The sequence below is a fragment of the Bradyrhizobium centrolobii genome, assembly GCF_001641635.1.
GTDB lineage: Bacteria > Pseudomonadota > Alphaproteobacteria > Rhizobiales > Xanthobacteraceae > Bradyrhizobium > Bradyrhizobium centrolobii.
The window spans coordinates 143,155-198,762 of sequence record NZ_LUUB01000080.1; the positions used below are offsets into that span (position 1 = coordinate 143,155).

Below are 55,608 nucleotides of genomic sequence, written 5' to 3' on the forward strand. Positions count from 1 at the left end.
GATCGCGCCATAGAGCGCGCCCAATGGCCGGAGGAGATGCGACTTCGGGGAACGTGGCCGATACCAGAAGGCCGGCTCACGCATTGGCGGCTCCCATCTCGATCCGCAATTGCAGCAGATAAGGCTCGAGCGCGGCCATGGTGCGATTGAGCGCGCCGCCAAGCTGTTCGACCACGCCCGTGCCGGCACGCTGCATCCTGTCGCGCACGGCGGGATCGGCCAGCAACTGGCCGAGCTGCTTGACCAGCGCTTCCTGCGTCTCCGCCTGCCGTGCCCCGCCACTTCCATCGAGCGCCTCGTAGACGTCGGTGAAATTGAAGACGTGCGGACCATGGACGATCGCGGCGCCGAGCTTGATCGCCTCGATCGGATTCTGCCCGCCATGGCGGATCAAGGATCCGCCCATGAACACGATCGGCGAGAGGCGGTAGAACAGGCCGAGCTCGCCCATGGTATCGGCGACATAGATGTCGGTCGCGGCGGTCGGCAGGTGCTCGCGCGAGCGCAGCGCCGGCGCCAGGCCCGAGGCCGAGATCACGCCTGCGATCGAGGCGCCGCGGTCCGGATGGCGCGGCACGATCACGGTCAGGAGCTGCGGGAAGAAGCCGACGAGGCTGCGGTGCGCCGCCACCAGCATCTCGTCCTCGCCCGGATGGGTCGAGGCCGCGACGATGATCGGACGGCCCCGCGTCATCGCCATCAGCCGCTCGAGTTTTGTCGGATCGGCGGGCGGCGCCGGCACGTCGAGCTTGAGATTGCCCGTGGTGACGACGTCGCGGCCGCCTAGCGCGGAGAAGCGCTCGGCATCGGTTTTCGATTGCGCGAGACAGATGTCGAACCGCGACAAGAGCGCCGAGATGGTGCCGTGCATCCGCCGCCAGCGCGGGAAGGAGCGCGGCGACATCCGTCCGTTGATCAGGACCATCGGCAGCCGGCGCGCCGCGCCGGCCAGGATCAGGTTCGGCCACAGGTCGGATTCGATGAACAGCGCCAGCGACGGCTTCCAGTGATCGAGGAAGCGCGCGACATAGCGCGGCGAATCATACGGCACGTATTGATGGATGACGTCGGGCGGAAAGCGTTTTGCCACGACGGCAGCAGAGGTGACGGTGCCCGAGGTGAGGAGGATGCGGAGGTTCAGATCGCGCAGCCGCTCGATCAGCGCCGCCGCGGCCAGGACCTCGCCGACGCTTGCGCCGTGGATCCAGACCAGGGGCCCGTGCGGCCGCACGTCCCGGGACAGGCCGCGCCGCTCGCCAACACGCGCGGGGTCTTCCTTGCCCTGCTTCAGCCGCCGCCTGATCAGCGCAGGCGCGAGCGGCACCAGGCCGGTAGCCAGGCGCTGATACATCCGCAGCGTCATCGGCAGCGAATTATGCATCTTCGGGTCCCGGGCGGCCGAGTTGGGCATAGGCGCGGCGGGTCGCCTCGTTCAACGTCTCTTCCAGCTCCAGCCGCAGCGCTTCCATGGTGGCCGCGTCGGCATCCGGAGGGACGTTGATTTCCTTGATGCCGACCAATGCGCCCCGCCCGAATGGCAAATTGATGGTGGTGCGGTCCCAGTTCTTCAGCCGGATGAAGCGACTGGTCGCCATCGCGAAAGGCATGATCGGCCGCCCCGATTCCCGTGCCAGCATGATGATGCCGAGCCCGGCCACGCGCGAGCGCTTCGGGACATCGGCGGTCAGCGCGACATTACAACCGTCCTGGAGCGTCCGCACCATTTCCTTGAAGGCGCCGACTCCGCCCTTGCGGTGGAAAGCCCCGCCGTGGTCGCCGGAACCGCGGATGGTGCCGATGCCGAGCCGCTCGGCGGCGATCGCGTTGAACTCGCCGTCGCGGTGGCGCGAGATCAGCACCCTGGCCTTGTACCAATCCTTGTTCTTGATGAAGGGGGTGAGGAAATGCTGGCCATGCCAGAAGGCGAAGATTGCGGGGATCTGCGGCTCGACGATGTCATAGACATCGGGCGGATCGAACGTGAACTTGTTGGTCCGCCAGACCAGCCGCAGATATTCGGCCGCCAGGATCCCGACGGCACGCTGAAACCAGCTGCTTCGCAGCGTATTGCGAAGCAGTCTCTTCAACGCGCCGGCTTCGATTCTTGATTCGGGTCGAGCAGCCGGTGGAGATGGACGATGAAATAGCGCATCTGCGCGTTGTCGACCGTGCTCTGCGCCTTGGCCCGCCAGGCGGCGTGAGCGGTGGCATAGTTCGGATAGAGGCCGACGATCTCGACGTCGTCGAGATTCTTGAAGGTGTTGTGCTCGAGATCGACGAGCTCGCCGCCGATGACGAGATGAAGCAATTGTTGCTGCGGGGCGTTATCTGACATGGGTTCTCTTCCTAAGGGACTGCCCGGCAAGCAGTGTTCGACAAGCACAGCGGACGCGCTTCAGGGCAAGGGGCGGTTTCGAAAATGCGCGACAATGCTCGCATGACGATCGCGCCCCGCTGCCACCAGCACCCCGTGCGCCACTTCCCGGCGGTTATAGAGGATGGGTTCTCCGGAGAGTTCGCTCATCCTACCACCCGCTTCCTGCACGATCAAATCGGCCGCCGCAAGGTCCCAATCATGGCTGTTGCCCCCCGCAAAAGCCGCATCGAGCGCGCCTTGGGCCACCCGGCAAAGCCTGAGCGCGAGCGAACCGATTCGCGGATGCAGCTTGATCTCGCCCAGCGACGGCTTGAGCCGTTCGACCAGCGGCTTCGGGCCGGACACGCGGGAGAAGTCGAGCCCGGAGCCGGGCGTCGTCCGCACCGAGACGTCATTGAGGGTCGTACCCTGCCCGCGCGCGGCGAAAAAGAACTCGCCGCTCGTCGGCGCGAACACCGCAGCGAGGACGGGCGAGGCGTTCTCGACCAGCGCCACGCTGACACACCAGTCGTCATGACCGCTCAGATAGTTGCGCGTGCCGTCGATGGGATCGACGACCCAGACCAGTCGCCGCGACAGCCGCGCCGCGTCGTCGGCACTCTCCTCCGACAGCCAGCCATAGTCCGGAGTAGCGGTCCGCAGCCGCGCTTCCAGGAGATCGTTGACGGCGATGTCGGCTTCCGAGACCGGCGAGGACGCGCCCTTGATCCACTTCTTCAGCTCGGTGCGGAACATCGACTGGGCCAGCGCACCCGCCTCCCGCACCGTGTCCTTCAGCAGCGCCGCATCGCGTAGCAGGATAGTCTCGTCCAGAGTGAGCGCCATCGGGTTCAATCGAGCCACGCGCGGAGATCACCTCTCCCCGTCGGGGAGAGGTCGATTTGCGCAACAAATCGGGTGAGGGGGCTCAGGTCCCACGAGAAAGCGTAAGCCCTCACCCGGCTCGCGTCTTGCGATGCGACAAAGCCGAAGCTTCGCTTCGGCGTTCTCAAGAACGGCCGCCAAGGGCGGCCTATGCCTCTCCCTACGGGAGAGGTGAACCGCCTTGCATCTGCTCGATCAACGTCCGCCAAGCGTCAAACCCTCGATGCGCACCGTCGGCGCATTGATGCCGTAGCGGAATTCGAGATCGCTGGCGGGCTGCATCGACTTGAAGATCTCGAACAGATGGCCCGCGATCGTGACCTCGCTCACGGGATAGGTGATCTCGCCATTCTCGATCCAGAAGCCGGAGGCGCCGCGGCTGTAATCGCCGGTGACGCCGTTGACGCCGGAGCCGATCAGGTCGGTCACGTAGAAGCCCTGCTTGATGTCGGAGATCAGCTCAGTCGGCGTCGGCGTGCCGGCTTCGAGGTGCAGGTTATACGGCCCCGGCGAGGGCGAGGACGACACGCCGCGATGGGCGTGGCCGGTGGTCACAAGGCCCAGTTCGCGCGCGGTCGCGCAATCCAAAAGCCAGGTCGTGAGCACGCCCTCGTCGACCAGCGCCTGCTTCTTCACGGCGACGCCCTCGGCGTCAAAGGTCTGCGAACGCAGGCCGCGCTTGCGCAGGGGATCGTCGATGATGCGGATGTTCCTGGCAAAAAGCTGCTGGCCGAGCTTGTCCTTCAAAAAGCTCGTCTTGCGCGCGATCGAGGCGCCGTTGATCGCACCGACGACATGGCCGACCAGCGAGCCCGCCACGCGCGGATCGAACACGACAGGCACCTTGCAGGTCTCGACCTTGCGCGGATTCGACCGCTTGACCGTGCGCTCGCCGGCGGAGCGGCCGACGAATTCGGGCGACAAAAGATCGGCGGCATGCGGCGCCGAGGTGAAATCGTAGTCGCGCTCCATACCGGTGCCTTCCCCGGAGATCGCGGTCGCCGAGATGCCCTGGCTCGAGCGCAGATAGCTGCCGTGGAAACCGGTGCTGGTGACAAGCACCATGCCGCCGATGCCGGCGGAGGCGGATGCGCCGCCGGACTTGGTCACGCCCTTCACGGCGAGCGCCGCGGCCTCGGCCTCGAGCGCGCGGCGCTCGAGCTCGGCGGTCGCCGGCACGTTGGGATCGAGCAGGTCGAGATCGGGGAAATCGCGCGCGAGCAGCGCGGGATCGGCGAGCCCGACATATTTGTCGACGGGCGCAACGCGCGCCATCGCGACGGCGCGTTCGGCAAGCTTGGTCACGGCATCGCCGCTGACATCGTTGGTCGAGACCACCGCCTGGCGCTGGCCGACCAGCACGCGCAGGCCGACATCGTCGCCCTCGGAACGCTCGGATTCCTCGACGCGGCCGTCGCGCACCTCGACGCCCTGCGAGATGCCGCGCACCGCGACCGCATCGGCGGCATCCGCGCCGGCGCGCTTGGCCGCATCCACCAGCCGCTGCGCGAGATCCGACAGTTGAGACTGATCAAACAGGTCGCGGTTGGCCGCGGGGGAAAGCGTCGGGCTTGCGGATGGTGAAGAGTTCACGAACGAAATCCTGTCGGGGGGCGGGTTCGAGGCCGAGGGGCCAAACCCACCAGATGTGTCCAATCGGAGCGGACTTCAAGCATTTTCAGCCTGCAAAAAGCTCAGATTCGCGGCAGTGCGGCAACGTCTCGTCAATCATGCGCGCCAAGGTCTTGTCAATCATGCGCGGCGGTGACGAGGGGTTAACCAGCCTTTTTAAGCGGTTTCCGAACCTCCTCGCGCTAAGGTCCTCGCATCGACCGGGAACATAATCCCGGCGGGGAGACTAAAGCCGTGAGGCGTCAAACAGTGACAAGCGGGGTCGCTCCCGCCGGGTCGAGCCGCGCATTGCGGCTCGACCCTCTTTCCCTTCCGGTCCGCTTCGACGCGCACGATCCGCGCGCCGACGGCTACACCCGACAGATCGAGCTTCATCGTGAACGCGTCGTGCTGCGCCGGGCCGTCCGCGGCATGCAGATGGCGGTCAACGTCCGCGTCAGCGACTTCGCCGGCATTGCGCTGCGCGGCGATGACGAGGCGCAGACCCTCGTCCTCGTCCATCGCGATCCCTCGCTCTCCGTCCCGCTGCTCGTCAGCGCCGACGGCGACGAGATCCTTGAAGCCTGGGCAATGTGGAGCGAGATCTTCGCGCTGCCGCAGCTCGACGAAGGCGTGCGCAAGCCCACGCCGCGGCGCCGCCGCTGCAACGCCATCCGCACCCGCCGTCCGAAATTCCTGATGCGTCGGCGCACCGGCGGCGCGCGCGAGCTTTCCGTTCATCGCGGCGAGCGCGAGATCATCGCAAGGAACTGAGCGGCGGTCACTGTGCCGTAGGGTGGGTTAGCGAAGCGTAACCCACCTCTTTGCTTTCCGCGCGGATAGACGTTGGTGGGTTACGCTTCGCTAACCCACCCTACGAGCGCTACGCCGCCCGCATCACCGCGTCAGCCAGCAATCCCGCAAACAACAGCAGCCCCGCGTCGCGGTTCGATTTGAACAGCCGCAGGCAGAGAGCGGGATCGTTGATCCTGAGCCGCACGATCTGCCAGGCGAGATGCAGGGCGAAGGCCAAAAGCCCGAGCCAGGCCGGCCAGTGCGCATCGCCCGATGCGAGAGCGACACCGATCAGCATCACGGCGAGCCCGTAAAACATGATCAGTGCCTGATGCGTGTGCGTGCCGAACAGGCGCGCGGTGGATTTGATGCCGATCAGCGCATCGTCCTCGGCGTCCTGATGCGCGTAGATGGTGTCATAGCCGATCACCCAGGCGATCGCGCCGGCGTAGAGCACGAGCGCCGTCACATCGATGCGGGCGAAGGTCACCGCAAACCCCATCAAGGCGCCCCAGGAGAAGGCGAGGCCGAGCACGATCTGCGGCCACCAGGTGATGCGCTTCATGAAGGGATAGATCGCGACGATCACGAGCGAGGCGATGCCGGTCAGAACCGCGAAGCGGTTGAATTGCAGCAGCACGACGAGGCCGATCAGGGCCTGCGCGACCAGGAAAGCCAACGCCTGCGTCACGCTCACCTGCCCGGACGGCAAGGGCCGCGAGCGCGTGCGCTCGACCCGGGCATCGAGGTCGCGGTCGGTGATGTCGTTCCAGGTGCATCCCGCGCCGCGCATCACGAAGGCGCCGATGAAGAACAGGACGATCGTCAGCGGCAGGCGGCCGATATCGTGCGCCATGCCGGCGGCGAGCGCCGCCGACCACCAGCATGGCATCAACAGAAGCCAGGAGCCGATCGGACGATCGAAGCGGGACAGGCGCAAATAGGGCCGCGCCCATTGCGGCGCGACCGTATCGACCCAGTTGCCGGTGGAATCGGCAACGCGGGCGAATGCGCTAGTGCCTGGTTTTCGAAGTTCGTAATCCATCGCAATGTATTCCGGTACGAACTTCGAAAACTATAAGGGCACTTAACTAGAAACCATAGCTCACGTGCCGCTTATCGATTTGAAGTTCCCATGAGGAGTTCGCGGCAGGCACTGCAGGACCTTCAAATCAGCGGCAGGTGCCTCATCGGGTCAGGACGTTGCCGTTGAGGGTGTCGAAGGTGCTGCCGCCCTTCTTGCCGGCATTAGCCTCCGGCACTGAGGCCGAGGAGCCGAGCACATCACTCAGCGAGGGGCCAGCGGGTCCGCGCTGCTGCTGCTGCATCTGCTGCGCGACCATGCAGACTTTCTTCTGCATGGCTTCGGTGTTCTTGTGCCCGGCCTTCATCTGATCGCCGATCTGCGGCGGAATTCCGCATTTGGCGGCGTGGGTCTCGATGTACTTGATCATCTTGACCTCGGCCTGGCTGAAATTGCCGATCAGCTTGCAGGCCTCGTCCGGCGGGGCGTGACGATCGCTCGCGGCCTTGATCAGCTTGCCGCGCTTCTCGGCCTCCTCACGCAAGGGGATGAAGGCCTTCATGCATTCCTCGCCGGGGCCGCCCTGCGTCGGCGGAGCGGCGCTGAAGCCGCCACCACCGATGGGAGCTGCACCGTTGACGGGGAAGGATGACTGCGGCGCTGTGCCGACGGAAGCGACCGGCGCCGACCTATTGACCGGTGGAAAGGCCGAATCGGTGGTGGCGGCCTGGCCGGGCAGCGGCGCAGGGAACGCGCCCTGCGCGTAAGCACCCGCGGCGCCCATGGTCACCATGGCGGCAGTAATCGGAACCATCAAACGACGGATCATGAAGGCAGTCTCTCCGGCGGGAGCTACGGGGCTCGGCGTCTTCCCAATTGAAGCGCAACCAGCGTGTTCGCGCTTTTACGATTCCCGCCAGCGCTTAACAACCCGTCGAATTAGGCAAGAGCGCGGCGCCGGGACGCACCGATGGGGCAATAATTGCCCCCGAAACTGCTGCTTTCGGTTAATAACGGCGGCAAATCGGACCCTTGAGCAATGCCCTCCCACGATTTTCGCGCCCCCCGCCTCTATGTCGACGCCGATCTCGCCCAGGACGCGACCGTCCCGCTCGACCACGACCAGAGCAACTATCTCGGCAATGTGCTGAGGCTTGGCGCCGGCGCCCCGATCCTGGCCTTCAACGGCCGCGATGGCGAGTGGCAGGCCGCGATCGAGGGCCGCAAGCGCCCTGACAGCCTCGTGATCCTCCAGCAGACCCGCCCCCAGGACAGGCTGCCCGACCTCGCCTACGTCTTTGCGCCGCTGAAGCACGCCCGGCTCGATTACATGGTCCAGAAGGCCGTGGAGATGGGCGCCGCCAGCCTGCAGCCGGTGCTGACCCGGTTCACACAGCCCTCCCGCGTCAACAGCGAGCGGATGCGTGCCAATGTGATCGAGGCGGCCGAGCAATGCGGCATCCTGAGCCTTGCCGCGGTGGCCGAGCCGGTGCCGCTGGAGCGCTTCCTCAACCAGCGCGCATCCGACCGCCTGCTGGTGTTCTGCGACGAGGCGGCCGAGGTCGAGAACCCGATTCGCGGCCTGCAAGAGGCGCGCGAGGCGGGGCACGGCATCGACGTCCTGATCGGCCCCGAAGGGGGCTTCGCCGAGGAGGAGCGCGCGCTGCTCTCGCGACAGCCCAAAATCCTGCGGCTGGCGCTGGGGCCCCGGATCCTGCGGGCCGACACGGCGGCTGTCGCGGCGCTGGCACTGGTCCAGGCGATGCTGGGCGATTGGGGCGGTAAGACCGCCTAGAGCCAATACCTCTCGGTCGCATCGATTGGGCCGCAGGCTCGGTCGACCTCTCCCGCTTGCGGGGGAGGTCGGAGCGAAGCGCCGGGTGGGGGCTCCCTCCACATCGGGAGTATCGATTGCGGCGACACCCCACCCCACCCCTCCCCCGCAAGCGGGAGAGGGAGCGCACCTCGCTCGTGGCAGCAATCGAGCCCAATCCCGTTGCCCGCCAGGCGCACCGCATTGGCTGACCGTTAAGCGATTGATCCTTTGGAGGTCGAAACCGCGTGCCGGCCATGCTAAGGGGCTGCGCCAACACCCCTTCCCTGCCCGGTTCCACCGGACGATCGGACCTTGAGATGACCGCGACTGCCACCCCGAACGCTGCCGGCTCCGCCGCTTGGGCGGATACGTTGCTCCTGTCGTTCGCGCAGGCGGGCTATCTCAGGGCCGAGCCGGCGATCCTGCAACCGGCCGAGCCGTTCCTGGACCTCTCCGGCGAGGACATCCGCAAGAGCCTCTACCTGACGACGGATCCGACCGGCGAGGAGCTCTGCCTACGCCCGGACCTGACCATCCCGGTGGCGCGCGACTACCTCGCCTCCGGCCGCGCCGGGCAGGCAGCCGGCTTCAGCTACCTTGGCCCGGTATTTCGTTACCGCAGTGGACAGGCCAGCGAATTCCTTCAAGCCGGCATCGAGTCGTTCGGCCGTCAGGATCGCGCCGCGGCCGATGCCGAGATGCTGGCGCTGGCGCTCGAGGCGACCGCGGCCTTCGGCGTGCGCGACGTTGAGATTCGCACCGGCGACGTGGCGCTGTTCAATGCGCTGCTCGATGCGCTCAACCTCTATCCGGTCTGGCGCCGCCGCCTGATCAAGGATTTCAACCGCAAGATCAGCCTGGAGCAGGATCTGGAGCGGCTGGCCCTCGCCACGACCGCCACCCGCAGCGAGTATGGGGGCGTGCTGGCCGCGCTCGCCGGCTCCGACCGCAAGGCGGCGCTCGCCTTCGTCACCGACCTGATGTCGATCGCCGGCACCACCCATGTCGGCGGCCGCACTACGGCGGAGATCGCCGACCGCTTCCTCGAGCAATCGACCCTGAAGGGCGGCGCGCTGCCGCGCGAGGCGCTCGCCGCGCTGAAGCGCTTCCTGGCGATATCGGGCAATCCCGACGACGCCATCGCCGAGCTCCGCGCGCTCAGGGCCGAGGCGAAGCTCGACATCACCGCCGCGATCGACCAGTTCGAAAGCCGGATCGGCTTCATGGCGGCGCGCGGCGTCGACGTGAAACAGACGCGTTTTTCGACCGCGTTCGGGCGCGGGCTCGACTACTACACCGGCTTCGAATTCGAACTGCATCACAGGGGCAACGGCGCCGAACCGCTGGTCGCCGGCGGCCGCTACGACGGGCTGATGACCCAGCTCGGATCGGCCGAGCCGATCCCCGCCGTCGGCTTCTCGGTCTGGGTGGATGCGCTGACCCGGATCGGCCGCAAGCTGGGAGCTTAAGTCATGAGCGCGCCATTCGTCCTGGCCGTTCCCTCCAAGGGCCGCCTTCAGGAAAACGCCGAGGCTTTTTTCGCCCGCGCAGGGCTCAAGCTGTCGAAGGCCGGCGGCGCACGCGACTATCGCGGCACGATCGCAGGCCTCGATAATGTCGAGGTCGCCTACCTCTCGGCGAGCGAGATCGCCTCGCAACTGGCCCGCGGCTTCGCGCATCTCGGCGTCACCGGGGAAGATCTGGTGCGCGAGACCATTGCGGACGCCGACAAGCGCGTGTCGCTGATCGAGGGATTGGGCTTCGGCTACGCCGACGTCGTCGTCGCCGTGCCGCAGGCGTGGATCGATGTCCGCACCATGGCCGACCTCGACGACGTCACGACCGGTTTCCGCGAGCAGCATCACATGAGGATGCGGGTCGCGACCAAGTTCATCAACCTCACCCGCGCGTTCTTCTCGAGCCACGGCATCGTCGACTACCGCATCGTCGAAAGCGCCGGCGCGACCGAAGGCGCACCCGCAGCCGGCGCTGCCGAGCTGATCGTCGACATCACAACAACCGGCGCGACTCTCGCCGCCAACGGATTGAGGGTGCTCGACGACGGCGTGATCCTGCGCAGCCAGGCCAATCTGGTCGCCTCCAGAGAGGCCGATTGGTCGCCGCAGGCGCGGGAGACCGCGCGCGTCATCCTGGATCACATCGCGGCGCGGGCGCGGGCCAACAAGTACCGTGAGGTCCGGACTCGCTTCCGGCAATGCGACGCCGCCCTGCTCGGCGAAGCCCACCGGCGCTTCGGCGTCGAGACCCCGTTCGGCGGGCCAACCTCCTCGGGCATGCTCACGCTGCACTGCCCACCGGGGCAACTCTATGCGCTTGCAAGCTTCCTGCGCGAGCATGGCGCCGAGACGGTGTCGGTCGGTTCACTCGACTACGTGTTCGACCGGGAGAACCCGCTGTTTGCCAAGCTCGAAGCCTTTCTACAGCGGTGAGCCCCAGGTTTGTTCAGCGTAGCGACAGCAAGTGGCAGCTACCATATGCTGTTCGGAACAATTGAACGCCCTTTGGAACCTTGATCGATGACGCTGGGCTCTGACGTTTCCGCCCTGACCACCACCGCAGCCAGCGCCGCGGCGAAGGGGCTGTCCATTGTCGTCCCCGTCTACAACGAGGCGGCGGGACTTTCGTCCCTGCACCAGCGCATCTGCGAGCTCGCAAAGATCCTGCGGCAGCGTTATCGCCTCTCTTGCGAGGTCGTCTATGTCGACGACGGCAGCGCGGATGCGACGCTGTCGATCGCCCGCGCGCTGCCGGCCGACGCGGTCGACGTGCAGGTGGTCTCGCTGTCGCGCAATTTCGGCAAGGAGGCGGCGCTGATGGCCGGCCTCGATCATGCCCGCCGCGGCGCCGTGATGTTCATGGACGGCGACGGCCAGCATCCGCCCGCGCTGGTCGAACAGCTCGTGCGGCACTGGATCGAAGACGGCTATGACGTCGTCTATACCGCCAAGGCGCATCGCGACAACGAGACCTTCCTGCGGCGGCTCGCCGTGCACGGCTTCTACGCGCTGATCAACTGGGGCGCGCGCCAGAAGATTCCGGAGGACGCCGGCGACTTCCGCCTGCTGTCGCCACGCGCGGTCGCAGCGCTCAGGCAGCTCCCCGAGCGCAACCGCTTCTTCAAGGGGCTGGCAAGCTGGATCGGGTTCCGCCAGATCCGGGTCGACTACGAACCCGCGCCGCGCGCCCATGGCGTGACCACCTTCAACGCCGCGCGCCTGCTCGGCCTCTCGATCGAGGGCCTGACCTCGTTCTCGGTGGCGCCGCTGCGCTTTGCAAGCCTGCTCGGCGTGATCCTGGCAGGCGGCGCCTTCCTGTTCGGCCTCTCGATCCTCTGGGAAGTCTGGACCACCGGCAAGCAGGTCCCCGGCTATCCCTCGCTGGTGGTCGGCCTGATGACGATCGGCGGCGTGCAGCTCATCATGATCGGCATCGTCGGCGAATATATCGGCAAAATCCTCTCCGAGCTGAAGGCGCGCCCGATCTACTTCGTCGCCGAGCACAGTGAAAAGCATTTCGAGACCGATAAGGCCGACGACGCCTCGAAGAGGACAGCGGCCGAATGAGCGAGGCCGCGACGCCGCGGCGTATCTGGCTCTGCGCCGACGACTACGGCATCAGCCCGGGTGTCAACCGCGCCATCCGCGACCTGATCGAACGCGGCCGCCTCAATGCCACGTCGGTGATGATGGTGGGCCCTGCGGTCGATTACGGCGAGATCGACGCGCTGAATGCTGCGGCGAAGGCGAGCACGCGCTGCGCGATCGGGTTGCATGTGACGCTGTCGGCGCCGTTCCGGCCGCTCACCATGCATTTCCGCCCGCTTGATGGCGACATGTTCATGCCATTTCCAAAACTGCTGCGCGCCGGTCTTGCGCGGCGGCTCGACCGCGAATTCTTTCGCGCCGAGGTGAAGGCGCAACTGGCGGCGTTCGCGGAGGCCTTCGGGCGCGCACCGGATTTCGTCGACGGCCATCAGCATGTGCAGCTCTTTCCACAGGTGCGCGACGGCTTCGTCGATGCAGTCAGCGAAGCCGCGCCGAAAGCCTGGGTGCGTCAGGGTGGCCGCGACCTGCCGCTGGCGCAGCGGCTGGCCTCGCCGAAGGCGCTGGTGCTCGATATCTTCAGCGCGCAATTCCGCCAGCGCGCGCGCCGTGCCGGCCTCAGCTTCAATCCCGGCTTTGCCGGCGCCTACGACTTCACCCGGGCCGCCGATTTCGGCAAGCTGATGCGACAATTCCTCGAAGGCTTGTCGGATGGCGGCCTCGTGATGTGCCATCCGGGCTTCGTCGACGACACTCTCACCGGCATCGACCCGATGACCGACGTCCGCGAACGCGAGCACACCTATCTTGCGAGCGAGGCTTTCGCGCGCCTGCTTGCGTCAGCCAATGTGACATTGGGGTGAAACCGAAGGCAAGCCGGGGGGCAGCTTGTCGCATACCGAAATTTAATGCGCGCGCCACTGTTGGGGCCACAATGGAACCCTACATCTTTGTCGCGCTTGTTTCGCGCGAGGGAGACTGATCATGACGCCCCAGGAACGCCAGCTCGTGGACGAGCTTTTCGACCGGCTTTCGAAACTCGAGAATGCACCGCGCGATCCCGATGCGATCGCCGCGATTTCCGATGGCCTGCGCAAGGCGCCCGGCGCGATCTATGCGCTGGTGCAGACCGTGCTGTTGCAGGACGAAGCGCTGAAGCGCGCCCATGCCCGCATCCAGGAACTGGAGGCGGCGCACGCGCCCGAGCAGGCGCAGTCCGGCGGCTTCCTGGACTCCATGCGCGAGAGCCTGTTCGGATCCAGCCCCTCGCGCGGATCGGTTCCGAATGTGCCGCCGCGTGAATCGCGGCCGGTGTGGAATAGCGGCCAGGCGATGCAGCAGGCGCAGCCGGGTTATGGCCAGCCGCCTTACGGACAGGCTTATGGTCAGGGTCAGGGCTATGGCGCTCCGCCGGTCGGCGGTGGCGGCGGCTCCTTCCTCGGCACGGCCGCAGCAGCGGCGGCGGGCGTCGTCGGTGGCTCGCTGTTGCTCTCCAGCATCCGCAACATGATGGGCGGACCGCATCAGCAGGCCTTTGGCGACACCACCATCATCGAGGAACGCGGTGGCGGCAGCCCGTGGGGCGGCAGCGACCAGTCCGGCGGCTCGCTCGCGCGCGACGCCGGCGTCAACGATATCGGATCGAGCCGCCGCGACGACTCCCGCCAGGGCTTCGCCGACCAGGCGTCGAACAACGATCGCAATGACGACGACCAGAACTACGACGACGATCACGACGACAACACCGACATGGCCGACGACAGCGATTTCGGCGGCGACGATGACGGCGGCAGCGATTACGCGTGATCGAAACTCCAACGCAAAGGGCCGTTCGATGAGCGGCCCTTTTTCTATGCCTCTTGCTCAGAACTCTTCCTTCTCCCCTTGTGGGAGAAGGTGGCAAAGGCGGCGTTCAGCCGCCGTTTCTTAGAAGCGCCGATGCTTCGCATCGGCTATGGCGCTGGATGAGGGGTCTCTTTCCACGAATTCAATTGCACGAGATGCATGCGCGGAGAGAGACCCCTCACCCGGCTTCGCTTTCAGCGAAGCCACCCTCTCCCACAAGGGGAGAGGGTAAGAAAGCGTCTCACATCACCACGACCTTGGTGCCGACATTGACGCGGCCATAGAGGTCAATGACGTCGTCGTTGCGCATGCGGATGCAGCCCGAAGAGACGTTGGTGCCGATGGTCCAGGGCTCGTTGGAGCCGTGGATGCGGTAGAGCGTGGAGCCCAGATACATCGCGCGTGCCCCGAGCGGATTTTCCGGGCCGCCCTCCATGTGCCGCGGCAGGTCGGGCCGGCGCGCGATCATCTCCGCCGGCGGCGTCCAGTCCGGCCATTCGCGCTTGGCCGTGATCGACTTCACACCGGACCAGGTGAAGCCGGGACGCCCCACACCAATGCCGTAGCGCAGCGCCTTGCCGTTGCCCTCGACCAGATAGAGGAACTTGTTCGGCGTATCGACCACGATGGTGCCGGCACTTTCCTTGCCGGTATAGTCAACGAGTTGTTTCTCGAACTTCGGATCGAACGGACGCTGCCGCGGATCGACCATATCCTGCTGCACGCCAGCGCCCTGCATCTGCGGCTCGCCCATCGGCGGCAGGCGGCGCTGGTCGTAATAGGCCGGCTGCTGCTGATACATCGGCTGCTGTTGCTGCGGATAGTAGGTCTGGCCGCGACCGGGAGCGTCGCCGAACAGGAATTCGATGAAGCCGCCGCCCATGTTCGAATTGGAAGCGAGGCGCACCGGTGCCGGCGGAACCCGCGGCGCGTAGAGCACCGCGGGCGGATCGGATGGCACGGTGTTGTCGAAGGCCATTGCGCGGTCGGCGCCGGCCATGAAGGTGCAAGCGCTGCCGAGCAGCGCGACAGACATTCTCTTGAACATCGACGTACTCTGTACTGTTTCGTCTAGATCACATTCGTCGTGGAGAGCGCCTGCTGATCCGCGCTTCCCGACGTGGTCAATAAAGATCAAAAGCCAATCGGTTTGGTAAACGGAAACGGCGTTTGGATTCACCACGCCGGCAACATCGGCGCAATTTGGCGATCAGCGTTTATTTTCGGTGAACGGCGAAAGCGCATGGTTAATCGCCGGTTTGCGCGCCGTCGCGCGCGTCCGCATCACAGTTCCTGCCGTGAACTTCGTGTTAAATCGCTTCTGCCTACAAAGACGCGTGAGTGAGGTGGGGGGAGTATCCTAATGGCTGTTCACCGCAAACGTTTTCGCGTCGAGGAGGCTATTGTCGGCGAGATGCCCAGTCTCGAAATGATCGAGGAGGCTGCGCCGATGCACAACGAGATCATGGCCGAGCTTCGCGCGATCCGCGCCCAGATGGCGCGCAACGGTCATGCGGGGCACGCCGCGCTGCCGCCGAGCGAAGCCGTCATGGCGCAGGAAGTCGCCGACGCACGCGCGATGCTGGAGACCTATCGCGCCCAGATCGAGCAGTGCGAGAAGCTCAAGGTCGAGCTCGACCTCATTCACGACGCCATCAACCGCACCAAGCGCGAGATCGCGGTGCTGCATGGCAAGAGTTTCAACGGCGAGGAGATGGCCAAGGTCAACGGCGAGCTCGGCGCGGTCGTCGGCGGCACCGAGCAGGCGACACAGCAGATCCTCGAAGCCGCCGAGTCGATCGACCAGGCGGCATCCGCGCTGTCCAAGGTGGACTCGGTCGATCAGCAGAAGCGCCTCGCCGACGACATCCAGGAACGCGTCATCTCGATCTTCGAGGCCTGCAACTTCCAGGACCTGACCGGCCAGCGCATCAGCAAGGTGATGGGCACGATGAAGTTCATCGAGCAGCACATCAACGCGATGATGGACATCTGGGGCGGCGTCGACGCGATCAAGGCGCACGCGCCGCCGATCGTCGACACCCGCGACGAGGACGCCAAGCTGCTGAACGGCCCGAAGCTCGCCGGCGACGTCGGCCACGCCTCGCAGGACGACATCGACGCGCTGTTCGATTGAGCGGACGGACATACGGAGAAACAAAACGCCGGCGAGAGCCGGCGTTTTGTTTTTTGCGGACTAGTCCGAACTGCCTTCCCTTCTCCCCTGGTGGGAGAAGGTGGCATAGGCGGCCTTCGGCCGCCGTTCTTGAGAGAACGCCGATGCTTCGCATCGGCTATGGCGCCGGATGAGGGGTTCTATCCGCGAGCTCGAAAGCGAGAGGCTCACGCGCGGAGAGAGACCCCTCACCCGGCTTCGCTTCCAGCGAAGCCACCCTCTCCCACAAGGGGAGAGGGTGCATCGCGAACTTGGCGCTGTTTTCTTACGCCCTCGGCGCGCAGCGGACGTAGACCATGTTGCCGTAGCGAGTGGCGGCGTCCTTGTCGATGAAGCGGGTAATCATGACGCGGCCGTCGAAGGAGACGATCTCGCGGTCCTGCTCGCCGGGAGTCGGACCGGACGGTCCGATGTAGTTCTTGCCGCTGGGCGAGCCCTTCAGCCGCAGCTCCTGCGGGGTCGCCTGGTCGGCAAGATGCATGATGACGCCGCCGGACTGGCCGGCGCCGATCACGTAGGGATTCTTGCACTGGGCCCGCGCGGCGGCCTCGGTGCGGGCGCGGTCGGCCGGATTCTGGAACGAGGCGAGGCCCCAGCGGCCGACGATCTCGTCGGAGCGGATGCTCGCCGGCATTTCCGGCGCGACACCGGGCTCAGCCCCAGGCGGCGGCTGGGACGAGGAGAAGGACGGCAGGCTCGTACCGCCGCCGCAGGCGCCCAGCAGCAGCGCCAGCAATGAGACGGCGCCCAGATTGGCAGCCGTGCGCGCATGAGCCGAACTGATCATAACATTCCCCCGAGCAAGACCTTGGCCACACCCCTCCCGCAGCCAAGCGCAAAACCGCTGCCGGGGCAATGACGTCGTTTTATACGCCGGCACTCCGAACGAGTTTCCAGTGCCACCATCCTATATCCGCCTCACCAATCGCTTAACCACCTTTGCTTGACAGGATCGCGGCCAAGCCATATTTCCGGGCGCACTATTAGCACTCGGAAAGGCCGATTGCTAAGCGCGCCGTTCGATCCTCGGAGAGGGTGGACGGAAGCGCCGCCCTCACCCACTTCCGCTACTTTCGACAGAGCGAGCCTCCAAAGGGAAACGTCATGGCTAAATCCAAATTTCGTCCGCTGCATGACCGCGTCGTGGTCAAACGTATCGACGCCGAGGAAAAGACCAAGGGCGGCATCATCATTCCGGACACTGCCAAGGAAAAGCCGTCCCAGGGTGAAGTCGTCGCCGTGGGCCCCGGTGGCCGCGACGAGACCGGCAAGCTGATCCCGATCGACCTCAAGGTCGGCGACCGCGTGCTGTTCGGCAAGTGGTCGGGCACCGAGGTCAAGATCGACAATGAAGAGCTCCTGATCATGAAGGAGTCGGACATCATGGGCGTGCTGGCCTAAGGCCATCAGCCTGAACAGCCGCTGAATGCTCATTGTCATGCCCGGGCAGAAGTGCGAAGCGCGTCTTCGCGCCAGACGACCCGGGCATCCATCGTTCTTCGTACGATGATGGATTGCCGGGCCTACGCCACGCCGAAGCGGCTTCGGCCGCGCAGGCGGGTCAGGCCCGGCGATGACGAGCAGAACGTGCGGCGCCCCATCGATCCAAGATTTTCAGGAGTTAAGATAATGGCTGCCAAAGACGTCAAGTTTTCCGGAGACGCGCGCGAACGCATGCTGCGCGGCGTCGACGTTCTCGCCAACGCCGTCAAGGTGACGCTCGGTCCGAAGGGCCGCAACGTCGTCATCGAGAAGTCGTTCGGCGCGCCCCGTATCACCAAGGACGGCGTCACCGTCGCCAAGGAGATCGAGCTCGAGGACAAGTTCGAGAACATGGGCGCCCAGATGGTGCGTGAGGTCGCATCCAAGACCAATGACCTCGCCGGCGACGGCACCACCACCGCGACCGTGCTGGCGCAGGCCATCGTGCGCGAAGGCGCCAAGGCGGTTGCCGCCGGCATGAACCCGATGGACCTCAAGCGCGGCATCGACACCGCGGTTGCAGCAGTCGTCAAGGATATTGAAAAGCGCGCCAAGCCGGTCGCCTCCTCCTCCGAGGTCGCCCAGGTCGGCACCATCTCGGCCAACGGCGATTCCGCCATCGGCAAGATGATCGCGCAGGCAATGCAGAAGGTCGGCAACGAGGGCGTCATCACCGTCGAGGAGAACAAGTCGCTCGACACCGAAGTCGACATCGTCGAGGGCATGAAGTTCGACCGCGGCTATCTGTCGCCCTACTTCGTCACCAACGCCGAGAAGATGACCGCCGAGTTCGAGGACGCCTACATCCTCCTGCACGAGAAGAAGCTCTCCGGCCTTCAGGCCATGCTGCCGGTGCTGGAAGCCGTGGTGCAGTCCGGCAAGCCGCTGGTCATCGTCGCCGAGGACGTCGAGGGCGAGGCGCTGGCGACGCTGGTCGTCAACCGCCTGCGCGGCGGCCTCAAGGTCGCGGCCGTCAAGGCGCCGGGCTTCGGCGATCGCCGCAAGGCCATGCTCGAGGACATCGCGATCCTGACCGGCGGCCAGCTCATCTCCGAAGAGCTCGGCATCAAGCTCGAGAACGTCACGGTGAAGATGCTCGGACGCGCCCGCAAGGTCGTGATCGACAAGGAGAACACCACGATCGTCAACGGCGCCGGCAAGAAGCCCGACATCGAGGCCCGCGTCGGCCAGATCAAGGCGCAGATCGAGGAGACCACCTCGGACTACGACCGTGAGAAGCTCCAGGAACGTCTCGCCAAGCTGGCCGGCGGCGTCGCGGTGATCCGCGTCGGCGGCGCGACCGAGATCGAGGTCAAGGAGAAGAAGGACCGCGTCGAAGACGCGCTCAACGCCACCCGCGCCGCGGTGCAGGAAGGCATCGTCCCCGGCGGCGGCGTCGCGCTGCTCCGCGCCAAGAAGGCTGTGGGGCGTCTCTCCAACGACAATGCCGACGTGCAGGCCGGCATCAACATCGTGCTGAAGGCGCTGGAAGCCCCGGTCCGCCAGATCTCCGAGAATGCGGGCCTCGAGGGTTCCGTCGTCGTCGGCAAGATCCTGGAGAACAAGTCCGAGACCTTCGGCTTCGACGCCCAGAACGAGGACTATGTCGACATGGTCGAGAAGGGCATCATCGATCCCGCCAAGGTGGTGCGCACCGCGCTCCAGGACGCCTCCTCCGTGGCCGGCCTGCTGGTCACCACCGAGGCCATGGTCGCCGAGATGCCGAAGAAGGACGCGGCCCCGGCGATGCCGGCCGGCGGCGGCATGGGCGGCTTCTAAAAGCCCATTCTTGCCCGACAATCCTGCGAAGGCCGCCTCCGGGCGGCCTTCTTTTTTGCCGATGATGCCCCGCGCTTTCCAATTCAACCGACGGCCAAAACCCACTACGGTGGCGCCGATTCTTTTGCTTGAGGATTTCGTCGATGCGCGCGCTTCTGGTTTGTCCGACCGTACTTTTGGCGGCTCTGCTTGCGGCGTCGCCATATCCCGCATCGGCCCAGATGAAGCTGTCGCCGAAGGCGGCGGCGCCTGGCGGCACGGAGACGCGCTATTTCACCTCGATCGACGGGCTGATGGACGGCAATGCCGACGTGATCCTGAAGGAGACGCGCCAGGGCAAGACGGTCACATCCGCCGTGCTCGACATCTGCTACCCCGTGGCGAAGAATTCCGACCGCAAGGACCGCTTCGTCGCCAATCTCCAGGTCGCGGGCCAGACGCTGACGGGCACGACGCAGAGCCTCGGCGAGAAGGCGCCGGTCACCATCAAGCTGCTGCGCAAGCCGACCGGCGACACCTTCGAATTTCGCGGCCAGATCTCGATCGGCCAGGTCGTGACCGAGGTCGCCTCCCCCGACAATTCCGACCTCAGCGAGAAGGAATTTCTGGACAACCAGACCTCCGACGACGGCATCACGCCACAGCCGAAGGACTTTACCGAGGTCTCGCCGGAAGCGATCGCGGTCAAGATCAAGCTCGATGCGGCGACCGACTTCCTGAAGAGCCTGAAGGGCCAGGACGTCGAGGTGACGCTGGCAAGCCTCTCGGTCGGCTGCGACGCGCTGCGCGCCGGCGAGCAGACCATCAACATGTCGGTCGATCCGGAGCGCGCGGCCGCGCTGCTCGCAAAGCTCAAGGCGATGCCGGGCGTCACTGCTGCGGGGTGGACCGCCGGCATGACCGAGATGGACCGCACGATCCGCTTCCCCGCCGCCGACTGGCGCGACGGCGACAAAATCAATCGCGACAAGCTCGCAACCGCGGTCTCGAACGTGCTGAGCAGGACGCTCGCCGCGAAGCCGGTCTCGCAGAGCTTCAGCCCCACCACCGGCAAGCTCAAGCTGGTCTTCAAGCGGCCGAACCAGGATTTCCCGGCGCTCGAGCTCACCGACACGATCGAGGTCGCGGGCCTCGTCTCTGCCGACAAGCCGGGCAGCACCGACAGGCTGATGCTCTGGATCGGCAGCCCCTCGACCACGACGGCCGACGAGAGCACCGGCGCGAAGCTCAATGTCTCGGACGAAGGGGCGACCGACGAGGAAGGCGACCAGCCCGACGACAACGGCTCGATCGAGGCGCTCACCAAGGAGCTGAAGGGCCAGCGCTGGGACGCCGACAAGTCGCTGTGGAAATAGGCCGCGTTGTCGCGGTCGCTCGCCTGATTGTTAAGATTCGATTCAGTTTAAACGGTCATCATCGGGTAGCCGAACGTGGGTCGCATCATGCAAGACCACGAGCCGAGTACCCTTGGAAACATCTGGTCCGGGAATGTGGGTGGCGGCCAATTGCAGAGGCAGCCGGCCAGCCTGTGGGATCTCTTAAGCGACGATCGCGAAGAAGTGCTGGTGCTACGAGACCCGTATGGTGTTCGAGCGCGCACCGTTCTGCTGTTCACAATCGCACTTGTGGCAAGCTTCGGGCTGGGATGGGCCGGAGGTCTGAATTGGCCTGCCTTCGCAAGCATGTTCGGCGTCAGCCCGATTACCCAGAAAGCAGCGCCCTCACCGCGAGCTTCTGAAACAAGATCCGGGGCCAAGATTGAAGGCGCTCGAAAGACGGCATCTACCTCCGAGCAAACGACCGCACCCGCTTTTGTAGGAAGCATTCCCAAGACTTCCGCCTCGTCGGGCATACGCTCGTCGACGGCCTCGCAAGCAAATACGAGCCCATCCGGGCCGGCGGTAGCAATGAGGCAGCCATTGGTGCCGGCACCTGAAACGAGGCCCACAACCATCCCCGGGTGGACGGTTGTCGACGTTCGGGACGGAACCGCTGTTCTCGAAGGCCCTGACGGAATTCGGATGGCCGCGCGCGGCGACATTATTCCCGGACTTGGACGAATAGACTCCATCGTGCGCTGGGGCAGTCGCTGGATCGTCGCCACCGCCAACGGATTGATTGCGACGCCGTAACCGCCAAAGAACGAGGCCAGCCGCCCTGCGCTCGATGAGGAGCAGGCCACCGTCTGGGCGACACGACTACAGCGTCACTCCGCGAACATGCGCCTCTGCGACATCAACCAACTGCTCAATCGAGCTGGTCGCGGTGTCCAGAATGAGACGCGGGCGCCGGCTGCCGCGAAGTCTAATTCCCATTCGCCCGGAACCGCAGCGGCTTCGGGCCGATCAGCGTGAGCACGTCACCCTGGCGCTTCCAGGTCTCGGTGGCGGCGAGCGCCGCGACGAGATCGTCGTCGGCCTGTGCCTTGGCGGGAGGGCAGGAACGGTCCTGGATCTGGCCCGGCACGAAGATCACGGTGTTGCCGGCGACCGAGAACTGGCCCTTGCTACCCTTGCACCAGAGCTCCAGCACGACCTCGCCATTGTCGCCGATCTCGATGTTGGGAATGCGCTTCGAGCCCGGCTGCGGCAAGGCCTCGAGCGTCATCTCGGTGCCGAAGGGAAAGCCGTCCTCGGCGTAGGCAGCGCCCGTCATCAGCAACACCGCGGCAGCCGCGCGCACCATCTGCTTGAAAACCATGAAACCTCTCGACCGTCCTTGAACCGCCGCACCTTCTATAAGACGGGGACGGCGTTGAGAAGGTTGGCGATCCACGCAAAATCCCCGCGGGATCGCTCCCGCGGGGATTCCTTGCAGCAGGACGCGCGAGGCTACTTCAGGACCAGCGCCGTGAACGGCCAGACATAGGCCTGCAGCGTCACGAGCACGCCGACCAAGCAGGCCAGCACGATCGAGTGCCAGAACACGAAGCGCAGGATCGAGCTCTCGTGCCCGTACCACCGCGTGGCCGTGGAAGCGACCACGATCGACTGCGCGTCGATCATCTTGCCCATCACGCCGCCGGAGGAGTTCGCCGCCGCCATCAGGATCGGCGACAGGCCGATCTGCTCGGAGGTGATCCTCTGCAGGTTGCCGAACAGGATGTTCGATGAGGTATCCGATCCGGTCAGTGCCACGCCCAACCAGCCGAGCAGCGTGCCGAAGAAGGGATAGAGCACGCCGGTTGCCGCGAAGGCGAGACCCAGCGTCGCGTCGACACCGGAGAGGCGGGTGAGCGTGCCGATCGCGAGCATCGCCGAGATCGTGATCAGGGAGATCGCGCAGAGCCGGAGCGTACGGCCATACTCAATGAGCAGGCGTCCCGGCCCGACCCCCATCAGGAAGCCGGAGATGATCGCCGCGATCAGCATGCCCGTGCCGGTGAAGGACAGATAGGTGAACGCAAACACCGCGCCTTCCGGGGTCGGCTTGGCGGCCACCGGCGGCATCTTGTTGATCATCTGGTGCAGGTCGGGAACGGCGTAGTTCCAGGTGAAGATCGCGTTCGCCCAGGTCTTGAACGCACCATTGCCCCAGATCAGCATCACGATACAGACGATGATCCACGGCAGCAGCGCGCTCCACAGTTCAGACTGGGTGAGCGGCGTCTTGTCGAGCGGCGTTGCCTTTTCCATTTGCGCGTGCGACTCGTCGTGGCCGCGCAGCTCCGGCGACAACCAGAGCTGCTTCGGGTGCCACACTTTCAGGAACAGGATGAGCGCGCCCATCGAGATCAGCGACGCCCCGATGTCGACGATCCAGGGATTGATGTAGTTGGAGATCACGAATTGCGGGACCGCGAACGACACGCCGGTGACCAGGACCGCCGGCCAGACGTCCTTCATGCCCCGCCAGCCCGCGAACGCCCACACCACCCAGAACGGCACGATCAGCGAGAAGAACGGCAATTGCCGGCCGACCATTGCGCCGAGGATGTAGGGATCGAGCCCGGTGACGGAGGCAAGGCCCTGGATCGGCGTGCCGAGCGCGCCATAGGCGACCGGCGCGGTGTTTGCGATCAGCGACAGGCCGGATGCGGCCAGCGGCGAGAAGCCGAGGCCGATCAGCACGGCACCAGTGATCGCGACCGGCGTGCCGAAGCCCGAGGCGCCTTCGAAGAAGGCGCCGAACGAGAACGCGACCAGCAGGAGTTGCAGGCGCCGGTCCTCGGTGACGCCACCGATCGCGCGCTTCAGGAGTTCGAAGCGCCCGGTGCTCACCGTCACCTGGTAGAGGAAGATGACGTTGAGGACGATCCAGCCGATCGGGAAGAAGCCCGTGACGATGCCGAGCACCGAGGCGCGGATCGACATGCCGGCCGGCATGGTGAAGATGAATATCGCGATCAGGTTGGTGATGATCACCGCAATCACGGCCGCGATGTGCGCCTTCACGCGCCCGCTCGCGATCATGATCAAGAGCGAGACGACCGGGACGGCCGCTGCGATGGTCGACAGCCCCGCATTGTTCAGCGGGTTATAGATTTGATTCCACATGCTCTTCCTCCCCCCACGCATTGGTGTGGCAGGGCGGCCAGCGTGGACAGCCGAGCCTGCTTGACGCTGGTAGCGATAACCCCTGAGCTGGAAGGGAATTCCCCTGCGATCTGCGGCGGTTCCCATCCGCTCACAAGCTCGCGAAGTCCGAAGGCCCCCCACCCCGCGCCGTCGAGGCCCATGCTAGGGTCGCAGACCCGGACAACGCAAATTGCACAACTTGCGACTTTAGTCTAAGCGCGCTTATTTCCGCCGCTGCTACAGGCATTTGCGCACACCCCACAGGAGACCTAGCTCTGTGAAGAACATCCGCGCCACGCTCGCGACCGTTTGGCGAATCGCCATCCCCTATTTCGGATCGGAGGACAAATGGGCCGGCCGCGGCCTGCTCGCCGCCGTGATCGCGATCGAGCTGGCGCTGGTCGCGATCAATGTCCTCGTCAATCAGTGGCAGAACCGATTCTACAGCGCACTCCAGGCGTACGATCTGGATGAGTTCGTCAAGGAGATCTGGATCTTCGTTGGCCTCGCTTTCACCTTCGTCGCGCTCGCCGTCTACAAGCTTTACCTAAACCAATGGCTGCAGATCCGTTGGCGGCAGTGGCTGACACGACACTATCTCGGCGAATGGCTCGACGGCGCCACGCACTACCGTATGCAGCTCAAGGGCGACGCTGCCGACAACCCGGACCAGCGTATCACCGAGGACGTCAAGACGTTCGTCGAGCAGACGCTGAGCATCGGGTTAGGTTTGCTCTCCGCGATCGTGACGCTGGCCTCGTTCATCGTCATCCTGTGGGGTCTGTCCAACAAGGCGCCCCTGCATATTTACGGCACCGACCTCGTCGTCCCCGGCTTTCTGGTCTGGTGTGCGCTGGTTTACGCGGTCCTGGGTACGGCGTTGACGCACTGGATCGGTGTCCCGCTCGTCAACCTCAATTTCGAGCAGCAGCGCTTCGAGGCCGATTTCCGCTTCAACCTCATCCGGGTGCGCGAAAATTCCGAACAGATCGCGCTTCTGAAAGGTGAAGGCGCCGAGCGAGGGCACCTTCTGCACCGCTTCGGATTCGTCATTGGCAACTGGTACGCGATCATGAGCCGGACCAAGCGCATCACCGCGTTTACGGCGAGCTATCAGCAGGCCGCCGTGATCTTTCCCTATGTGATGGTGGCGCCCGCCTACTTCGCCAAGAGGATCCAGCTTGGCGACATGATGCAGACCGCCTCGGCGTTCGGCAGCGTGCAAGATGCGCTATCCTTCTTCGTCACGGCCTACCGCACGCTCGCGGAATGGCGCGCGGTGGTCGCCCGTCTCGACGGTTTCGAGATGTCGGTCAGCGCGGCCGCCAACATCACGGCGCACGAGCCGACCATCGGCGTCGCGCCATCCGGCGTAAGCAAGGCGATCGCGCTCCAGCACTTGCTGGTGAAGCTGCCGAACGGCGCTCCGCTGGTCACGGCCGATGCCTTCACGATCCAGCCGTCGGAGCGGGTGCTGCTGACCGGGCCGTCAGGATCCGGCAAGTCGACGCTGTTCCGCGCCGTCGCCGGCATCTGGCCGTTCGGCACCGGTACGATTGCCATCCCCGAGAAGGCCAGGCTGATGATGCTGCCGCAGCGGCCGTATTTCCCGGTCGGCCCGTTGGGGGATGCCGTGATCTACCCCGCCGAGCACGGTACGATCGCGCCCGAAAAGATCAGGGAGGCGCTGACGGCGGTCGGCATGCCGCGGCTGGCGGAACGGCTCGACGAGGAAGGGCACTGGAACCGGACGCTGTCGCTCGGCGAGCAGCAGCGCCTGGGGCTTGCCCGCGCACTGCTGCATGCGCCCGACTATCTGTTCCTGGACGAGGCCACCGCCTCGCTCGACGAACCGTCCGAGACCCGGCTTTACCGGCTGCTGGCGGAGAAGCTGCCGCAAGCCACCATCGTCTCGATCGGGCACCGCTCGACGCTCGACGTCTTCCACACGCGCAAGGTGGCGATGGAGGAAAGCGGTGAGATCCACGTTCTCGGCCACAGCGGCGAGCCGGCCCAGCCGGAGCCGAGCGCGGCGCGCTGACCGCACTGCGCTCCCTTTCCCGCTCGCGGGGAGGGGTGGGTTGTCTCCGCGGGCGGCATTCCCACGGTGGAGAGAGCCCCATCCGGCGCTTCGCCATAGCCGAGGCTTCGCTTAAGAGGAGGGCCGCCGAAGGCGGCCTGCGCCTTCCCCGCAAGCGGGAGAGGTGAAACGAGTCTGCGGCTCGATCGTGCAACCAAAGGCCACTGGCGGCCGCACCGTGCCGCCAGAGACGTTCACGCCCCCAAAAGCAAAAGGGCGGCAGGTTGTCCTGCCGCCCCTTTCAGTCAGTCTCGGTCAGAAACTTACTTCAGGTTGGTCATCGCCGTCAGGTCGACCGACAGCTTGGCGATACCGGCCGCACCGCACCAGTTGGAGCCGACACCCGACGGATTGATCGGGGTCACGTCGGTACCGACGTTCGCAGCGATGTTCCCGCGGGAAGAAAAGTCGCTGGTGAAGGCGTTGCAGTTACCCTTGGAAAGGTCGGTGTCGGAGTAACGCAGGTCCAGCGTGAACACCTTGTAGGTGAAGCCGATGCCGATGTTCCAGGTGTTGTAGTCGGCGTACTTGATGCCGTTCGGGAAGGCAGCCGTGCCGTAGAAGCTATCGGAGGTGCCGAGCCACTGACGGCCGAACTCACCGGACACATACATACCAACGCCGCTCGAACCGAAGATCGTGCTGGGCGCGATGTACTTGCCAGTGATCGAGGTGTAGTTGCCCCAGGCGCCGGAGTTCAGGTAGCTCGGCGTATAGTACTCGGTCACGCCAAACGCCCAGTTGTCGTTCACCGTGTAGGTCATCTTGCCGTAGACTTCGAAGAAGCTCAGGTCCTTCTTGATCACGTTGCCGTTGATCAGGGCCTGCGAGGCGCACTCGGCGCCCTGGAAGTTGCCCGCAAAGTCAATTCCCGGCGCGCCGAAGAAGCAGCTGCCACCCGGATACAGGTAGCCCCACACGCCGATGTCGAAGGCGAAGGCACCGAAGGTCGGGCGGATACCGCCATAGACGTCGATCTCGGCCGCGGCACGGTTCGGGAAGGAGATGCTCTCACCGGACACGCCCACGTAGAGCTGGAGGTCCTTGGTGACGTTGTAGCGCGGCTCGAAATAAGCCGTGACCGACGGATTGTGATTCGACTGCGTGATACCGCGGAAGATGTAGTCGCTCATGATGCCGCCGCCGAAGGCGACATCCCAGGGCTCAAAGGCAGGCGGCGGCGGAGCCTTCAACGCCTTCACCGGCAGGTCTGCCGCCAGAGCCGAGCCCGTCACCATTGCCAGCGCCGTTGCCAACAAAGTCACTTTTTTCATTTCGATCCCCATCACCAGTCTGAACCCCAGTCAGATCCCTGAGCCCCCCGGGCCATGCGATACCTGACTGCAAATTTTCTAACCGCCGCAATCTGGGACGCAGGCGTCACACGGTGAAGCCAAAAACACGAGCATCTGCCGACTTTTTGGGCGTTCCGGCGTTTCCACGAAAGGTTGTCGACGTGTGTTGCTTCTCGATCACATTATTTTCATTCCAAGGTGCACTCCGGACCCGGGTTGTTACGGGGGACTGTTAGAAGCCGTGGCGCCGAGGTCACGAATCAAAAGGGCGCCGGAAGGACTGTTTCCGGCAGCCGCGACGGCGATGCAAAAAGGCCGCAGCGTCACCGCCGCGGCCTTCCTGCTTTCGCATGATGTCCCCGGTGTCGAGGCGGCTAACCCTGCCCCTCGACCGGAGTCGCCGGATTGTCGGAGGCCGGTGCCGGAGTAGCCCAGCTCGTCTCCGGTGCGGGAGCCGGTGGCTCCATCGGAGCCGACGGCGCGGGGGCCGGCGCCACAGTCTTCTTGGCTGCGCTCTTCTTGGCCGCGCTCTTCTTGGGAGCAGCGGCTTTCTTCGCTGCCTTCTTCGGAGCAGCCTTCTTTGCGGATTTCTTCGCTGACTTCTTCGCGGATTTCTTGGCGAACTTCTTCGCGGCCTTCTTCTTGCCAGCCTTCTTTGCGGCCCTCTTCGCGGTTTTCGCTACGAGCTTCCTGGCCTTTTTGGCCTTCTTGCTTTTCTTCTTCTTCGCTTTCGCCATCGTGGTCCTCCTGTTGCCGCCGAACAATGATTGATCAGGCGTCTTCAGTCGTCACCTCGGGACGCGGCGCCGCTCGACTAGTTCAATGCCGGCCGCGAACCGCCCGTCGCCCAATCGAGAAGCTCAATCGTGTGCACGACCGGAACTGACGTACCGCTGGCAATCTGCACCATGCAGCCGATATTGCCCGCAGCAATCATATCCGGCTTGACGCTTGCGATGTTGGCGACCTTGCGATCGCGCAACCTGCCCGCAAGGTCGGGCTGGAGAATGTTGTAGGTCCCCGCCGAACCGCAACACAAGTGGCTCTCCGGGACATCTTTCACCACGAATCCATTCTTGGAAAGCAATTCTTTCGGAAGCCCCGTGATTTTCTGCCCGTGCTGCAACGAACAAGCGGAGTGATAGGCGACGACGATGTTGTCCTGTCGCGCAGTCGGCTCGAGCCCGAGACCGGCGACGTATTCGGTGATGTCCTTCGCAAGCGCGGAGACCCGCGCCGCATCGGCTGCGAAGTCGCGATCCTCGCGCAGGAGGTAGCCATAGTCCTTGATCACCGTGCCGCAACCGGACGTCGTCACCAGGATGGCGTCGAGCCCCTCCTTCGCCGTTTCCGCACGCCACGCCGTGACATTGGCGCGGGCCCGGGCGAGCGCATCGTCGTCGCGGCCGAGGTGATGGGTCAATGCGCCGCAGCACTGCTCGTCCTTGACCAGGACGACCTCGATGCCGTGGCGGGTCAGGAGATTGATGGCGGCCTGGTTGATGCGCGGCGCCAGCACCTGCTGGGCGCAGCCCTGCAGCAGCGCGACCCGGCCGCGCTTCTTGCCGAGCGCGGCAAACACGCTGCCCGCGGCGGGGCCCGGTGGTGGCAAGCGGTTCGGGGCCAGCGCCAGCATCGCCTTGATCCGCTGGATCAGGCCGGGGGTGGGCGACGGGCGCGGCGTCGGCAGAAACACAGCCAGGGGGCGAGCGAGCCGCGCCAGCCACATGCTGGCGCGGAAGCGCTGCGGGTCCGGCAGGACGAGGGCCAGCACCTCGCGCAGCAGCCGCTCGGCCAGCGGCCTCTGGTAGCGCTCCTCGATCCTGACCCGGGCCTGGTCGACGAGGTGCATGTAGTGCACCCCTGAGGGGCAGGTCGTCATGCAGGCAAGGCACGACAGGCAGCGGTCGATGTGCTTGACCACCTCCGCCGTCGGCGCCTGATCCTTCTCCAGCATCTCCTTCATCAGGTAGATGCGACCGCGCGGGCTATCGAGCTCGTCGCCGAGCAGCACATAGGTCGGACAGGTCGCGGTGCAGAAGCCGCAATGGACGCAGGCGCGCAGGATCTTGTCGGCCTCGGCGATGTCGGGGTCGGCAAGCTGCGCGAGTGAGAATTCGGTCTTCATGCCGCAGCGCCCCGGGTCAGCCGTCCACGGTTGAGGATGGTCTTCGGATCGAAGCTGGCGCGGACCCGCTCGCTCAGCGCCGCGATGCCTTCGGCTTGCGGATGGAACACGTCGACATTGCGCCTGACGTCCTCAGCAGCCCGGATCAGCGTGGCATGCCCGCCGAAGGCATTGACGCGCTGGCGCACAGTCGGAGCGTAGGCATCGCCCTTCGGCGGTAGCGCCGCCCAGATCAGCCCGCCGCCCCAGTCGTAGATCACGTCGCCGCCGGTCTCGCGTCCCAATTGTGCACCGAGCGCGCCCCCCGAGGCCGGCGGACAGACGATCCGCCAGACCGGCCAGGCGCCGAGCGCGCCCCCTGCCGCGAACGGCAGGACGTCGCGGATCGCAGCCCACAGCGCCGAAGACGCCGCATCCTCGACGAGGGTCGCGGTTCCGAACGGCGCCAGCAATTCGCGCAGCGAGCCGGCACGGTGAACCGCGGAGGCCCTGATGCCCTCCAGCCGCAGCACGGTCAGCGCCTCGCCCTGGCCTGCGATGTCGCCCAGCCCTTCGGTGCGGGCGCGAAACGCCGATTTCGGCAGGTGCGCGGCGCCGGAGACGTCGTAGGGCGAGCCCAGCGCCGCGGTCATGGCCTTGTTGGCGGCGGCATCGTCGAGCCCGCGCAGTAGCAGCGTCCGTTCGGCTTCCGGCTTCGGCATGACCTTGAGCGTGACCTCGGTCATGACCGACAGCGTGCCCCAGGAGCCCGCGAGCAGCTTGCAGAGGTCGTAACCGGTGACGTTCTTCACCACCTTGCCGCCGGTCTTGAAGCTGTCGCCGAAGCCGGAGACGGCATGGGCCCCTAACAGATGGTCGCGCGCCCCGCCTGCCCGGATCCGCCGCGGGCCGGCCAGGCCTGCCGCGATCATGCCGCCGATGGTGCCGAGCGCCGGCGTGCCAAGCAGCGGCGCGGTGTTCATCGGCTCGAAGGCGAATTGCTGGTTCTTGGAATCGATCAGCGACAGCACGTCGGCAAGCGGCGCGCCCGCCTGAAGCGTGACGATGAGTTCGTTCGGCTCGTAGGAGGTCACCGCGCTCAGCGCGGAAACGTCGAGCACGGCGTTGGTCGCCATCGCGTGGCCGATGCCGCGCTTGGTGCCATGACCGATGATCTCGAGCGGCTGCTCATTGGCAATCGCCGCGCGCACCACCTCTTCGACGTCTTTGGCGTCTCTGACCTTGAGCGTATCCACGCTTCTAGCGGGTAACGAAATTCGGGGCGGAAATCAATTCGACGCATGGCGCAGTGGAGCCTGTCATCGGGCCGCGCTTCGCGCGGACCCGTTGGCGGCCTCCTCACCATGGCATCTCGACACTTCGATCGACGTCGAATCATTGACGTACAGACTTCGCTATCTGTCGAATTGTCCCCTGCGCATCGGGCGATGGGGGACGGTTCAAGAGGAGTTCCATCATGAGCCAGCCAGCAATGATCAACGAGGCAATCAGCAGCGGCGGCCTTCTGGTCGTGGCGCAATGGGAGGCGAAGGCCGAGGAGGCCGACAGGGTCGCCGAGATCCTGCGCGGCTTCCTTCCGCAGGCGCAAAGCGAGCCGGGCGTAAAACTGTTCCTGATCAGCCGCGCCAAGGACAATCCGGCCCAGTTCCTGTTCTACGAACTGTTCCGCGACGAGGCGGCCTTCAAGGCCCACCAGGAGAGCGCGCATTTCAAGAGCCATATCGCAGGAGAGGCTCTGCCCTTGCTGGCCAGGCGCGAGCGCACGCAATACGCGCTGATGTGAGGTCAGTAGGGGCCTGCTCACCTTCTCCCCTTGTGGGAGAAGGTGGCGCGCGCAGCGCGACGGATGAGGGGTCCTATCCGCGATCTCGACCGAGAGATAGTCACGCCTGGAGAGAGACCCCTCACCCGCCGAGCTTCGCTCGGCACCCTCTCCCACAAGGGGAGAGGGTATTCAACACCGCCCTCAGAACCTTGGAATATCCGGAAATGCCAGCTTGCCCGCATGCACATGCATGCGGCCGAGCTCGGCGCAGCGGTGCAGGGTCGGAAATACCTTTCCGGGGTTGAGCAAACCTTGCGCGTCGAAGGCGCATTTCAGGCGCTGCTGCTGGTTCAGGTCGATCTCGGTGAACATGTCGCCCATCAGGTCGCGCTTCTCGATGCCGACGCCGTGCTCGCCGGTGAGCACGCCGCCAAACTCGACGCAGGCGCGCAGGATGTCGGCGCCGAAGGCCTCGGCGCGCTCGATCTCGCCCGGCTTGTTGGCATCGTAGAGGATCAGGGGATGCAGATTGCCGTCCCCGGCATGGAACACGTTGGCGCAGCCGAGCTGGTATTTTTCCGACAGCTCCCGGATCCGCGCCAGCGCCTTCGGCAGCGCGCCGCGCGGGATGGTGCCGTCCATGCAGAGATAGTCGGGCGAGATGCGGCCCACGGCCGGAAACGCCGCCTTGCGCCCGGCCCAGAACAGGTTGCGCTCGGCCTCCGAGGTCGAGATCTGGCAGGTGGTCGAGCCGCAGCCATTGGCGATCGCCTCGACGCGGCTGATCAGCTCGTCGACCTCGATGGACGGGCCGTCGAGCTCGATGATCAGAAGCGCCTCCACGTCGAGCGGATAGCCGGCATGGACGAAGGCTTCGGCGGCGTGGATCGCGGGCTTGTCCATCATCTCCATGCCACCAGGGATGATACCGGCGCCGATGATGCGCGCCACGCACTCGCCGGCCGCCTCGACCTCGGCGAAGCCGACCATCAGCGCGCGCGCCGTCTCCGGCTTTTGCAGGATGCGCACGGTGATCTCGGTGATGACGCCGAGCAGGCCTTCGGAGCCGGTGATGACGCCCATCAGATCGTAGCCGGCATTCTCCGCCGACTTGCCGCCGATGCGCAGGATCTCGCCGCTCATCAGCACGATCTCGCAGCCGAGCACGTTGTTGGTGGTCATGCCGTATTTCAGGCAGTGCACGCCGCCGGAATTTTCCGCGACGTTGCCGCCGATCGAGCAGGCGATCTGCGACGACGGATCGGGCGCGTAGTAGAAGCCGGCATGCGCGACCGCCTGGCTGATCGCGAGATTGGTGACGCCGGGCTCGGTGACGACGACGCGGTTGTCGAAATCGATCTCGCGGATGCGCTTGAACTTGCCGAGCCCCAGGAGCACGCCGTCCTCGATCGGCAGCGCGCCGCCGGACAGCGACGTGCCGGAACCGCGCGGCACCACCTTGATGCCGTGGGCTGCACAATATTTCAGGACCTGCGAGACCTGCTCGGTGGTATCGGGCAGCACCACGACCATCGGCGGCTGTCGATAGGCCGTCAATCCGTCGGATTCATAAACCCGCATCTCGGCGGCGCTGTCGATCACACCTTCGCCCGGCACGATTGCGCGCAGCGCGGCGACGATCTCCGCGCGGCGCGCGAGCACAGCCTGGTCGGCTGCCGGCATCATGATGGCCATTTGGAGGCTCCTTCCGGCGTGCGCCGCAAGATCAATTTGTCGCGACAAATCAACCACGTCTGCAGTGGTTTGGGTAGGCCATCCGAAAGTCGGATCGGCAATCGCCGGCGAGTTCGCTCTCGGACAAGTAGGACGTCAGGAAACCTGTCATGGTTTCGTGGCTTGTCCAAGCCGAGCGGACCGTGCCAAAACCAGAAAGGTCCGATGATCGCCGACCAGACTGACACCAACCAGGGAAGAGACGAAGAGCACCCGATGAAAAAACTGACTTTTGGCGCACTGATGATCCTCACCGTGACTGCCACGGCGTCCGCCGCGATGGCTCAGGATGCCGCCGCCGGCAAGACGTCGTTCAACAAATGCATGGCCTGCCACGCGATCGGCGAAGGCGCCAAGAACAAGGTCGGCCCCGAGCTCAACGGCCTCGACGGCCGCAAGTCCGGCACCGCGCCGGACTACAATTACTCCGATGCGAACAAGAATTCCGGCATCACCTGGGGCGAGGCGGTGTTCAAGGAGTACATCAAGGATCCCAAGGCCAAGATCCCCGGCACCAAGATGGCGTTCGCCGGCATCAAGAACGAGAAGGAGATCAACGATCTCTGGGCCTACGTCTCGCAGTTCGACAAGGACGGGAAAATCAAGCAGTAATGCACGTGCGAGGCGGCCGCTAATCGGCGGCCGCCTGCACCGGGACGATCCCACCGATCATCGTCTCGATTTCGGACTTCACGAGATCCGGCACCGCGTTCTGCACCATGTGTCCGAGATCAGGCAGCACGATCAGCTTCGCATTCGGCACCGTCGCGGCGAACGGACGCGCGTGGATATTGGTCGACACGGTCTTGTCGGGCTCGCCGGCGATGATCACGACCGGCGCCGATATCTCGCCATAGCGCGAGACCTGCCCAGCCACTGATTCCTTCAGCGTCACCAGATCATAGGCATTGGCGATGAACTCGCGCGGGCGCAGAAGCAGCGGTGTCGCGGAATCCCTGACAAAGCCGTCCGGCATCATTTGCGGCAGGAAGACGTTGCGCGCTCCGGATTCAGCCAGGACATAGCCGAGCGGCAGCGTGATAGTGTAGGCGAGCAGCGCGCCGATCACGGGCGTTGCGATGAGCTCGTTGTAGCGGCCGACGCCGCCGCGCCAGGGATGGGTCACCGGCGCCAGCATGACGAGGCCGGCGACGCGCTGCGGATGATCGAGCGCAATCCGCGCGCCGAGCGCCCCGCTCCATGAATGCACGACGAAGATCGCGCGCGCGATGCCGAGCTTGCCAAGCGCCTCATCGATCATCCGCGCCTGGATCTCTGGCGTCGAATCCTGCCGCCGCGCCCGTGTGCTCCAGCCATGGCCGGGACGGTCGATCAGGATGACGCGATGGTTCTTCGCCAGGAGATCGCCGAGCGGGCGCCGCATCGCTTCGAGATTGGAGCTTGCGCCATGCAGCATTACGATCGGCGGGGCGGCATCGCGCGGGCCGATATCGACGACATGAAGCGTCGCACCTTCGACCTCGACCATCCGGCCCTGCGGCGGAAAGGCGCGCTGCACGGCGAAGATGCCGGCCTGCGTGACAAGCGCCAACGCAACCAGCGCCGCCACGACTGAAATCACGATCATGAAGAAAATCCGGGCAATCCAGGGCTCATGGCAGCTACGGGTCTTCGTAGCGGCAGTTTCGCTCCGAGCGGCTGAGTGCTGCCAGACGAAATGTCAGGGCTGTGGATATGTGCAGAATTACCATCGAGAAAAACTCAACAAAATCAATGGACTCGCCTGATCGCCCACAAGCCTCGGAACAGCTTCATGCGGCCGTCATGGCGGTTTCCATATAATCGCCACGGTCGGTTTGGCCATCTATAGGCGGGTGGGCGCCGATCCTCCTCGCAATCCACAGGAACGCGGGAAAGACCGGCAGGATTGTCATGGTTTGAACCGGAGGATTTTCGATGAGCGTTAGATCAAACGACACTGCAATCGATGAGATCGTCGCAAGCTGCAACGGTGACCTGCGCGGCGCGGTACGGGCACTCCTCCTGATCAACGAGCATCTCGAGGCCGAGCTTGCCAAACTCTACGCCGCAGCTGCCGATCGCAGCCTCGCCGAACGCGGCACCAGCGTCCTGCACTAGGCCGCAATCGGTCTAGTTCGCGCTGTCCTCGTCCTTCTCGTCGTCGGGGTTGACCGCAGGACAGGCGCGAATGGTCGAGCGCGCGAGCTTTGCGTCGGCCTTGGACTTGTAGGGACCGTCTCCGAACCAGATGTCGCCTGCAATGACCGGGTTGCTGGTCACGATGTCGCATTTGCCGGTGGCGCGATTGCCGACCACCCAGAACAGTCCGTCCGCCAGACCGGCCGTCGCTGACGCCAGCAGCAGCGCACCTGCAAAGATCAAACGCTTCATGGCTTTTGCTCCTGCCATGCAGGTAGACCTGCGGCGGCAGCAGCAATACCCCTCTCGAAGCGCACTCTGAAATCGTAGTTAACGCCCGCGCGCCGCAATCGCTCGAGAGCGGCTCGATTTGTCGGCTAGATGTCGCGACCTTCGACCTTCTCGGTCAGCGCCTTGACCTGTTCGGGAATCTTATCGAGGTGCGGATTGACCGCGAGCGCCTTGCGGTAGGCATCGAGCGCGCGCTTCTCGTCGCCGATCTCCTGCATGATCATGCCGAGGCCCGCGAGCGCGCCGAAATGACGGGGCTCCCTGATCAGCACCTGCTGGATATCGGCGAGCGAACGGCCGTAATCGTTCTGCATGTAGTACAGCGTGGCACGCCGGTTCCAGGCCTCGATATAGTCGGGCCGGAGCTTGATGACGGCGTCCAGAAGCTTGATCGCGACCTCGACCTTCTGCGCATCCACCGCCGCCTTGGCCCGCGCCATCAGCAGCGCCGCGGTGTCGCTCGGGGTCTGCAGCCAGATCGCCCAGATGCGCGCCTCGACATGCTTGGCGCTGGCATCGTCAGGGGCCGCCTTCAGCGCGCCGAACAGGAAATCGAGGTTCTTGGTGCGATCGACCTTGGGGAGCTTCGCCGGGGCCTCAGGCAGCTTCTTCTGCTGCTTGCCGGGTGGGGCCATCGGATCATCCTGTGCGACGGCCGGAGCGAGGCCGGTTCCGGCCAGAACGACGGCCAGACACAGGGTACGCGGGATCGAGAATCTCACTGCCATGGTGAAAGTGTAAACGCGCAAAGCCGCCCTTGCATAGCAAGGACGGCGTCAAAGTCCTGTGAGACCGTGGTCTCGCGGGCGCGCGAAAGCCGCGTCCAGGGCGGAATCAGCCCTGGCGCGCCTTGAAGCGGCGCTGCACCTTGTTGATCACGTAGACCCGGCCCTTGCGGCGGACCAGGCGGTTGGCGCGGTGGCGACCGCGCAGCGATTTCAGCGAGTTACGGACCTTCATGGCAGAATCCTGAACGTTCGAAAGGCCGTGTTCGGCACTACCGTTTCGGCACGCGCGAATATGGCAAAATGCGATCTTTCCCGCCGGCGGACCGACCGCCCGGGACGGGGCGGTTTCTAAGCCATGGCGGGACCGGATGTCAATGCGACCAGCTTCATTCCAAGCCGATTAACCCCAGATGGGGCTGAAACGGCCCCAACGGCGCAGCGATTGGAGGCCGCGGCCCCGACCCTTGCCAAATTCGTTATATCATATAATCAATTTCCGAGCTCGGGAGGAAACCAATGCCGAAATTGAAGCTGCCCAACATCGACGACGTCGTCGCGATCGACATCCACACCCACGCCGAGGAGCCCTGCGGCTGCCATGCCGACGACGGCTATGACGACTTCCAGGCGCAGATGGCGGAGTACTTCAAGTCGCCGAACAAGCATCCGCCGACCGTGCCGGAGACCGCGGCCTACTATCGCTCCAAGAACATCGCCGCCGTGATCTTCCCGGTCGACGCCGAGCGCGAGACCGGCTTCCGCCGCTACAGCAATTACGAGATGCTGGAGGTCGCCTCCGACCATCTCGACGTCCTCATCCCCTTCGTCTCGATCGACCCGCACAAGGGCAAGCTTGGGGCGCGCGAGGCACGCAAGCTGATCGAGGAATACGGCGTCCGCGGCTTCAAATTCCATCCGACCATGCAGGGCTTCTACGCCAACGACCGCATGGCCTATCCGCTCTACGAAGAGATCAACAATGGCGGCGCGATCGCGCTGTTCCACACCGGCCAGACCGGCGTCGGCTCAGGCATGCCCGGCGGCATGGGGATGCGGCTGAAATACTCCAACCCGATGTACATGGACGACGTCGCGGCGGATTTCCCCGACCTCAAGATCATCCTCGCCCATCCCTCCTTCCCCTGGCAGGAGGAAGCGCTGTCGGTCGCGACCCACAAGCCGAACGTCTATATCGACCTGTCCGGCTGGTCGCCGAAATATTTCCCGCCGATCCTGGTGCGCTATATCAACTCGATCCTTCAGGATAAGATGCTGTTCGGCTCGGACTGGCCGGTGATCACGCCGGACCGCTGGCTGTCGGACTTTTCCAAGATCGACATCCGCGACGAGATCCGGCCGAAGGTGCTGAAGGCCAACGCGCGCAAGCTGTTGGGGATCTAGCCGAGAGGTCAACGTGACGATCAAAGCTGTCGTCTTCGACGCCTACGGAACGCTCTACGACATCCAGTCGGTCGCGGAGATCACCGAGGATGCGTTTCCGGGCTACGGCGAGATCATCACGCAGGTCTGGCGCATCAAGCAGCTCGAATACACCTGGTTGCGCTCGCTGATGCGGCGCTACCAGGATTTTACCGCCGTCACGCGTGACTCGCTCGCCTATACGCTACGCGTCCTCGGGCTCGCCTACGAGAGCGAGGCGTTCGAGCGCGTGATCGAGAAATATCTGCATCTTGATCTTTATCCGGACGCGGCGGATGCGCTTGCGGCGCTGAAGCCGCGCAAGCTCGCGATCCTTTCCAACGGCAGTCCGGACATGCTCAACGCGCTGGTGCGCAACACCGGCCTCGACCAGCTGCTCGATGCCACGATCAGCGTCGATGCGAAGAAGGTCTTCAAGCCGAGCCCGGAGGCCTACGAGCTGATCGGCGAGGTGCTCGGCACCCGCCCCGACGAGGTACTGTTCGTCTCCTCCAACCCGTGGGACGCAGCGGGCGCAAAGGCGTTCGGGCTGAACGTCGCCTGGATCGAGCGGGTGACGCCGGAGGCGATGGCGCTGGCTTGCGTCGAGAACGAACTCGTGGCACCGCTCATCATGTTCAAGGCGATCCGGACCCAGATGGACGAGCTCGGGTTTGTGCCGGATCATCGCGTCCGCTCGCTCTCCGAGCTGCCCGGGATCGCCGCCCGCCCATGAGTTCGGAATGATGAGTTCGGAATGAGCAGTCTGGAATGAGCCTTCAATCCGTTCGCGCCTTCTTCGCCGAGAAAGCTCCCGACATCGCCGTCATCGAATCCCCGATCAGCTCCGCGACCGTGGCGCTGGCTGCCGAAGCCTATGGCGTCGAGCCCGGACGGATCGCCAAGACGCTGTCCTTGCGCATCGGCGAGCGCGTGATCCTGATCGTCGCGAGCGGCACCTCGCGCATGGACAACAAGAAGGTCAAGACGCAGTTCGGCGGCAAGCCGAAGATGCTGGGACTGGAAGAGGTCGCCGAGATCACCGGCCACGAGGTCGGCGGCGTCTGCCCGTTCGGACTGAAGGAGCCGCTGCCGGTCTATTGCGACGTATCATTGAAGGCCTTCGACGTGGTGGTGCCGGCTGCCGGCTCGACCCACAGCGCGGTTCGCATCGCCCCCGATCGCATGGCCGAGCTGATCGCGGCCGAGTGGGTCGACGTCTGCGAACACCGGTCCTAGAGCATGATCCGGACGCGAAGGGCCGCGTTAGCGCAAAGTGTGCAGGGCTTTTCCCTCGCGACAAACGCGGAACGCGTTTGCGCGGAGATCATGCTCGTAACCTAGAGCGCGCTAGTAGTCCTCATCGTAATAGCGCGGCTGCGGAGGCGGCGGCGCATTGTAGCGCGGCGGTGGCGCGGCGCGATTGCGCGGCACCGGCTGCTGCGGCTGGGCCTGGTTGTTGGACTGGAACACCGCCCGGCACCCGCTCGAGAGCAATTGCGTGTTCTGCTGCAGGCAGGCCACAATGCGGTTCCTGTCCGGAATCTGGTCGCTGCACAAACGCCACACATCGGGCGTACAGGCCATCTGCTGTTCCATCGTGCCGCGATATTCCTGTGCGAACGCCGCACCCGGCGCGACGATGCCGCCGATCGCGAGCGCCACACCCAGGGCAATTCGCTCTGTTCGCATGTCCCGATCCTTCCCGATTCCCTCAAATGCTCCTCAATCAATGAGGCGCGGGCAGGTTCAGGACCAACAACAAAATGTGAAAGCGGGATTGGAACCTATTCCACCCGGCCGATCTTCTCGACCGCCGCGATCAGCCGCGCGCTGTCGGTCGCCACGAATTGCGAGAAGGCCGGCGCGTCCTGATAGGCAACGAGACTGCCGGAGGCCTCGAACGACTTGAGCACGTCCGGGCTCGCCATCACCTGTGCCATCGCTTCGCGCAGACGGCTCGCGATCGCCGCCGGCAGCGTGCTCTGCGCGAACAGGCCGGCCCAGATATACATCTCGACATCCTTGTAGCCGAGCTCCTGGAAGGTCGGCACGTCAGGGAAGCTCGCGATGCGTTGCGCACCGCAGTTGCCGAGCACGCGCAGCTTGCCCTCATCGACCTGCGGCTTCAGCGTGCCGGGTGCTGCCGCGATCGCCTGCACGGTGCCGCTGAGGATCGCGGTCAGCGCAGGACCTGCGCCACGAAACGGCACGTGCAGCAGTTTGATGTCGGCGCTGTTTGCGAACATCTCCATCGCCACATGCAGCGTGCCGTAGGGCCCGGACGAACCATAAGTGATCTGGCCCGGGCGCTTCTTCGCATCCTCGACAAAGTCCTGCGCAGTCTTCCATGGCGCGGAGGCCGGCACCGCGAGCAGCGTGGGATCGGCAAGCACGCGCGCGATCGGCATGAATTGCGAGACCTCGTAAGCGACGGGGCGGTCGAACAGCCGGTCGGCTTCCGGCAGGACCGCGAGCGAGGACAGGGTCATCAACAACGTGTAGCCGTCGGGCGCAGCGCGCGCCGCCGCGGCATTGCCGACCGATCCGCCGCCGCCGCCCGCGCGGTTGTCGACGATGACCGCCTTGCCGAGGATCCGCTCCAGAGCCATCGCGACGGGGCGCGCCGCGAGATCAGCCTGTCCGCCGGCCGGAAACGGCACGATCATGGTGATGTTGCGGGCGGGATAGGCTTGCGCAAAGGCCGGACGCGAGATCACGGTCTGTGCGAGCGGCAATGCTGCGGCGGCACGCAGCAGGTCACGGCGGTTCATCGGCGGCTCCCCCAATATGATTTTGTTTTTCGTTCGGAGGATAGAGTAGCGATATCCAGCAGGGCGAGCAAAGGCGTAAAGCGCCGAATGCCCGCCGGGCGGGAATTACGACGCCTTCCCGCCTTTCTTCGGCCGCCGCTTGCATGTGCCAGGCAATTTCGCCGCGAGAAAATCGGCGAGCGCCTCGACGCGCGCGGGGCGCGGGCCGCCGGGCGGCGTCACCAGGTGCACGGCGCCTTCGGCCTGCTTCCAGTCCTTCAGGATTACTTCGACCTCGCCGGAGGAGATGGCATCGCCAACGATGAATTCGGGAAGCTCCGCGATGCCGAGGCCGGCGATCAGCGCCGGCATCACCGCTTCGCCATTGTTGACGCGAAGCCGCCCGCCGGGACGCACGCTGGCCTGCTCGCCAGCCGAATTGGTGTAGTGCCAGACATTGGGCGTCGTTAGATAGGCGTAGCTGAAGCACTTGTGCTCGGCGAGATGCATCGGGTGGGTCGGCCGGCCGTGACGCTTCAGATAAGAAGGCGCGGCCACAGTGAAGCGCGGCATGGTGAAGAGCCGCCGCGCGATCAGCGAGGAATCCGGCAGCCGCGCGATCCGCACCGCCATGTCGAAGCCCTCGCCGATCAGGTCGACCGTCGCATCGCTCAAGTGCAGATCGACCGAGACCTCCGGATAGGCCTGGAAGAACTCCGGCAACAGCGGCGCCACCGCCTTGATCCCGAACGTCATGGGCACGGCGAGCCGCACCAAGCCGCGCGGCGCCACCGACTGCGCCAAAGCCTCGTTCTCGGCCGCCTCACCGTCGGCGAGCAGGCGCGTCGCCCGTTCGGCGAGCTTGTGCCCGGCATCGGTCAGCGCAAGCCGGCGCGAGGTGCGGTTGAACAGCCGCGCGCCAAGTCGCTCCTCCAGCCGGGTCACCGCCTTGGAGACGGTCGCCTTGGACATCGCGAGTTCGCTGGCAGCCGCCGCAAACGACCGTAATTCCACGACTTTTGCGAAAATCGCGAGCGCCTCGAAATCGGGGAGTTTTGCCATGGGTGCCGGTCCGATAGTGCTATTTAGAGAAACAATGTGTTTCGACAGTTTCTATTTCTATACCACGGCGGAGGCATATCCAAGTGCCATCCCAAATTCATGGACTGGAGAAATCCAATGACCAAGAAGCTCTCAGGCAAGGTTGCCCTCGTTACCGGCGGTTCTCGCGGCATCGGCGCAGCTTCGGCTCGCGCACTCGCCGATGAAGGCGCAGACGTCGCCATCAGCTATGTCGCTTCGCCCGAAAAAGCGGAAGCTGTCGTCGCCGATCTGAAGGCCAGGGGCGTGAAGGCACGTGCCTTCAAGGCCGATCAGGCCTCCGCCAAGGACGTCACCAAGCTCGTCAACGACGTGGCGAAGGAATTCGGCCATCTCGATATCCTCGTCAACAATGCCGGCGTCGCCGCCGGCGGCGCGATCGACGACGCCAAAGCCGATACTGAAGCCCTCGCCCGCCAGGATTCCATCAACGTGCATGGCGTGATCGCGGCGATCCGCGCCGCCTCGCAATTGATGGGCGAAGGCGGCCGCATCGTCACCGTCGGCTCGATGCTCGCCGACCGCGCCTCGTTCCCTGGCCTTGCCGACTACGTCGCCACCAAGGCGGCCGTCGTCGGTTACACCAAGGGTGCGGCCCGCGACCTCGGTCCGCGCCGCATCACCGTGAACGTGGTGCAGCCCGGTTCGATCGACACCGACATGAACCCGAAGGACGGCGGCGAGTTCGCCGAGACGCAGCGCAAGCAGCACGCGCTGCAGCGCTTCGGCCGCCCCGAGGAAGTCGCTGCCGGCGTCGTGTTCCTCGCAAGCCCGGAAGCCTCCTTCGTCACCGGCACCGTGCTCAACGTCGACGGCGGTTTTGGCGCCTGATCCGGACGCCACCCGCCCAGATAGGAATTACGCAGATGATCGAACTCAGACCTTTCTCAAAGCTCGGCGGCGCCGATCACGGCTGGCTCAAGGCCAAGCATCATTTCTCCTTCGCAAGCCACTACGACCCGAACAACATGGGTCACGGTGCCTTGCGGGTGTGGAATGACGATGAGATCGCGCCGAACACCGGCTTTCCCGCCCATCCCCACGCCAACATGGAAATCATCACGTATGTGCGTGAGGGCGCGATCACCCATCAGGACAGCCTCGGCAACAAGGGGCGGACCGAAGCGGGCGACGTGCAGGTGATGAGCGCGGGCAGCGGCATCCGCCACTCCGAGTACAATCTCGAGCCGACCAAGACCCGGATCTTCCAGATCTGGATCGAGCCGACTGTGCGCGGCGGCCAGCCGACCTGGGGGTCGAAGCCATTTCCGAAGGCGAACCGCACGGGCAAGCTCGTCACCATCGCGAGCGGGTTCGAGGCCGACACGGATGCGCTGCCGATCCGCGCCGATGCGCGGGTGCTCGCGACCACCCTGAAGGCCGGCGAGAGCGCGGAATACGAGCCTCAGAAGTCGCGTCACCTCTACCTGGTGCCGGCAGCAGGATCGGTCGAGATCAACGGCGTGCGCGTCAACGCCCGCGACGGCGCGGCGATCCGCGAAGAAGACAGGCTGACGATCACGGCGCTGGAGGATTCAGAGCTCGTACTCGTCGACGCGGCGTAAGCGCAACCCCACACCAACTCGTCATGCCCGGCCTTGAGCCGGGCATCCATCTCCTCCGCAAGAGTCCCTGAAGAGCGATGGATTGCCGGGTCAAGCCCGGCAATGACGAGCGCATCGAAAAGCTCCCCCTATCACTCAACAAAGCTCGCCCCACCACACAACGGAGACCACCATGACCAAAGTTCTCGTCCTCTATTATTCCGCCTATGGCCACATCGAAGCGATGGCGAATGCCGTCGCCGAAGGTGCGCGCGAGGCCGGCGCGACCGTCGATATCAAGCGCGTGCCCGAGCTCGTGCCGGCCGAGGTCGCCAAGGCCTCGTACTACAAGCTCGACCAGGCGGCGCCGGTCGCCAAGATCGAGGACCTCGCGAATTACGATGCGATCATCGTCGGCACCGGCACCCGCTTCGGCCGCATGTCATCGCAGATGGCGAACTTCCTGGACCAGGCCGGCGGGCTCTGGGCCAAGGGCGCGCTGAACGGCAAGGTCGGCGGCGCCTTCACCTCGAGCGCGACCCAGCATGGCGGCCAGGAGACGACGCTGTTCTCGATCATCACCAACCTGCTGCATTTCGGCATAGTCGTGGTCGGGTTGAACTACGGCTTTTCCGGCCAGATGGGCGTCGAAGAAGTCACGGGCGGTGCGCCCTATGGCGCGACCACGATCACGGCCGGTGACGGCAGCCGGCAGCCCAGCGCCAACGAGCTCGCCGGCGCCCGCTATCAGGGCCGCGCGATCGCGGAGACCGCCAGGAAGCTTCACGGCTAAGCTTCACGGCTGAACCTTGGCTCACGATCAGCTGCATGGCTGATACGATGCGGGCGGCATTCTCCTTGCGAGGGTGCCGCCCCATTTATCGGGCCAGGAGCGAGGTGTATGGCTTTCGAAATTTTGCTGATGGCGCAGATGATCCGCAGGCCCGTCCAGGCGCTGGCGCGGCGGTGGTATTGCCGCAGCCTGTTCCGCGCCTCGCGCGGCCGACTACGCTGCGTCGGGTGCACGGGATCGTGAAGCGCTGGCGATCGCCGGCCATCAGGCCTGCGTGATGTCGGCGTGCGGCCGGATGTTGCCCGCAGGCAAGGCCGCAGGCGCAGTCGAAAGCCACCAGCCCTCACCTGCAAACCAGCACGTCGCGTCGGGCGTGCCCTCTCTCCGAAACGACTGCACGCGCTCCCACCCTTTCGCGAACGCGTCCATCAATCGCCGACCGGCCTCCTCATCCTGGAGTCCCGCGCAGCCAACGAACTGGGCCCGGCCCAGGAAACGAGCTGGCCAGATCGGCCCCTGCTCGGGGCGCGTGATCATCAACATGCCCCCGAGCACACCCTCGGGCGCCAATGGAAACGCCAGCCGGCCGCCGGGCCGCAGCGCATCGAGCCATTCCCCAGCCGGCTGCACCGCCCCCGCACAGACATAAATCACGTCCGCGGCCGGCAAGCCGGGCGCAATGCCTGATCGCTCGCGAAGCTCGACCGCGGCGATCTCCTTCAAATTCTCGCGCGCCAGAGCCGCCAGGGCCGGATCGATCTCGTATGCATAGACGCGGCCGCGCGGGCCCACGAGATGCGCGAGAATTGCGGTGTAGTACCCGCTGCCCGCGCCGATCTGGAGCACGGTCTCGCCTTCCCTCACGCCGCAGCCGCTGAGCCAATAGGCGTGCGCGCCGGGCATCCCGATGTTGATGCCGCGCGTCGTGTCCAGCGCCAGCAGCGTGTTTTGATAGATGAAGGCGGGATCATCGTCGGGCGTCACGACATAGGGGTGACCGCCGAGAGAGATCGACCACGGCCCGGGCCCGACGAACGGCTCGCGCCTGACCGTGCGAAAGGCCTGCTCGATACGGGGATCCTCGGTCCTGGCCGCGGCACAGATCAATTGCGCGTAGAACGCGCGAAGTTTATCCGAACGGTCGTCCATGGCACCTCCAGGGAACGGAGGCGACAATAGCACATCCCGTGCGACAATCTCACTGTCGGCGCAATCAGGAGCTTTGTGTCAGCGAGATGACTTGTTCATTGCGCGGGTCGCAAGTGCAGTGAAGCGCCGGCGCAGCTTGGCCACATCAATGCGGCCAGCAAGCTCGATGATTGGCCGCAGGGTCGCGCGTTGCTCGATGCCTTTTTCGTCGGCCCTGCGAAAGGATGAGCGAGAGCGACTGCGTCTGTGCGCCCGCCGCGTCAGCGGGCCGCAGCCTTGCCCATTGCCCGCGCCGCGTAGGCGGCAAGCCGGGGGTGGCGGCGCAGGCCCTGCGCGGCGTGGTCGCGCAGGACATAAGGCAGACCGCGCCACGACAGCGCGACGCTGACGTCGGTCAGTGGAAGCGGCACCGCGCCGAAGCGGCGCTTGTAGTCATGATTGCCGATGCTGAGGTCGAAGCGGCGCACGCCCTGCGCATGCAGTTCCGCCAACAGTTACAGAACGTTTCCAGATAGATGATGTCTTGTCGCCGTCGACAAGTTGCGTCGCTGCTTATCGTTACGCGGCTGCTTATCGTTACGCGAATGAAACGTGAGGCTGCGACAGACTGTCGTCAGCGGCTAGGTTCAGCGCTGTCCACGCATTGGAACCTGGCGAGAAAATGCAACCCGGCCACCGCGAGCACGAACATGAACCAGATCGGGTTCTGCCGCTCGAGCAGGAACGTCTCGGTCGTGCCGTAATACAGGCCGAACAGCCACACGGTCAGGAACAGCTTTGCCAGTGCGCCGCTATGATTGTGGGCCTGGGCCTTCTGGAAATTGCCGAGCGGCGCGAGCACGAAGATGAGGATGACGAGCGCGAGCCCCGGCAGGCCGATGGTGATGGCGAGATCGAGATAGCTGTTGTGGCTGTGCGCCGCGGTCACGGCCCATTCGGCGCCCTTGGCGGTTTCCCGCGATGCCACGTTGTCCCAGAACGCCGCGTAGCCATGGCCGATGATCGGTTTTTCCGCGACGGCCGCGAGCGCGAACTCCCAGATGTCGGTGCGGCCGGTGAAAGTCGAATCGATGGGAAGCAGCCGCGTGAGGCCCGCAAGCGCAGGGCTCGCGGCGCTGCCAACCGTCAGCAGGTTCATCAGGATCAGCGGCGCGAAGCAGATGATGCGCTTCAACCACAGGCTTCGCGTGACATAAACCAGCGACGCCAGCGCATAGATGGCGAGACACAGGACCGTGGACGTCTTGCCGCCGGTGAAGATCAGGAAGACGCCGGCAAGAAGGGCGATCGCGGGTCCCATGACGAACGAGCCGACGGCAGTCAGGTAGATGCCGACATAGACCAGCACGGTCATCACGGGCGATGCGACGTTCTTGTGTCCGAAACTTCCGCGCCAGTCGCCGGCGAGCTGCGGTTCGGCGAAATCGGCTGCCGCGTGGATCGACAATTGCGGCGCGAGCAGGATGCCGAGATAGCACAGTATGAGCAGCGCGAGGGCCGCGCCGCCAAGACACAGGTTGAAGCTCTTCTGCGTCGGAGGCAGCAGCGGCAGCAGGACGGCGAGAGAGGTCACGCTCGCCGCCAGCGCAAAGCGCTGCATCGAGACTTCCCGACTCTCGGAGAGCACGACGTTGATCAGCATCCAGCCGACGAAGCAGAGATGCGCGGGCTTCAGCAGCGTCTTGAGCGAGGGAGCATCTTCCGCGGCCGCAAGCAGCATCGCCACCGCGGCGAGGACACCGAAGCTCAGATAACTGATCGCCATGCGTCCCGCGCCGGCGGTCGCGGCATCCTCAATCCGCAGATCGGGAAACGGCTCCAGCGTCACCAGAACCAGCAGCAGCGCGGCGACTGCGACGAGGCAGCGCACCACCTGCACGACGTTCAGCCCCGCCAGCACGCCGCGCAGCGCGGGGCCCAACGACCGGGCCTCGACGTCAATCATGTCTGCGGCGCTGCGATCCATGCCTCAAGGCCGATGGGGGAAGCGTGGCGAAGCTCCAGCTCTAGCCTATCCCCGTTAACCATCCGTCAACCAGCAGGCCGGGGGCACGCGGCGCCTCCTGCTGCACGATGCTCCGCGCGATCTCGTAATACTGCAGCGCCCGCTGCTCCAGCGTGAGATTGTCCAGCACGTAGCCGCGCGGATCGAACGCCTCAGCGGTGCAGCCGCCCCAGAAATCCGGCCAGCGCTCGTCGAAGCCCGCGCGGTCGACGAATTTGAGGCCACAGCGCTCATCCCAATACGGGACCGACGACACCGGCTCGAACCTGACCCGGTGCGGGAAATAGTCGGGGTCTCGCCAAGGCCCGCCGGGATCCCAGGCGAACACCGGCACGCCGCAGGACAGGGCCTGCTGGTAGGCGATGCCCTGGCTCTCGTTCTGGCAGAGGAAGATCATCGAGCGCGAACGCGCCAGCGCCGCCTGAAAGTCTTCCTCCTTGTAGCTGCCATAACGCAGCTCCGTGAACGAGCGGCCCTCCTTGAGGAGACGCGCGCGGACCGGCTCGATCAGCTCCGTGACATGGCGCTCGCGGTCCCAATGGACCTTGTCGTAGAGCAGGACGTCGATGGTCTTGTCCTGCGCGTGCGACGGCGCCCAGAGATCGGTGTCGATGCCGACCGGCCAGGCTTCCGTGTCGGGCCAATACGACCGGTACATGTCGGCATACCATTCGCCGGGCACCACGACCTTCTTGACCGGCAGGCGCTTGAACAGATCGGGATCGTCGAGCGGGTGGTTGTAGGAGGCGACGCCGAGCAGGATCGGGTTCTTCCACGCGAACTTGTCGAGCAGGAACGGGCGGCCGATGATGCAGGCGAGCTCGTCGGGATGCTGCGCGATATAGCGATAGTCGTTGACGCGATAGCGGATGCCGAGCCGGTCGAGGCCCGCGCAGAGATTGAGAAACACGCGGAGCTGCCCGCTCATGCGCGGCTCCCCCAACAGCATTCGGCGCAGCATGCGCCGCAGATGCCGGTCGCCGGGAAACCAGCGGTCGTCCTTGTCTTCGTAGAACAGGTTGAGCGTCATCGCGTTCGGATCGTCGCAGGCGCCATTGCCTGGCGCCTTCGCGCGGCACGCCGCATCGCGCTCCGTGCGCGGCAAATTTCCACCGCCAAATTCCAACGTCTTTGCTCGCACAGGATCCATCAAGCGACGGTCGCTCCCTGCATGCTCGCATGGGACCGGCTGTCGCATCTATCTAAAACCTGCGGCAGACTTAACGCCACAGACTTAACGCTAATCTACGAAACCAGAGTCAAGCCGGCCTTCGCAGCAACGATTTGACGTCCTGATGCGGGTATCATCGGAAACGGCCAAAGTTGCGGACGCCGGCACGGCCGGCATCCGGCCTGGTTAAAAGAACATTAAAGACGCTCGGAGCCGTCGCTTGACTATCGCCGACGCCATTCTCGACTTGACGACTCCTATCCCGGCGTCGGACGGCGGCCGCGTGTCCCTGCCGGCGCCTTCGGCCGCGTCGGTCTCCGTCGTCATACCCGCCAAAAACGCCGCCGCCTATATCGGCGAAGCCATCGAGAGCGCGCTGATGCAGGATGGCGTCGCCAACGTCATCGTTGTCGACGACGGCTCGACCGACGACACCGCGGCGATTGTTCGCGCCATCCGCGACCAGCGCTTGCGTCTCGTCACCAACGCTGCCACGGGCGTATCGGCCGCGCGAAATTTCGGTGCACGAGTTGCAAGCGGAAGCTGGCTCCTCTTCCTCGATGCCGACGACCGCCTGAGGCGTGGCGCCGTGCCGGCGCTGCTGGCGGCGGCAAAGACCGCGCCGCACGCGGTTCTCGTCTACGGCGACTATAATCTGATCGACAGCGAAGGCCGGTCGATCGGTCGCCGCGACCTCCTGAAAGGACGCCGCAAGCCATCCGGGGACGTGCTCGCGCGGCTCGCGAGCGGCAACTTCATCGTCAATGGCGGCATCATGCTCGTCCGCGCCGAGGCTTTCCGGGCCATAGGCGGCTTCGACCTTTCGCTGCGCTATTGCGAGGACTGGCATTGCTGGTGCCGGCTCGCCGCGATCGGCGAATTCCACTTCGTCCCGAAACTTCTGCTCGATTATCGGCTCCACACGGCTAACACGATGAACGCGGCGATGCGCTCGCCCGGCGATTTCTTCCCCGCGGTCGCGCGCGTCTTCGAGGATGGATTGATCCTGGCCAGACTGCCCGCGGGGGCCGTGCCGCGATTGCGGCAGGCGGCAGAAATTCATCTCGTGACCTATTCGGCGACGCAGGCGATCCGCTTCGGCAGATATCCCGAGGCTCTCGGCTATCTCGGGATGGTCGGGCGGCGGTCGCTCAAATCCGTGCCCCGGTCCGCAGTCAAGCTCGCGCTGGCCTATATTGGAATCTAGGCCGCGGGCTCGGCGGCATCAGGATACGATCTTTGACGCCTCATAGGGCTGCGGCTCGACACCGAAGGCGGCGAGCGCGCCGCCGAGCGCGAGCATCACGGGATGCATCGCGATGACCGGCCTGGACCTCGTCAGCAGACGGGCGGCGCGAACCAGCGAGAGAGGCAGGCGCACGAGCATCGCGGCGAACACACGCGTGCGCGCGGCAGCGCTTCGCGCGGCCTTGTATTGCACACGATAATTCGTCGCCCCGATGCGCAGACCGCGTTGCGCGATCCAGCCGAGGCGTGTGCGGCTACGCGGCTCCGTCTCGGTGATGACGGCCTCCGCGGTCCAGTGGAACGTCATGCCGGCATCGCGGCACCGCGCGAAGAAGTCGGCGTCGCCGCCGCCGAGAAAATTGAAACGCAGATCGAAGGGGGGACCGCCGAGCCGCGCGAACACCGCGCGCGTGATCAGGCAGTTGCCGCAGCCATGGATCAGCGGCACCGCGCCGCTGTAATCATAGGCGGGACAGAACACGGGATGGCGCGCGAGCCAGGGCTTGCTGTCGTCGTCGAACGCCGGCAGCACCGGTCCGCCGACCACGTCGGCGCCGGTCGCCTCGCAGGTACGAACCATCAGTTCGAGCCAGTCGGGTGAAGCGATCTCGTCGTCGTCGATCATCAGGAAGCGGGTCGCGGCGGGAAACACCGCCAGCGCCGTCTCGAACGCGGCATTGATCGCCTGGCAATTGCCCTGGCGCTTCTCGACCAGGCAAAGGCCCTGGAGCCTTCCGTCGTCGAGAAATTCCGCGGCAACCGGCGCGCTCTCGCGCCGGGCGGCATCGTTCTCGACCATGATGACCGCGAAGGAGCGTGGCGTGCGCTGTTTGACGAGCGAGTCCAGCGTCAACCTCAGATGCTGCGGGCGACGGAAACAGGGGATGCAGACGACGATATCGACCGACAGATCGAGGACGCGCGAGCTGGCCGCAACTTCCCGGTTGGGATCGCGCACGGCGTCCGCGATACGGTTGGTGGGCAGTTCGGTCGAGATCAGCGTCATGGCCCTTGAATGTCCGAGATGTGTTGAGAAAGCCCTGCAACGATCGCAGAGCCGCGCGATGCGGCCACGTCCCGGGCCGGCACAGCCGCGCGATTTCGAGACATGGCCCCCGATCCGGTCGAGCTCATTCCGCGCGGAGCCGGCGGCCGGGCCGGTACGATTCGTTCCAGACGGCTGAACTCGCTCCCGATGCGATCAATCACTCATGGTCTTAACCGCTTTTTCGCGTTTTCCCTGCGAATTCACACGCGTGTGATATTGCAAATTTCGATCCAGCGCGCGGCGATCGTGCCGTGCGGAGCTCGCCGTAGTTAACGCCGATGCGCATTAACCGAACCGTAAGCACCAGCCCCTTTGACGCAGGCCCGGCATCAAGTTTGCTCTTCGGGCGCAGGCGGGATTGCCTGTAATTTCAGTCGAACACCGCGGCAAACAACATGAACAGGCCAGCCACGACCGATTTCACGACAGCCACCCACAGCGACGCGGCCGCCGGCGGGCACACGCAGGCGCTGGTGGATCTGGTCTCCGGCGAAGCCCGCGACAGCCTGCTTGCAATCCATGAGGTGTTGCGCCGCGAGCTGCCGGCCGGCGGCCTGGCGACCTACGAAGCCGGCGGCGGCTCTTGCAGCTTCCTGCCGCTCGACGTGCTCGAGCGCGGCCACGTCACGGTCGTCGACATCGACGAGGACCAGATCCGCAACAACACCTACGCGCAGGAGGCGATCCTCGGCGACGTACAGACCTATCGCTTCGCGCCGGAAAGCTTCGACCTCGTGATCTGCTACAACGTGATTGAGCACCTCTCCGACGTCGAAGCCGCACTCCTGAACTTCCGCGATGCGCTCAAGCGCGGCGGGATGATTCTTATCGGTGCGCCCAATCCGCGCTCGCTGTCCGGCGTCGTCACCAAATATTCGCCGCACTGGTTTCACGTCTGGTTCTACCGGCACGTCCGCGGCATCAGGAATGCGGGCGAACCGGGCGAGCCACCGTTCCCGACGTTCTTCCATCCGCTGGTGACGCTGTCGAAGCTCGAGGCGTTCGCGGCAGCGCACGGGCTCGAGACGGTCTACCGCCGCGAGGTCGAGAGCCCGCGCTATCCCGAAATGCGCCGGCGCAGGCCGCTGCTCGCAAGCCTGGTCGATGCCGGCGCCGTCGCGCTGAACGTCCTGCTTCCACGCGGCACCGACGTCCGTCGCGGCGACTATCACGTCATCCTGCGGAAGTGCTGAGGCCATGACCATGCCGCGGTCGATCGCCGGGCACGCCGGGCCTTCCCGCGGCGCTGCGCTGCCGGACGCCTGCCTGCCAGGCAGCACGCGTGGTAACGAACCGTTAGTTTCCGGGGGACCGGCGCAGCGCAAGCGTCGCAACGACACGCCAGGAAGCTGCGTACGCTTAAACGCTTTGTTTGCCATTTCGGTGAATAGTCCCTCAATGAGTATGGTTAATTTTCCCTGTTGCGTTGATTTGGCGCCTATATCCCTGGTGCGTGGCGTGACCCGAAGAGTAACCCCTCAGCCCGCGGCACTTGCAATGAAAGCTGGGGATCATGCTTGACTATAACCAGCCGATAGATCGGGCCAGGTCGGAGGCCCCGCAGCCGCGACAACAAGCCGGCTTCAACGTGCTGGAGCTCGCCAGCCTGCTCTGGCGGCGCAAGATCGCGATTGCGTCCGCCGCCCTTCTCGGCGCGACGCTTGCGGTCACGGTCGGCAAGACCCTGACGCCCCGCTACACCGCCACGGCGCAGCTCTACGTCGATCCGCGCGAGCTCCAGCTCGTCGATCGCGAGCTCACGCCGCGCGCGCAGGACGTCTCCGGCATGTCGATGGTGGTGGAGAGCCAGGCCCGGCTGATCACATCCAACAGCGTGCTGTTGCAGGTCATCGAGCAGGCCAATCTCGACAAGGATCCCGAATTCGGCGGCGGCGACGCCAAGAGCCTGATATCGTCCCTGCTTGGCCTCGTCGGTCTCCAGCCCCGTGCGCCCTCCGCCGCGGAAAAGAAAGAGGTGCAGCTTGCGGCACTCGACGCGCTGAACAAGCACATCACGATCCGCAAGACCGAGAAGAGCTTCATCGTCGACGTCGAGGTCTGGTCGACCGATCCCGCCAAGGCGGCGATGCTCGCCAACACGCTGACCAACACCTATCTCAAGGACTCACGCAACTCGCAGGCCTTGGCGGCGCGGCGCGCCACCAATGATCTGTCCGGCCGCCTGACGGAGCTGCGCGAGCGACTGCGCAACGCCGAGACCTCGCTTGCCACCTACAAGGCTCAGAACAATTTCGTCGGCACCCAGGACGCGCTGATCAGCGACCAGCAGCTCTCCGCCAGCAACCAGCGGCTTTCCGCGGCGCGCGCAGCGACGCTCGACGCCCAGGCACGCCTCGACCAGATCGAGGCGAGCAAGCGCACCGCGGCGGATGCGGGCGCGATTCCCGAAGCGCTGCAATCGCCGACCATCGCCAATCTGCGCGCGCAATATGCCGACGCCCGCAAGAAATACGCCGAGCAGGCCGGCGAGCTCGGGCCACGGCACCCCGCGCTGCGCCAGACCGAGAAGCAGGTGGAGGACCTCAAGCGCACCATCAACGAGGAGATCGACCGCTTCGCCCAGTCGGCCAGGAACGACCTGACGCGCGCCCGTGATTACGAGGCCTCGCTCAACCGCGCGCTGGAGGCGCAGAAGCGGCAGAGCGTGCAGCTCAGCCAGGCCGCCGTGCGCCTGCGCGAGCTCGAGCGCGAGGCCGATGCGAGCCGCGACGTCTACCAGTCCTTCCTCAAGCGCTCGCGCGAGACCGAGGAGCAGGAGAGCTTGAACACGTCGGCGGCCCGCGTCATCGGCGAGGCCACGATGCCGCAGCGGCGCTCGTTCCCGCCGGCGATGAGCCTGTTCGCCATGATCGGCTTCATCTTCGGCGGACTCCTCGCCGCCGGCTGGTTTGTCGCCGCCGAGCACCTGTTCTCCGGCGCGACCGCGCCGGAGCCGCGTCGTCGCGAACGCGCGCCTGAGCCGGAGGGCGCCAAAGTGCCTTCGACGAAGGCACCGGTTGTGTCTGAGACGATGCTGTCCCATCCGATCGAAACCGCACCCCAGGCGCCGCCGCCCCCTCCTGTCGAAGAGCCCCTGATCGTGGTCGAAAAGCCCCTGATCGCGCGTCTCCAGGAGGCCGACGTCATCCGCACGCTCGGCGCCATCCTCGCGGTCGGAGGCGGCACCGATCTCACCAGGCTGGGTTGGCCGACGCTGCGTCCGGGATTTCCGCTGACGACGCTTCTGAATGCGTTGCGCGACATGCGCGCCGCCGTGGCACGCCGCGCGGGCGGCAAGGCGATGCCGATCATCGCGATGGTCGGTGTAGGCGGGACGACCGAGCGCAGCGTGACCGCGCTGAATTTCGCGCTCGCGGCCGAGCGCGATGGCAGCCGCGTGCTGATGATCGACGCCGACCATGAGGCGCAGAATCTTTCGAATAGGATCAATCGACCCGGCAAGAGCGAGCCGAGCAAGCTCGGCTGGCTCTCGATCGGCAACAAGGGCGCGCGCGAGATCAAGACGGTCAACGGCATCTCGGTGCTGCCGGTCGCCGAGGGCGATGCCGGCAAGGCGGCCGAGGCCATCCGCAAGGCGGTCGCGCAGGCACGCTCCACCGGCGGCTATGATCTCGTCATCCTCGACGGCCCCGCGATCCCGCACTCGGCCGCCGGCCGCAAGCTGCTCGACGGTATCGATGCGGTGGTGGCGGTGCTGCCGACCAGCCTCGACATCAACGACAGCATGGAAGAGATCCTCACCGCGCTCGGCGACGCCGAACGCAAGCTCGTGGGCGTCGTACTCAACGAGCTCACCCCTGAAACTCAAACGCGCCAGCGAGGCAGGCAATATGCTTGAGCGTCGCGTCAATCTGGACGGGCGGGAAGCGACCGCCGACGTACCACGGATCACCGTTGGCGGCCTTCGCATGGCCGCGCTCGATCTCGAAGCAACCGCCGATTTCATGATCGAGGCGACCGATCCGCGCCATCGCATCGGACGCCCGCTGTTCCTGACCTCGGCCAATGGCGAGGTGCTGGCGCGCTGCTCGACCGAGCCGCAAACCGAGCGCCTGTTCCGCGCCGCTGATCTCATCAACGCCGACGGCCAGCCGCTGGTCGCGGCCTCGAAGCTGCAATCCTGGTTCCCGCTGCCTGAGCGCGTTGCGACCACGGACCTCTTCCATATCGTCGCGCGCAAGGCCGAGGCGGCAGGCCGCACCTTCTACATGTTTGGCGCCAGCGAGGACGAGAACGCCGCCGCGGTCGAGAATGTCCAAAAACTGTATCCGAACCTCAAGATCGTCGGACGCAGCCACGGCTATCTGCGGAGCGATGCGCTACGCGCCAAGGTCGAGGAGATCAATGCCCTCGCGCCCGACTATCTGTTTGTCGCACTCGGCGTACCCAACGAGCAGGCGTTCGTGGAGGAATTCACGCCGCTGATGACCAATGTTGGCGTTATCAAGACGTCGGGCGGCCTGTTCAACTTTTTGTCAGGCAGCCGGTCACGCGCGCCGAAATGGATGCAGAAGATCGGGCTCGAATGGGCCTGGCGAACCTTCCTCGAGCCACGCCGCCTGCTTTGGCGCTATTTGACCACCAACCCCCGCGCGCTCTATCTTCTCTTCAGCCGCAACCGGCCATTCAATCGATAGAGACGTAGAGCAGAGACGACATGACCGACCGACCGACTGTCCTCGTAACGGGAGGCGCGGGCTATATCGGCTCGCATGCGTGCCGGGCACTGGCCGACGCCGGATACCAGCCGGTGGTTTATGACAATCTTTCGACAGGTCATCGCAACTTCGTTGCCGGCCCGCTGGTGACCGGCGATCTGCTCGATGGAGCAGCGCTGGCACGCGCCTTTGCCGATCACAAAATCACCGCGGTGATGCATTTTGCGGCGGCGAGCCTCGTCGGCGAGTCCATGACCGACCCGCAGAAATACTACATCAACAACGTGCAGGGCACGCTGTCGCTGTTGCAGGCGATGCGCAACGCGGGCTGCCAGCACATCGTGTTCTCCTCGACCGGCGCGGTCTATGGCAACGCCGATTCCAAGGAGCTGCCGGAGAGTTTCCCGTGCAACCCGATCAATCCCTACGGCGCGTCGAAGTTGATGATCGAGCGCATGCTCGCCGATTATCGCTCGGCCTACGGCTTCGGCGCGTTCTGCCTGCGCTATTTCAACGCCAGCGGCGCCGACCCCGCCGGCGGCATCGGCGAGCTGCGTGACAACGAGACGCATCTCATTCCGCGCGCCATGATGGCGTTGCAGGGCCGTGTCGACTTCGCCGTGTTTGGCGACGACTACGACACGCCGGACGGCACCGCGATCCGTGATTACATCCACGTCACCGACCTCGCAGCAGCGCATGTCGCT

Annotated in this window: 55 protein-coding genes and 1 pseudogene (2 of these 56 cut by a window edge); 28 read left to right on the forward strand and 28 right to left on the reverse strand. The window is 65.1% G+C overall.

Features of this window, described 5'->3' with window-relative positions; translation table 11 throughout:
- From lpxK to AYJ54_RS29510, 6 genes are all read right to left on the reverse strand, one after another.
- On the reverse strand, positions 1-84 hold the 5' end (the start) of the coding sequence (gene lpxK / locus AYJ54_RS29485; protein WP_063704533.1) for a tetraacyldisaccharide 4'-kinase. Its footprint begins 933 nt before the window's first position; only the first 84 of its 1,017 coding nucleotides appear in the window; it begins with the start codon at positions 82-84; the stop codon falls past the left edge of the window.
- Positions 77-1,411 carry a 3-deoxy-D-manno-octulosonic acid transferase gene (locus AYJ54_RS29490; protein ID WP_063704535.1) on the reverse strand — a complete coding sequence of 445 codons (1,335 nt, stop codon included), beginning with the start codon at positions 1,409-1,411 and terminating at the stop codon, positions 77-79. Before AYJ54_RS29490 ends, lpxK begins: the two co-directional genes overlap by 8 nt.
- On the reverse strand, positions 1,374-2,087 hold the full coding sequence (locus tag AYJ54_RS29495; protein ID WP_063704537.1) for a lysophospholipid acyltransferase family protein: 714 nt from the start codon (positions 2,085-2,087) through the stop codon (positions 1,374-1,376). Before AYJ54_RS29495 ends, AYJ54_RS29490 begins: the two co-directional genes overlap by 38 nt.
- Positions 2,084-2,335: a DUF4170 domain-containing protein gene (locus AYJ54_RS29500; protein WP_063704539.1), complete on the reverse strand. Its 252-nt coding sequence runs from the start codon at positions 2,333-2,335 to the stop codon at positions 2,084-2,086. The genes AYJ54_RS29495 and AYJ54_RS29500 overlap by 4 nt, the downstream gene beginning before the upstream one ends.
- 60 nt (positions 2,336-2,395) lie before the next feature.
- Positions 2,396-3,202 carry a 3'(2'),5'-bisphosphate nucleotidase CysQ gene (locus AYJ54_RS29505; protein WP_063704541.1) on the reverse strand — a complete coding sequence of 269 codons (807 nt, stop codon included), beginning with the start codon at positions 3,200-3,202 and terminating at the stop codon, positions 2,396-2,398.
- Positions 3,203-3,436: 234 nt separating this feature from the next.
- Entirely contained in the window at positions 3,437-4,834 is a 1,398-nt protein-coding gene (locus AYJ54_RS29510; RefSeq protein ID WP_063704543.1) for a TldD/PmbA family protein, read from the reverse strand.
- Between the two features lie 273 nt (positions 4,835-5,107).
- Here AYJ54_RS29510 and AYJ54_RS29515 point away from each other — a divergent pair, with 273 nt between their 5' ends.
- Entirely contained in the window at positions 5,108-5,626 is a 519-nt protein-coding gene (locus tag AYJ54_RS29515; RefSeq protein WP_063704545.1) for a DUF6101 family protein, read from the forward strand.
- A gap of 109 nt (positions 5,627-5,735) precedes the next feature.
- On the opposite strand, the gene ubiA is transcribed toward AYJ54_RS29515, so the two are convergent.
- Both ubiA and AYJ54_RS29525 read right to left on the reverse strand, forming a co-directional pair.
- Complete coding sequence (ubiA, locus tag AYJ54_RS29520) at positions 5,736-6,692, reverse strand: 4-hydroxybenzoate octaprenyltransferase (protein ID WP_063704547.1); 957 nt, start codon at positions 6,690-6,692, stop codon at positions 5,736-5,738.
- 142 nt (positions 6,693-6,834) lie between these two features.
- Positions 6,835-7,500, reverse strand: coding sequence for a hypothetical protein (locus tag AYJ54_RS29525; RefSeq protein WP_063704549.1), 666 nt, complete (start codon positions 7,498-7,500; stop codon positions 6,835-6,837).
- A gap of 210 nt (positions 7,501-7,710) precedes the next feature.
- Here AYJ54_RS29525 and AYJ54_RS29530 point away from each other — a divergent pair, with 210 nt between their 5' ends.
- From AYJ54_RS29530 to AYJ54_RS29555, 6 genes are all read left to right on the forward strand, one after another.
- Positions 7,711-8,466 carry a 16S rRNA (uracil(1498)-N(3))-methyltransferase gene (locus tag AYJ54_RS29530; RefSeq protein ID WP_063704551.1) on the forward strand — a complete coding sequence of 252 codons (756 nt, stop codon included), beginning with the start codon at positions 7,711-7,713 and terminating at the stop codon, positions 8,464-8,466.
- A 338-nt stretch (positions 8,467-8,804) separates the two neighbouring features.
- The gene (locus AYJ54_RS29535) at positions 8,805-9,956 is read left to right on the forward strand and encodes an ATP phosphoribosyltransferase regulatory subunit (protein ID WP_063704553.1); all 1,152 of its coding nucleotides are present in this window, start codon (positions 8,805-8,807) and stop codon (positions 9,954-9,956) included.
- Between the two features lie 3 nt (positions 9,957-9,959).
- Positions 9,960-10,937 carry an ATP phosphoribosyltransferase gene (gene hisG / locus AYJ54_RS29540; protein WP_063704555.1) on the forward strand — a complete coding sequence of 326 codons (978 nt, stop codon included), beginning with the start codon at positions 9,960-9,962 and terminating at the stop codon, positions 10,935-10,937.
- 87 nt (positions 10,938-11,024) lie between these two features.
- On the forward strand, positions 11,025-12,071 hold the full coding sequence (locus tag AYJ54_RS29545) for a glycosyltransferase family 2 protein (RefSeq protein ID WP_063704557.1): 1,047 nt from the start codon (positions 11,025-11,027) through the stop codon (positions 12,069-12,071).
- On the forward strand, positions 12,068-12,913 hold the full coding sequence (locus tag AYJ54_RS29550) for a ChbG/HpnK family deacetylase (protein ID WP_063704559.1): 846 nt from the start codon (positions 12,068-12,070) through the stop codon (positions 12,911-12,913). Before AYJ54_RS29545 ends, AYJ54_RS29550 begins: the two co-directional genes overlap by 4 nt.
- A gap of 121 nt (positions 12,914-13,034) precedes the next feature.
- Positions 13,035-13,856, forward strand: a complete 822-nt coding sequence (locus tag AYJ54_RS29555; RefSeq protein ID WP_063704561.1) for a DUF2076 domain-containing protein — start codon at positions 13,035-13,037, stop codon at positions 13,854-13,856.
- Positions 13,857-14,136: 280 nt separating this feature from the next.
- On the opposite strand, the gene AYJ54_RS29560 is transcribed toward AYJ54_RS29555, so the two are convergent.
- Positions 14,137-14,943, reverse strand: a complete 807-nt coding sequence (locus AYJ54_RS29560) for a L,D-transpeptidase (RefSeq protein ID WP_063704564.1) — start codon at positions 14,941-14,943, stop codon at positions 14,137-14,139.
- A gap of 315 nt (positions 14,944-15,258) precedes the next feature.
- Here AYJ54_RS29560 and AYJ54_RS29565 point away from each other — a divergent pair, with 315 nt between their 5' ends.
- On the forward strand, positions 15,259-16,032 hold the full coding sequence (locus tag AYJ54_RS29565) for a protein phosphatase CheZ (RefSeq protein WP_063704566.1): 774 nt from the start codon (positions 15,259-15,261) through the stop codon (positions 16,030-16,032).
- Positions 16,033-16,336: 304 nt separating this feature from the next.
- Here the strand turns inward: AYJ54_RS29565 and AYJ54_RS29570 are convergent, their stop codons facing one another.
- Positions 16,337-16,858 (reverse strand): hypothetical protein, encoded by a 522-nt coding sequence (locus AYJ54_RS29570; protein ID WP_063704568.1) that lies wholly within the window; start codon positions 16,856-16,858, stop codon positions 16,337-16,339.
- 317 nt (positions 16,859-17,175) lie between these two features.
- Between AYJ54_RS29570 and AYJ54_RS29575 the strand changes: the two genes are divergently transcribed.
- The 3 genes from AYJ54_RS29575 to AYJ54_RS29585 all read left to right on the forward strand — a co-directional run bounded on the left by AYJ54_RS29575 (position 17,176) and on the right by AYJ54_RS29585 (position 20,687).
- Positions 17,176-17,472 carry a co-chaperone GroES gene (locus AYJ54_RS29575; RefSeq protein ID WP_025033779.1) on the forward strand — a complete coding sequence of 99 codons (297 nt, stop codon included), beginning with the start codon at positions 17,176-17,178 and terminating at the stop codon, positions 17,470-17,472.
- 228 nt (positions 17,473-17,700) lie between these two features.
- On the forward strand, positions 17,701-19,332 hold the full coding sequence (gene groL / locus AYJ54_RS29580; RefSeq protein ID WP_063704569.1) for a chaperonin GroEL: 1,632 nt from the start codon (positions 17,701-17,703) through the stop codon (positions 19,330-19,332).
- 143 nt (positions 19,333-19,475) lie between these two features.
- On the forward strand, positions 19,476-20,687 hold the full coding sequence (locus tag AYJ54_RS29585; RefSeq protein ID WP_063704571.1) for a hypothetical protein: 1,212 nt from the start codon (positions 19,476-19,478) through the stop codon (positions 20,685-20,687).
- Between the two features lie 949 nt (positions 20,688-21,636).
- On the opposite strand, the gene AYJ54_RS29590 is transcribed toward AYJ54_RS29585, so the two are convergent.
- The gene (locus tag AYJ54_RS29590; RefSeq protein WP_063704573.1) at positions 21,637-22,032 is read right to left on the reverse strand and encodes an META domain-containing protein; all 396 of its coding nucleotides are present in this window, start codon (positions 22,030-22,032) and stop codon (positions 21,637-21,639) included.
- Between the two features lie 131 nt (positions 22,033-22,163).
- Positions 22,164-23,828, reverse strand: coding sequence for an L-lactate permease (locus tag AYJ54_RS29595; protein ID WP_063704575.1), 1,665 nt, complete (start codon positions 23,826-23,828; stop codon positions 22,164-22,166).
- 298 nt (positions 23,829-24,126) lie between these two features.
- On the opposite strand from AYJ54_RS29595, the gene AYJ54_RS29600 reads away from it, so the two are divergent.
- Positions 24,127-25,890, forward strand: coding sequence for an ABC transporter ATP-binding protein/permease (locus AYJ54_RS29600; protein WP_063704577.1), 1,764 nt, complete (start codon positions 24,127-24,129; stop codon positions 25,888-25,890).
- A 302-nt stretch (positions 25,891-26,192) separates the two neighbouring features.
- On the opposite strand, the gene AYJ54_RS29605 is transcribed toward AYJ54_RS29600, so the two are convergent.
- Positions 26,193-27,203: a TorF family putative porin gene (locus AYJ54_RS29605; RefSeq protein WP_063704873.1), complete on the reverse strand. Its 1,011-nt coding sequence runs from the start codon at positions 27,201-27,203 to the stop codon at positions 26,193-26,195.
- Positions 27,204-27,629: 426 nt separating this feature from the next.
- On the opposite strand from AYJ54_RS29605, the gene AYJ54_RS50875 reads away from it, so the two are divergent.
- A complete protein-coding gene (locus AYJ54_RS50875; RefSeq protein WP_063704579.1) occupies positions 27,630-27,995 on the forward strand; it encodes a hypothetical protein in 366 nt (121 codons plus the stop codon).
- A gap of 43 nt (positions 27,996-28,038) precedes the next feature.
- Here the strand turns inward: AYJ54_RS50875 and glcF are convergent, their stop codons facing one another.
- Together glcF and AYJ54_RS29620 are read right to left on the reverse strand one after the other, a co-directional pair.
- Entirely contained in the window at positions 28,039-29,352 is a 1,314-nt protein-coding gene (gene glcF / locus AYJ54_RS29615) for a glycolate oxidase subunit GlcF (protein ID WP_063704581.1), read from the reverse strand.
- A complete protein-coding gene (locus AYJ54_RS29620) occupies positions 29,349-30,587 on the reverse strand; it encodes an FAD-binding protein (protein WP_063704583.1) in 1,239 nt (412 codons plus the stop codon). Before AYJ54_RS29620 ends, glcF begins: the two co-directional genes overlap by 4 nt.
- A gap of 221 nt (positions 30,588-30,808) precedes the next feature.
- Between AYJ54_RS29620 and AYJ54_RS29625 the strand changes: the two genes are divergently transcribed.
- Positions 30,809-31,135, forward strand: a complete 327-nt coding sequence (locus AYJ54_RS29625) for a putative quinol monooxygenase (RefSeq protein ID WP_063704585.1) — start codon at positions 30,809-30,811, stop codon at positions 31,133-31,135.
- Positions 31,136-31,318: 183 nt separating this feature from the next.
- Here AYJ54_RS29625 and AYJ54_RS29630 read toward each other — a convergent pair whose 3' ends face one another.
- Complete coding sequence (locus AYJ54_RS29630) at positions 31,319-32,812, reverse strand: FAD-linked oxidase C-terminal domain-containing protein (RefSeq protein WP_063704587.1); 1,494 nt, start codon at positions 32,810-32,812, stop codon at positions 31,319-31,321.
- Between the two features lie 255 nt (positions 32,813-33,067).
- Here AYJ54_RS29630 and cycA point away from each other — a divergent pair, with 255 nt between their 5' ends.
- Positions 33,068-33,463, forward strand: coding sequence for a cytochrome c-550 CycA (gene cycA, locus AYJ54_RS29635; protein ID WP_063704875.1), 396 nt, complete (start codon positions 33,068-33,070; stop codon positions 33,461-33,463).
- Positions 33,464-33,482: 19 nt separating this feature from the next.
- Here the strand turns inward: cycA and AYJ54_RS29640 are convergent, their stop codons facing one another.
- Positions 33,483-34,439 carry an alpha/beta fold hydrolase gene (locus AYJ54_RS29640; RefSeq protein ID WP_063704589.1) on the reverse strand — a complete coding sequence of 319 codons (957 nt, stop codon included), beginning with the start codon at positions 34,437-34,439 and terminating at the stop codon, positions 33,483-33,485.
- A gap of 329 nt (positions 34,440-34,768) precedes the next feature.
- On the opposite strand from AYJ54_RS29640, the gene AYJ54_RS29645 reads away from it, so the two are divergent.
- Positions 34,769-34,951 carry a hypothetical protein gene (locus tag AYJ54_RS29645; protein ID WP_063704591.1) on the forward strand — a complete coding sequence of 61 codons (183 nt, stop codon included), beginning with the start codon at positions 34,769-34,771 and terminating at the stop codon, positions 34,949-34,951.
- A 12-nt stretch (positions 34,952-34,963) separates the two neighbouring features.
- On the opposite strand, the gene AYJ54_RS29650 is transcribed toward AYJ54_RS29645, so the two are convergent.
- The 3 genes from AYJ54_RS29650 to ykgO all read right to left on the reverse strand — a co-directional run bounded on the left by AYJ54_RS29650 (position 34,964) and on the right by ykgO (position 36,223).
- A complete protein-coding gene (locus AYJ54_RS29650) occupies positions 34,964-35,224 on the reverse strand; it encodes a hypothetical protein (RefSeq protein ID WP_063704877.1) in 261 nt (86 codons plus the stop codon).
- A 125-nt stretch (positions 35,225-35,349) separates the two neighbouring features.
- The gene (locus tag AYJ54_RS29655; protein ID WP_063704593.1) at positions 35,350-35,991 is read right to left on the reverse strand and encodes a tetratricopeptide repeat protein; all 642 of its coding nucleotides are present in this window, start codon (positions 35,989-35,991) and stop codon (positions 35,350-35,352) included.
- A gap of 106 nt (positions 35,992-36,097) precedes the next feature.
- Positions 36,098-36,223, reverse strand: coding sequence for a type B 50S ribosomal protein L36 (gene ykgO, locus AYJ54_RS29660; protein ID WP_006611362.1), 126 nt, complete (start codon positions 36,221-36,223; stop codon positions 36,098-36,100).
- Positions 36,224-36,507: 284 nt separating this feature from the next.
- Here ykgO and AYJ54_RS29665 point away from each other — a divergent pair, with 284 nt between their 5' ends.
- Genes AYJ54_RS29665 through AYJ54_RS29675 form a run of 3 tightly spaced genes read left to right on the forward strand, consistent with a single transcriptional unit; the run spans position 36,508 to position 38,649 of the window.
- The gene (locus tag AYJ54_RS29665) at positions 36,508-37,392 is read left to right on the forward strand and encodes an amidohydrolase family protein (RefSeq protein WP_063704595.1); all 885 of its coding nucleotides are present in this window, start codon (positions 36,508-36,510) and stop codon (positions 37,390-37,392) included.
- A 13-nt stretch (positions 37,393-37,405) separates the two neighbouring features.
- On the forward strand, positions 37,406-38,146 hold the full coding sequence (locus tag AYJ54_RS29670) for a haloacid dehalogenase type II (protein ID WP_063704597.1): 741 nt from the start codon (positions 37,406-37,408) through the stop codon (positions 38,144-38,146).
- Between the two features lie 35 nt (positions 38,147-38,181).
- Positions 38,182-38,649 carry a YbaK/EbsC family protein gene (locus tag AYJ54_RS29675; protein WP_063704599.1) on the forward strand — a complete coding sequence of 156 codons (468 nt, stop codon included), beginning with the start codon at positions 38,182-38,184 and terminating at the stop codon, positions 38,647-38,649.
- A gap of 111 nt (positions 38,650-38,760) precedes the next feature.
- Here the strand turns inward: AYJ54_RS29675 and AYJ54_RS29680 are convergent, their stop codons facing one another.
- The 3 genes from AYJ54_RS29680 to AYJ54_RS29690 form a co-directional block, all read right to left on the reverse strand.
- The gene (locus AYJ54_RS29680; protein WP_063704601.1) at positions 38,761-39,102 is read right to left on the reverse strand and encodes a hypothetical protein; all 342 of its coding nucleotides are present in this window, start codon (positions 39,100-39,102) and stop codon (positions 38,761-38,763) included.
- A 95-nt stretch (positions 39,103-39,197) separates the two neighbouring features.
- On the reverse strand, positions 39,198-40,184 hold the full coding sequence (locus tag AYJ54_RS29685; RefSeq protein WP_063704603.1) for a tripartite tricarboxylate transporter substrate binding protein: 987 nt from the start codon (positions 40,182-40,184) through the stop codon (positions 39,198-39,200).
- Between the two features lie 105 nt (positions 40,185-40,289).
- On the reverse strand, positions 40,290-41,225 hold the full coding sequence (locus AYJ54_RS29690; RefSeq protein ID WP_063704605.1) for a LysR family transcriptional regulator: 936 nt from the start codon (positions 41,223-41,225) through the stop codon (positions 40,290-40,292).
- A 117-nt stretch (positions 41,226-41,342) separates the two neighbouring features.
- Here AYJ54_RS29690 and AYJ54_RS29695 point away from each other — a divergent pair, with 117 nt between their 5' ends.
- The 4 genes from AYJ54_RS29695 to AYJ54_RS53555 all read left to right on the forward strand — a co-directional run bounded on the left by AYJ54_RS29695 (position 41,343) and on the right by AYJ54_RS53555 (position 43,844).
- Complete coding sequence (locus AYJ54_RS29695; protein ID WP_063704607.1) at positions 41,343-42,095, forward strand: SDR family NAD(P)-dependent oxidoreductase; 753 nt, start codon at positions 41,343-41,345, stop codon at positions 42,093-42,095.
- Positions 42,096-42,130: 35 nt separating this feature from the next.
- A complete protein-coding gene (locus AYJ54_RS29700) occupies positions 42,131-42,829 on the forward strand; it encodes a pirin family protein (protein WP_063704609.1) in 699 nt (232 codons plus the stop codon).
- A gap of 172 nt (positions 42,830-43,001) precedes the next feature.
- On the forward strand, positions 43,002-43,601 hold the full coding sequence (gene wrbA / locus AYJ54_RS29705; protein ID WP_063704611.1) for an NAD(P)H:quinone oxidoreductase: 600 nt from the start codon (positions 43,002-43,004) through the stop codon (positions 43,599-43,601).
- Between the two features lie 108 nt (positions 43,602-43,709).
- Complete coding sequence (locus tag AYJ54_RS53555; RefSeq protein ID WP_283808718.1) at positions 43,710-43,844, forward strand: hypothetical protein; 135 nt, start codon at positions 43,710-43,712, stop codon at positions 43,842-43,844.
- A gap of 21 nt (positions 43,845-43,865) precedes the next feature.
- Here AYJ54_RS53555 and AYJ54_RS29710 read toward each other — a convergent pair whose 3' ends face one another.
- From AYJ54_RS29710 to AYJ54_RS29725, 4 genes and pseudogenes are all read right to left on the reverse strand, one after another.
- Positions 43,866-44,750 carry a protein-L-isoaspartate O-methyltransferase family protein gene (locus AYJ54_RS29710; protein WP_063704614.1) on the reverse strand — a complete coding sequence of 295 codons (885 nt, stop codon included), beginning with the start codon at positions 44,748-44,750 and terminating at the stop codon, positions 43,866-43,868.
- Between the two features lie 260 nt (positions 44,751-45,010).
- Positions 45,011-45,241 (reverse strand): annotated as a pseudogene (locus AYJ54_RS29715) (GNAT family N-acetyltransferase); the annotation flags it as partial.
- A gap of 122 nt (positions 45,242-45,363) precedes the next feature.
- On the reverse strand, positions 45,364-46,716 hold the full coding sequence (locus tag AYJ54_RS29720; protein ID WP_063704617.1) for an O-antigen ligase family protein: 1,353 nt from the start codon (positions 46,714-46,716) through the stop codon (positions 45,364-45,366).
- A 40-nt stretch (positions 46,717-46,756) separates the two neighbouring features.
- Positions 46,757-47,785, reverse strand: a complete 1,029-nt coding sequence (locus AYJ54_RS29725; protein WP_063704878.1) for a glycosyltransferase — start codon at positions 47,783-47,785, stop codon at positions 46,757-46,759.
- Positions 47,786-48,146: 361 nt separating this feature from the next.
- On the opposite strand from AYJ54_RS29725, the gene AYJ54_RS29730 reads away from it, so the two are divergent.
- Entirely contained in the window at positions 48,147-49,133 is a 987-nt protein-coding gene (locus AYJ54_RS29730; protein ID WP_063704619.1) for a glycosyltransferase, read from the forward strand.
- 18 nt (positions 49,134-49,151) lie between these two features.
- On the opposite strand, the gene AYJ54_RS29735 is transcribed toward AYJ54_RS29730, so the two are convergent.
- Positions 49,152-50,180 (reverse strand): glycosyltransferase family 2 protein, encoded by a 1,029-nt coding sequence (locus AYJ54_RS29735; protein ID WP_063704620.1) that lies wholly within the window; start codon positions 50,178-50,180, stop codon positions 49,152-49,154.
- A gap of 437 nt (positions 50,181-50,617) precedes the next feature.
- Here AYJ54_RS29735 and AYJ54_RS29740 point away from each other — a divergent pair, with 437 nt between their 5' ends.
- From AYJ54_RS29740 to galE, 4 genes are all read left to right on the forward strand, one after another.
- Positions 50,618-51,415 carry a class I SAM-dependent methyltransferase gene (locus AYJ54_RS29740; RefSeq protein ID WP_063704634.1) on the forward strand — a complete coding sequence of 266 codons (798 nt, stop codon included), beginning with the start codon at positions 50,618-50,620 and terminating at the stop codon, positions 51,413-51,415.
- A 320-nt stretch (positions 51,416-51,735) separates the two neighbouring features.
- Positions 51,736-54,081: an exopolysaccharide transport family protein gene (locus AYJ54_RS29745; protein WP_063704636.1), complete on the forward strand. Its 2,346-nt coding sequence runs from the start codon at positions 51,736-51,738 to the stop codon at positions 54,079-54,081.
- Entirely contained in the window at positions 54,074-54,880 is an 807-nt protein-coding gene (locus AYJ54_RS29750) for a WecB/TagA/CpsF family glycosyltransferase (protein WP_063704638.1), read from the forward strand. Before AYJ54_RS29745 ends, AYJ54_RS29750 begins: the two co-directional genes overlap by 8 nt.
- Before the next feature lie 20 nt (positions 54,881-54,900).
- Positions 54,901-55,608, forward strand: partial view of a UDP-glucose 4-epimerase GalE gene (gene galE, locus AYJ54_RS29755; protein ID WP_063704640.1) — the 5' portion only. It continues 285 nt past the right edge of the window; 708 of the gene's 993 nt are visible here — the first part of the coding sequence; the start codon lies at positions 54,901-54,903; the stop codon falls past the right edge of the window.

Coding starts and splice junctions, on each gene's coding strand:
- ykgO (WP_006611362.1), bottom strand. CDS start 36,223: ATGAAGGTCCGTAACTCGCTGAAATCGCTGCGCGGTCGCCACCGCGCC.
- AYJ54_RS29500 (WP_063704539.1), bottom strand. CDS start 2,335: ATGTCAGATAACGCCCCGCAGCAACAATTGCTTCATCTCGTCATCGGC.
- AYJ54_RS29720 (WP_063704617.1), bottom strand. CDS start 46,716: ATGGATCGCAGCGCCGCAGACATGATTGACGTCGAGGCCCGGTCGTTG.
- AYJ54_RS29645 (WP_063704591.1), top strand. CDS start 34,769: ATGAGCGTTAGATCAAACGACACTGCAATCGATGAGATCGTCGCAAGC.
- AYJ54_RS29575 (WP_025033779.1), top strand. CDS start 17,176: ATGGCTAAATCCAAATTTCGTCCGCTGCATGACCGCGTCGTGGTCAAA.
- AYJ54_RS29750 (WP_063704638.1), top strand. CDS start 54,074: ATGCTTGAGCGTCGCGTCAATCTGGACGGGCGGGAAGCGACCGCCGAC.
- hisG (WP_063704555.1), top strand. CDS start 9,960: ATGAGCGCGCCATTCGTCCTGGCCGTTCCCTCCAAGGGCCGCCTTCAG.
- AYJ54_RS29570 (WP_063704568.1), bottom strand. CDS start 16,858: ATGATCAGTTCGGCTCATGCGCGCACGGCTGCCAATCTGGGCGCCGTC.
- AYJ54_RS29735 (WP_063704620.1), bottom strand. CDS start 50,180: ATGACGCTGATCTCGACCGAACTGCCCACCAACCGTATCGCGGACGCC.
- AYJ54_RS29560 (WP_063704564.1), bottom strand. CDS start 14,943: ATGTTCAAGAGAATGTCTGTCGCGCTGCTCGGCAGCGCTTGCACCTTC.
- AYJ54_RS29685 (WP_063704603.1), bottom strand. CDS start 40,184: ATGAACCGCCGTGACCTGCTGCGTGCCGCCGCAGCATTGCCGCTCGCA.
- AYJ54_RS29675 (WP_063704599.1), top strand. CDS start 38,182: ATGAGCCTTCAATCCGTTCGCGCCTTCTTCGCCGAGAAAGCTCCCGAC.
- AYJ54_RS29535 (WP_063704553.1), top strand. CDS start 8,805: ATGACCGCGACTGCCACCCCGAACGCTGCCGGCTCCGCCGCTTGGGCG.
- AYJ54_RS29690 (WP_063704605.1), bottom strand. CDS start 41,225: ATGGCAAAACTCCCCGATTTCGAGGCGCTCGCGATTTTCGCAAAAGTC.
- AYJ54_RS29640 (WP_063704589.1), bottom strand. CDS start 34,439: ATGATCGTGATTTCAGTCGTGGCGGCGCTGGTTGCGTTGGCGCTTGTC.
- AYJ54_RS29710 (WP_063704614.1), bottom strand. CDS start 44,750: ATGGACGACCGTTCGGATAAACTTCGCGCGTTCTACGCGCAATTGATC.
- groL (WP_063704569.1), top strand. CDS start 17,701: ATGGCTGCCAAAGACGTCAAGTTTTCCGGAGACGCGCGCGAACGCATG.
- AYJ54_RS29590 (WP_063704573.1), bottom strand. CDS start 22,032: ATGGTTTTCAAGCAGATGGTGCGCGCGGCTGCCGCGGTGTTGCTGATG.
- ubiA (WP_063704547.1), bottom strand. CDS start 6,692: ATGGATTACGAACTTCGAAAACCAGGCACTAGCGCATTCGCCCGCGTT.
- AYJ54_RS29545 (WP_063704557.1), top strand. CDS start 11,025: ATGACGCTGGGCTCTGACGTTTCCGCCCTGACCACCACCGCAGCCAGC.
- AYJ54_RS29550 (WP_063704559.1), top strand. CDS start 12,068: ATGAGCGAGGCCGCGACGCCGCGGCGTATCTGGCTCTGCGCCGACGAC.
- AYJ54_RS29530 (WP_063704551.1), top strand. CDS start 7,711: ATGCCCTCCCACGATTTTCGCGCCCCCCGCCTCTATGTCGACGCCGAT.
- wrbA (WP_063704611.1), top strand. CDS start 43,002: ATGACCAAAGTTCTCGTCCTCTATTATTCCGCCTATGGCCACATCGAA.
- AYJ54_RS29695 (WP_063704607.1), top strand. CDS start 41,343: ATGACCAAGAAGCTCTCAGGCAAGGTTGCCCTCGTTACCGGCGGTTCT.
- AYJ54_RS29585 (WP_063704571.1), top strand. CDS start 19,476: ATGCGCGCGCTTCTGGTTTGTCCGACCGTACTTTTGGCGGCTCTGCTT.
- AYJ54_RS29655 (WP_063704593.1), bottom strand. CDS start 35,991: ATGGCAGTGAGATTCTCGATCCCGCGTACCCTGTGTCTGGCCGTCGTT.
- AYJ54_RS29555 (WP_063704561.1), top strand. CDS start 13,035: ATGACGCCCCAGGAACGCCAGCTCGTGGACGAGCTTTTCGACCGGCTT.
- AYJ54_RS29625 (WP_063704585.1), top strand. CDS start 30,809: ATGAGCCAGCCAGCAATGATCAACGAGGCAATCAGCAGCGGCGGCCTT.
- AYJ54_RS29725 (WP_063704878.1), bottom strand. CDS start 47,785: ATGACGCTCAACCTGTTCTACGAAGACAAGGACGACCGCTGGTTTCCC.
- AYJ54_RS29490 (WP_063704535.1), bottom strand. CDS start 1,411: ATGCCCAACTCGGCCGCCCGGGACCCGAAGATGCATAATTCGCTGCCG.
- AYJ54_RS29565 (WP_063704566.1), top strand. CDS start 15,259: ATGGCTGTTCACCGCAAACGTTTTCGCGTCGAGGAGGCTATTGTCGGC.
- AYJ54_RS29740 (WP_063704634.1), top strand. CDS start 50,618: ATGAACAGGCCAGCCACGACCGATTTCACGACAGCCACCCACAGCGAC.
- AYJ54_RS29505 (WP_063704541.1), bottom strand. CDS start 3,202: ATGGCGCTCACTCTGGACGAGACTATCCTGCTACGCGATGCGGCGCTG.
- AYJ54_RS29745 (WP_063704636.1), top strand. CDS start 51,736: ATGCTTGACTATAACCAGCCGATAGATCGGGCCAGGTCGGAGGCCCCG.
- AYJ54_RS53555 (WP_283808718.1), top strand. CDS start 43,710: ATGGCTTTCGAAATTTTGCTGATGGCGCAGATGATCCGCAGGCCCGTC.
- AYJ54_RS29665 (WP_063704595.1), top strand. CDS start 36,508: ATGCCGAAATTGAAGCTGCCCAACATCGACGACGTCGTCGCGATCGAC.
- AYJ54_RS29680 (WP_063704601.1), bottom strand. CDS start 39,102: ATGCGAACAGAGCGAATTGCCCTGGGTGTGGCGCTCGCGATCGGCGGC.
- AYJ54_RS29650 (WP_063704877.1), bottom strand. CDS start 35,224: ATGAAGCGTTTGATCTTTGCAGGTGCGCTGCTGCTGGCGTCAGCGACG.
- AYJ54_RS29525 (WP_063704549.1), bottom strand. CDS start 7,500: ATGATCCGTCGTTTGATGGTTCCGATTACTGCCGCCATGGTGACCATG.
- AYJ54_RS29595 (WP_063704575.1), bottom strand. CDS start 23,828: ATGTGGAATCAAATCTATAACCCGCTGAACAATGCGGGGCTGTCGACC.
- AYJ54_RS29700 (WP_063704609.1), top strand. CDS start 42,131: ATGATCGAACTCAGACCTTTCTCAAAGCTCGGCGGCGCCGATCACGGC.
- glcF (WP_063704581.1), bottom strand. CDS start 29,352: ATGAAGACCGAATTCTCACTCGCGCAGCTTGCCGACCCCGACATCGCC.
- cycA (WP_063704875.1), top strand. CDS start 33,068: ATGAAAAAACTGACTTTTGGCGCACTGATGATCCTCACCGTGACTGCC.
- AYJ54_RS29630 (WP_063704587.1), bottom strand. CDS start 32,812: ATGGCCATCATGATGCCGGCAGCCGACCAGGCTGTGCTCGCGCGCCGC.
- AYJ54_RS29605 (WP_063704873.1), bottom strand. CDS start 27,203: ATGAAAAAAGTGACTTTGTTGGCAACGGCGCTGGCAATGGTGACGGGC.